The following is a 56,913-nucleotide window of genomic DNA, read 5'->3' on the forward strand; positions in this document are numbered from 1 at the left end:
GGAATGCAATGGTTGTTCTCAAGTTTCGCATCCGGTTTTCAAGGTGCAAGCGTTACGTCTTCGGTGAATACCGGAGGCGTTTTTCATTATGTGGAAAAATCCCTCTACAGGCGCTAGGGGCCGTCCCTCAGGACGGCCCCGTCTGCAACCTTACAATTCAGGCAGCTCGATATCCACTTCACGCTTCAGCTCGGCGGAACGAAGAACTCCGTCGATAATCGCCTGATTGATAAGAATTTGTTCGCCGGGAATCGGTGCGGGCCGGTTGTGGCGAACCGCATCGACGAAGTCGCGAACTTTCTCGTTAAACAAGTGGATTTGATGGTCATGCAGCGGTATTTTGCTTTCCGTATGGTGTCCCATAACGTCGTGGAACAACGTTACGCTTCCCACGCGACCATCCCACACGCCGCTCCACGGACCGCTGCCGGCGGGATTGATTTTAAGCCCCGCGTCGGTGCCGAGGAACATGGTCGAACCGAGCGTATCCATATGCATGGCCCATGAAATTTTATAATTAAGCACGATATCTCCCTCAAGCCGGATCATGGCGACGCCGAAATCTTCCACATCGAACCGTTCGGCCTCCCGGTGATATTTCGGATTCGTACCGAAATAATTGGATGTGTACGCCGAGACGGTCAACGGTTTCGGATAACCCAAAGCGTTAAGTGCCATATCCAACGAATAGCAGCCGATATCGGCCATCGCTCCGGCGCCCGCCAGCTCTTTCCGTATGAATGTGCCTCCCGGCATGCCGCGCCGGCGTCCACCGCCCGTTTCCACAAAGTAGACCTTCCCGAGCTGCCCGGACTGAACGATATCGTTGACGATCTTCATGTTAGGGTCGTATCTCGGTTGAAATCCGATCGAGAGCATGGTGCCGGTGTTCTTTGCGGTTTGCACCATGTCGACCGCCTCTTCCAACGTGACGGACATGGGCTTCTCCAATAAAACGGGCTTTCCAGCCCGCAGGGCGTCGACGGTCGTTTGGTAGTGCGCCATATTCGGCGTACAAATGCTGACTCCGTCCAAATCCAACTCCAGCAATTTGCGGTGGTCGTCAAACGCGGCAGCGCCTTGCAAACCTTCCTTTTGTATGAACGCTTCCGCTTTGCCGGGGATAACATCGGCAACCGCGGCAATCTCCGCGTCTTCCAACGCGCGGTAGCCTCGAGCGTGCGCGGACGCAATGCCTCCGCCTCCGATAATGCCGAATCGCAATTTACGGGACAAGCTGCTCATCCTTTCCTTCAATGGTTCAAGAAAACCTTCCGCTAATCGCGGTCTGGCTTCTTTGTGTCTGCCTCGAAAGAGGTTTTCTTGTACTCTCCGGGAGTCATGCCGAATCTCTTCTTAAATACATAGAACAAATAATTGGTGTTCGTAAACCCGTGATTCGCGGCGATTTGCTCAACGGTCATCCCTGAGTTTCGAAGCTGATTGCACACATGGGACAGCCGGACGGACTCGAGATATTCGCTGAATGAGCTTTGCCCGTGTTCGCGAAAAATTCGCTGCAATTGTCTGCCGCTCACTTGAACCCGATCAGCAACCTCTTCAAGAGTAAGTGGTCCGGCATAGTTGTCTTGAATATATTGCGCGGCCAACTGATACCGGTGCCTGCTCATGTCTCTGGCCGGCAGCGGAGCAGCCGTCGTTTTATTACGATAAGCGCGGACGGATCTGAGCAATATTTGAATGATTGAATGCTTCACCGTAGAGTGGAAGTAAGGATCGTTCTCATACCAAGCCCGGTAAGCCGTCAAAAACCATGCCATCGCATTCCACTGATCGGCGGCTGGGCGCACGGGCAAGCTTTGCAGCGCTTCCACGCACGCACCGGCCTCTTCATTTTCCCTTACCGATCCCCAAGCATCGTCTGTTGCAAACTCTGAAATGCCAGGAGCATCATTCAGTTTGACGATATCGATATGCAAACAAAGCTCCCACATCGGATCCGCCGAATCGGATTCCTGATAATGCAGAACGTCCGGGGCCGTTACGTAAAACATCCCTTCCTCCAACGAAAACTCCCCGTGCTGAAACACGACTTTGCCTTTACCCCTGGGGATAAAATGAAACTCGTATTCGGAATGCTTGTGAAAAGGGATGACATGCGACGGGGGAAAGGAGATCAAATGACATCGCAGGACGCGAAACCCAAACCGCCCCCATCTGAAGCCGATGTCCAATCCGTCGAGCGCATGCGGACGTTCTTTCATCATGGCATACGGAAACGGTTTGATGCCTCGCATTATTTCTCCAAAGACTCCAATGCAACGGCGCAGCCCGATTTAGCCGACAGATCGGATGCTTCCATCAGCTTGGTCAAATCTATGGCCAAATTAATATTTTCCGCAGCGGTCGTATTGTTCTTGATGTGATACACCCATTGCTCGAACGCGCTCGGCACATTCGCCGGAATCGATTGGCCGGTCCAGCTTTCCTCGCCTCTTGCATTCGTTCTAAGAAGCAGCTGGCGTTCCGGCGTTCCGTACAGCAGTGTGCCTTCCTTCCCGTGAATTTCAATGGAGAAAGGCGAATGGCTGTTTACAAATCCAGCTTCCACAATACCTAAAGCGCCGGAAGCGTATTTCAATACGGATACCGCGTTATCTTCCACTTCTTTCCTTGTTACGTAGCCGTAGTGTGCGCTAACGCTTTCTGGCATTCCCAAGAATAATCGGGTAAGGTACATCGGATGGCACCCGAGGTCGATCAACGCACCGCCCAGGCATTGTTCCAAATTGAAGAAATGTGCCGGAAGCCAGCCGGCGGTTGCGCCGTTATGGGACAGCCGCACGCGAACGAGCGTAAGTTCGCCGAGCAGCTCCTGTTCCAATATGTTTTGTATAGCAATCGTGTATCCGTCATTAAGCCTTGGAAGAGAAACCGTCAATTTTACTCCTGCGGCATCAACCGCGGACAATATTTCGTTCACTTCTTTGAGCGTAGGAGCCAATACCTTTTCCGTGAAGATGTGTTTGCCCGCTTGAGCCGCTTTAACCATCACATCGCGGTGCATGTTGGTCGGCGTATCTACGATGACGGCATCGATATGAGCCTGTGCAAGCAGTTCGTCGAGCGATTCGTAGAAAGCAACGCCGCGTTTCTCCGCTTCTTTCCTTCCGCGTTCCGGAATCTCGTCCCATATCGCGACAATTTCAGTATCACGATGCTCCGTCGCCTGCCTTGCGTAATCGCCTGCATGGACGTGCCAAAAGCTCAGCATTGCCACTTTAATCATTTCCCGTGACGCTCCCTTCGAACTATGAAATAACGACGTTAATTCAATACGTAATAAAAATATCATGAATAAACCCGAAATAATATTACATTATCATGACAACATGACTATAATTTTACGACAGTTTTCTTAAATGTCCCATTCAGCGCACGTTACTCGAGTCAATAAAATCTTTACATTCGGGTTCCGCTTTGGCTGAACAATCGGCAAACGCGAATGTAGAAACGTCCGCATCTTTAATGTACTTCGATAGAAGTTTTTCTTAACGCCAGAATTTATAAGTTTTCTGCTACAACATGAAACGAGTAAATTCTATACCAAGAAAAACTTCCTCTACATCGCGGTCGCTCATCCTTGAGTGTACTTCGATAGAAGTTTTTCTTATTATATAATTATGATCATCAAAATACGAAGGAGGCGCGGCAAACAGAGAATGATAAGAAGATATAGCGAATGGCCGCCGGAACAACTGACGGAAGAGCTGGAGCGTCTGCAACGCGAAATGGCTGACGCGCAAACGCCGGTTGAAACAGAAGTGTTGCGGCAAAAATATTACATGGCGAAAGCGTATTTATTGAAAGACCGGCCGTTTCCGAAAGGGTTATACCGCGTGGAAGGCCGCGAGGAAACGTTCACGCTCGAACGTCTCAACGGAATTATGGCGTGGGGGAAATGGGAAAACGGGGAAGAAGGCGCCGTTCCGATTTCCGCGTTAGTAAGCAAATAGGAAAAATGGCGCCCATAACGCTCGGCTACAAAGCCGCCTCTTCTCTACGTTGCTTTGCGCGCGCTTCAATCTGCGTTCTTATGATAAATCCTCGCAGACTGGTTTGCTGCTCTGCGGGCACGTCAAGGAATTTGGCCCCGACGTATGCTCCCCGTTCGGCTGCTTGTTTGCGGGAGATCTCGATTTTACAGCGAAGCCCTCCGATGATGGCAAGCTCCGCTTCGGCGATCATCGCCGCGCGGAGCGGCGTTTCGTCGGCGACGATGAAGCCGATGCCTCCAATACTGATATTGCTGATATGTATCGGCAGCGGTTCGTTCAGCTTTTGCCCGGAGCCGCCAGCCCATCCGAGGGAATGAATGATGCCGCCGGATTGCAAATCGATGCGGGGATGTGAGCGCCGCTGGATTAAACGCTGGTTTTCCGGAGGATTTAAGATCATGATTACGTCTATGTCTATAGCGATGACGGAAGAAGGAAGAATCAAAAAACCGTTGGAGGAATAAACGGTGACCTTGACTTCGTCGCCCGGTTTATAGTATTTCGCTTGCGATAATTCGATTTCGATAATGTCGCCCTCTATGAAAGTTACGATACCCGTAGATACGAAATCTTTACGTTCGACGGACACTCTGCTGCCAATGGCTACGGAGTTTTTATGATGGTGGGATATGTCCTCGTTTCGCAATAACGCCATGCCGTTTCCCTCCGGATGTAAATAAATAACGTCCGCCGAAAGCGGACGTCTAAGCACGTCTCTCTTATCGGCAACCCGGCTGCCATAGCATGATGCTTTAGGCCCGCGGCTTTGCGTCTCTACCTTTCGATAGATTTGCCTTGATACGATGATTTATTATATCATTAAGTTTATTTTTTCTTATTATATTCGATATAGGAAAAAGGTTGCAATATAAGAAACCGTAATCGAGATTTTCTTTTATGAAATAGTTCTGGAGGCCTAAACAATGAAAAAGATCCGAATTTCCTCTCAAGAAATGCTGCAAGAAGCGTTTCGAATCCGTATGGAGGTATTTGTCGACGAGCAGCAAGTACCGGAAGATTTGGAGATGGACGAGTACGACGTATCGCCGGAATCGGCTCGACATATGCTCCTGATATCGGAAGAAGGCGTTCCGGCCGCTGCCGGCCGATTTATTGAATATAAACCGGATACCGCTAAGATGCAGCGCATTGCAGTTCGGGGCCGTTTCCGGGGGAAAGGAACGGGCCGCGAATTGATCGCTGCATTGGAGGAATGGGCAAAGGAAGAAGGGTACGCGTACAGTGTTCTGGATGCGCAGTGCCAAGCGGAGCCGTTTTATCAAAAGCTGGGTTACGAAACGGTGTCTGCCGAGACGTTCCTCGATGCCGGCATACCTCACGTTCGAATGATGAAGCCGCTGTAAAAAACCCGAGAGAATACTCTCGGGTCGTTTTACCTAAACTGACAAGTTTTCTAAAAAGTAGGCAAATTGTCAAGATTGTTGTCTTCTCTCCCGTCCGGGTCCGATCTGAGGTGTTCTTCGTTATCTCGGCCCCGGAAGACGTTTAAATTACGAATCTCATTATTTTTAACCATCGACTGCGCGGTCTTATAGTCAACAACTTTGCCGGAGGTTAACTTCAAGTCGACAATATCGCCGTCTCCGTTTTTTCTTACGGCCACGACTTCCTCTTGATTCTGGGTTCCTTGCTGGTATTGTTGTTCCATCATTTATCGCCTCCCATTTTATGTTGCGCTTGGAAGGTTGAAATTATTCATAACCGGCGCGGCCGTTACACGCTTTCTACGAAAACGTATATACTTTATGCTGTTCGATAAACCGCATCGGCCCCGTCTTACCGATCCATTGTTCCATATCATCCGAATAATGCATAAGGGAAATCCGCTCTTGGATGCGAGCGGGCAAGGTTAACAACTCATCAAGCGTTGCATGCACTTCGCCTTTGCCGTTCAATTGACAATCGTGCATAATGTGGCGGCATCGTCCTTCGTCCAACAGGCGGGTAAGAAGATCGGGATCGAAAACCAGGTCCGAACTGTAAAATAACACGTCATTCACGAGAACGCCGTAGCTCGGTCTGCCCGGAATATGCTTCGTGCGGATGAGTTCGACGGTAAAGCCTTCGGATACGCTGATCGGTGTGTGCGGTTCCAATCGGTGCACATCGAAATAATATTCTAAAGAATCAAACCCTGCGCTTGACTGTTCCATGCCTCCGCGAAGCGTCGAATTCCATAACGTATCGGCGATGCTGGAAGGAACGTAAAGGACGGGTTTCCGATTGTATACGTATTTCATTTGGAAAGCGAACTCTTCCAACCCTCCGACATGGTCTCCATGAATGTGCGTGATCAACACAGCGTCGATATCGGTAACTTTCATGTTCAGTTGGTGCAGCGCATAAGGGGCTGTAATTCCGCAATCGATCAGTAACCGAAATCCGCCGAGAGTCACTAATGCGTTATTATTGAAGTATCGTTTCGCAAACGCGCTGCCCGTGCCGATCATCTTCACTTCGACACTCACATGAATGCCCTCCTGCCTTAGTTGGTAGAAAAAAATGTAATAATAATTTATCATGATGCGTATAAAAATTAAAGTTTGGCATTATTGCAAAACAAAAAAACCGGCGTCGCTACGACTCCGGTTGGTGCTCGGTTAATAAACGGACAATGACTTGATCGAGTCTTTGACTTACAGCGAGAACGTCAGGGTGGCAAAAATCGTATTTATATCTTTCTGCAGTATTCTCCAGAAGTTTTTTTAATTTTAACATTTCCTCTTCTATCCGAGAGTTTCTCATTTCTTTCTTCCTTTACCGTGCAAGCAGATTTCGATATGTTAATATTATCCTATAGTGGGCTATAACGGAACTGTGATCGATACGCGTGAATTTTTATTTACATTTCAATTAATATGTGGTATGTATTCTCCAAATTTCACTTTAAATAGGAATTTATTTCCTACCAAAGGCGCTTTAAAAAAGTTTTTCTTATGAAGTGTCTCCGAATGACCGCAACTCTTCCACTATTAAAGAGTATAATGTGTCGGAGACAACTTTTGGAGGGAATTTCTATGAACATCCGCAAATTGCTGTTGTGCGCGCTTGCGTTATCGGTGATAGGCGGCGCCTCCGCAGGCGCCAATGAAGCATACCAGTCGTTGAAGGCAAAGAAAGTGCGTATGACCGTCAACGGACAGGAATTGAGCGGAGGAGCGCTGCTGTCGATCGACGGAAAGACGTACGTTCCGCTTCGATCGGTTTCCGATACGTTGCAAGCTCTTATCAAATCCGATTCGGCTTCGGAGTCCATACATATCTACAAACCGAACGTTCACTTGCTGCTGTTTACCGGCGATAAGAACGGGATGCTTGCGTTCGGCAAGGTGAACAAAAGAGGAGTATATGAATTCAATGTGCAGGCGCAAGTGGACAATTTGCAAACGAAAGCCCACTCCATTAAGACGACGGTCGTCGATCCGGACGGACAGACGGTAGAAACCCAAGTATACAAGCTTTTGGACGGCGACGTGCGCGACGGTGTATTCTGGTACACGACATCTCCAATACGGCTTGATTTCAAATTATCCGGGCAATATAAAGTGAAGTTTTATATCAAACAGGCGGAAGACAGCGAATTTGAGTTGGTTTCCGAGAAGGCGATTATATCCGCTCTGAATAATTAACGCCGAAATTGGGATACTCAAGTGGTACCCAAATTCCAAATGGCGAAATGAGGTCGAAACTGATGGCGGAACATGAGCGCGATGAGGCCGGCGAGCAAGAAGAAGCGGTCTACCTCGTGAAAGATGAAGAAGGTGTGGAGCGGGAGCTCGTTCCTGTCTATACGTTCGACTATGGCGACAACGAATATGTTGTGCTCGTCGATCGGAACGATGCGGAAGCGGACGGATTAATTTTGCGGATCGATCAGGATGGGGAAGAGTTGGTTCTGGCCAACATAGAAGATGAGGAAGAATGGAACACGGTTGTTGAAATATACAACAGTATCCTTGAAGATAACGCGCAAGCTTGACTTATACGAGGAGAGCCGCGAACGGCTGACGTTCGCGGCTCTATTTCGTTCACTTTCGCGGGTTGAAGTACATGATTCGTCCGTTAAACAGATGGGTTTCCGCTTTTAAATGACGTCCTAGATATTTGCAAAACTCGTTCGCTTTCGCTTTATCGCCGTGCGTGCTGCCGTCCGGGAGGACGATTTGGACGAAGTGCCGCTCCACGCCGTCCTTCTCCTGCTTGCCGACGCCAAAGACGATATACTTGTATAGATCGTTCATGCCCTTAAGGTAAAACCATACTCCGTCGCCCTCGGGCTTCTCTTCGACCGTATACGGGAAAGCCGCATCCGCATAATTCCAATCCAACTGCTTTCCGGTTTGCCCGACTTGTTCGCGGTAACGGCTCAAATGCTGCTTCAACTCATCAAGCGTTAACGAAGGAACGGCCGAACCTTCAACAAAATAAAGAAAAGCGCTCTGACTCATATGTAACACCTACTTTGCTTGCATTGATCCTGCATTAGTCCCGTAACCGGTATTATTAATCCACGTATCATATTATCATGCTTTAGGGAGCGGTTACAACGGTGCGGCGGGCATACCCTGCAAATGCGCCGGCCGGCCGATAAGTGTTGCGCGTCCGGACGATTTTCCGTATAGTATAAGTACTTCTAGCCATCCGGAATAAATCGTTCCCTTTGCCGAAAGATTTGCAAAGACAAGAGGCAACCGGAGGTTGTCCGCGAAAATAACAGTCGAAGCAAGGAGGATAACCCATGTTTGAACGATTGTACGACGTTTCCGAGAGCACCACAGTCGAATTTTTCGGTTATGTTTCCGAACGGGCCCGCTACGATTTTGCGATCGTGCACACAGACAGCTTCTTCGGAAAACCGTTGGTGGTATGCATGCAGACTGGCCGGTCTTCTCTCCTGTGTGCGGACGATGCGGCAAACACCGAGTACTTGCAGAAATTATACGGAATCGATACGATCGAAGAGGCCCAAGAGTTATCCGTCATTATGCAGCAGCGGCTTCCTTTCTTGGAGACGAAAGAACAGTATTGAAATTGCAATATAAGAAAAACTTCCGACAAACCGCAAACAAAGCCGTTCCATTCGCATTATGCGAAGGAACGGCTTTGAGTATTTATGCGGTAATGGCGCGTTCTTCCACGATCACTTTCACGTTGCGCAGCGACTTGTCTTCAGGTCCCTGCACCGGCAATCCGATCTCAATGTGCTCGATAATGTAATCGATATTTTCCTGAGAAATGACTTCTCCGGGAAGAAGAATCGGAATACCCGGTGGGTACACCATGATGAACTCGGCTATGATTCGTCCGTCCGCCTCAGCAAGCGGAACGGATTCCGTCAGCGCGTAGAAGGCGTCGCGGGGAGAAAGCGCAAGCGTCGGGATGCTCGGATTTTTCACCGTCACATTGTTCATCTCTTCCGCGCCGGTTTCCGAGCCGGCAACGGCTGCCAAAGCATTGATCAGCCGTTCGATCGTCTCGTCCGAGTCGCCGGGGGTAACGATACACAGAATGTTGTACATATCGCTTAATTCCACTTCGATGTTAAAGCGTTCCCTAAGAACGCGTTCCATGTCGTATCCGGTTATGCCCAATCGGCGAACATGGATGGTGAGTTTCGTAGGATCGTAATCGTACGTCGCTTCCGATCCTAAAATATCGTCACCGAAACAATACAATCTGGGGATCGAATTAATTCGTTCCCTGGCGGCTTGGGCAAGCCGGACAGCCCTAGCCGCCATGTCGCGGCCGTTCAGAGCCAAGTTCCGGCGGGCCGTGTCAAGCGAAGCGAGCAGCAAATAAGACGTCGACGTCGTCGTTAGCATCGAAAGAATCGCTTGCACCCGAGTCGGATTTACTCTGCGACCCTTGACGTTCAACACGGAGCTTTGCGTCAAGGAGCCGCCGAGTTTATGCACGCTGGTGGCGGCCATGTCAGCTCCGGCTTGCATGGCCGACAGAGGAAGCTCGTCGTGGAACTGTATATGCACGCCGTGGGCTTCGTCCACAAGAACGGGAATATCGTATGAGTGGGCAAGCTCTACGATTTCGCGAAGATTTGCGCTAATACCGAAGTAAGTCGGGTTAATGACGAGAACGGCTTTCGCATCCGGATGCAGATCGAGCGCCTTGCGCACCGAACGCGTCGTCACTCCGTGCGCGATACCCAATTGTTCATCCATCGCCGGGGAGAGAAACACTGGACGGGCGCCCGCAAATATGATCGCCGACATGACGGATTTGTGCACGTTCCGCGGAACGATGATTTTCTCGCCGGGGCCGCAGACCGACATGATCATCGCTTGGATCGCTCCGCTCGTTCCTTGCACGGAAAAGAACGTATAGTCGGCGCCGAACGCTTCCGCCGCAAGCGCTTGGGCTTCGGCAATCGCTCCGGCCGGTTGATGCAGGTCGTCCAAGGGAGCGATATTGATCAAATCGATCGAAAGGGCGTTGCCGCCGATGAACGACCTGAATTCGTCGTCCATGCCCGCTCCTTTCTTATGACCGGGAATGTGAAATTGGAGAGGGTTGCGCGCGGCGTGCGCCTTCAACGCGTCGAACAGCGGAGTGCGAGATTGATCCATAAGATCTTCGCCCCTTTCGATAACCGTGATGAATATGTAGACACAATAGGTTTGAGTATAGCAAAAATAACGGAAGTTTCAACTGCATTTTACGCAATTCGAATATAGTGTTGCTAATATTGGTGAAAATAATCGACAGAACCTGTACATACCGCCATGACGGAAGGGAATGGGCTGTCTCATGCACACTCGGAAGATGCACGGTTTTTGGACTCCGTTCGTTTTTCAATTGCTGTTCATCATGTTCTTTGTCGAATTCGTGAAGGGGGCGCTGCTCGTATCGGTGCTTCCCCTATATTTGCGCGCGTCGCTCGGACTTTCGGTGTTTGCGCTCGGTTGGGCGTTTGCGCTGCAATACATAGGAGACAACGTATTTCGCGGGCCGGTCGGTTGGCTCATCGATACGGTCGGTTACAGGTGGACGGTCGTTGCCGGGATCGGAACGACATTGGCGGCCGTCGCGCTGTTCGCTTTTACCCGGCAGCCCGGTTGGGCTGTTCTTGGCTGTTTTTTGCTCGGGGCGGGAACCTCCCCGCTGTGGCCGAGCGTTGTGACCGGGACGACCGAAGTGGCGGGAGAGAAAGCGAGCGGAACGATCATGAGCGTCGTGTATATCGCTTGGATGGCGGGGACGGGCGCCGGGCCCACGTTAATTAATTTTTTTGTCGACGATCGAAATTTTACGGTGCCGTTCCGCATCTTATTGATTATTACCGTTCTCGTCTTTGCGGTCAGCATGTTTTTGCCCGGGCGAAACGCGAACCGCGCGAAAGCGGGGGCGGGGGAAAATCAGGGCGACGGCCGCACAGGTCGACAGCACGGTATCGGCTTGTTAGAGCGGATTAAAAATTACGTCTCCGACGTCTTCGGATCGCTGCGCGTGAACAAGCTGTTGTACCCGGCGATGTTTTTGCAGACGTTCGCGCTCGGTGTGTTGACGCCGATCGTCACATTATACGCGAGGGAAGATTTAAAGCTCAGCTCGAACGAGTACAGCTTGTTCCTCATTATCGGCGGGGCGGCCACGCTTGTGTTTCTTTATCCTGTCGGGAAGCTGACGGACAAGTGGGGGACGCGGTGGTTTTTGCACATCGGCATTCCGTCGGCCGCGGCCGCGACCGCATCGTTTGCATTCGTACATAACCGTCCCGCCTTATACGCAGCCGTTATCGCGGTCGGATTCAGTTATGCGCTCGTCATCCCCGCATGGAACGCGCTCGTAGCTTCCGCCATTCCAAAGCGGAAGCGGGGGGCGGTGTGGGGTTTTTTCCTGACGATTGAAGGAGCCGGTTTCGTAGTCGGACCCGTGCTCTCCGGCATGCTGTGGGATGCGGTCAGCCACGGATCGCCGTTCCTGTTGAGCGGAGCCGTCCTCATTGCGTTATTTGTTCTCCATTTGTTCATTTCCTTACGAAAATCGGATATGGTAACATAGGGATTATTTATACCATATAACGCAGTTATTTTTCGGCATAATTTTGGAGGGCTTCGTTTGGACAAGCGGCTGTCAGTCATTCTCGTCATGCTCGTTACGATTTTTCTCGGTTTCGGAATCATCATCCCGGTTTTGCCGGAGATGATCGTCGGTTCGGGGGCGGAACGGTTTCATCTATATGTCATGCTCGCCGTGTATTCGGCCGTGTCGTTCGTTTTCTCGCCGTTCTGGGGAGCGTTGTCGGATCGGATCGGCAGAAGGCCTGTGCTGCTGCTTGGAATTGCCGGCTTCAGCGTCAGCTTTCTGCTCTTCGGCTTATCGTCCGGCAATTTATGGCTCATGTACGCTTCGCGCATTCTCGGCGGTTTGTTTTCCGGGGCGACGACATCTTGCGCCGTCGCTTACGTAGCCGACATTACATCTGAAGAACGCCGCACGAGATCGATGGGGCTTGTAGGCATGTCCATCGGGCTTGGTTTTATTTTCGGGCCGGGCATCGGAGGGCTGCTAAGCGCATTCGGGACGGCGGTTCCGTTCTTCGTCGCGTCCGGTGTGGCGCTTATCAATTTCGCGTTTGCGATTGTATCGCTTCCGGAATCGGTTCCGGCGGAGCTTAGAAGACATAATGCGCAGCAGGCGAGAGCATCTCGATGGACCGCTTTCCGCGGACCGATACGGTACTTGTTTATTTTAGCGTTCGTTATGACGTTTACGCTTGCCGGCTTGGAATCGGTGCTGCAATATTTCAGCATCGAACGGTTCGACGCAACGCCGCGGCAATTCGGCTATATGCTCTTGATCAGCGGCATCGTCGGCGCGTTGGTGCAGGGCGGCTTCGTCCGGCGGTACGCGAAGAAAGGCACGGAAACGGCATTGATCCGTTTGGGACTTGTCATATCGGCGCTCGGATTCGTTTTGCTGCTCTTTTCGCGCGATTTCTGGACCTCATCTCTTTATTTATCGGTATTTGCCGTCGGCAACGCGCTCATTCGGCCGTGCGTGACGTCTTTGATCACCCAAACGACGACGACAGGGCAAGGCTTGACGAACGGTCTCAGCTCGTCCATGGACAGCCTGGGCCGCATTGCCGGCCCGCTCATCGCCGGGGGATTGTTCGAAGTGGCAGCCGCATTGCCGTTCTTCCTGGGGGCTGTAATGTCGCTTGGAGCGGTGCTGCTGCTTCAACGGTTTTTGACGCTAATAAAAGATAAAGCAAGAGTTACTCACGGTATCGGAAAGGCGTGATCGGGACGTGGACAGATATTCGAGACAAATGTTGTTCTCCCCGATCGGCAATGAGGGTCAGCAATCATTGCGTTCTTCGTCGGCTCTTATCGTTGGCGTCGGGGCTCTCGGCAACGCGATCGCCAATCATCTGGCCCGTGCGGGTGCAGGCACGCTCAGGCTTGTCGATCGCGACTACGTAGAGTGGAGCAATCTCGGACGGCAATCGCTGTTCGACGAACGCGATGCGAGGGCTGCGCTGCCGAAAGCGGTTGCTGCGGAGCGGAAGCTGTCCGCAATCAACTCAGAAGTTCATATTGAGGCGGTTGTCGCCGATGCGACCGCGCTGACGATATCGGATCTAATTGACGGCATGGACATCGTTCTCGACGGCACCGACAATTTCGCTTCCAGATATTTGTTGAACGACACTTGCTTTAAACATGGCGTTCCGTTCGTATACGGCGGCGCCGTCGCGTCGCGGGGAATGAGCGCGCCGTTCGTTCCCGGCGAAACGCCTTGCCTGCGCTGCATGCTTCCGGACGCTTCGGGAGGCGCAACGTGCGATACGGCGGGAGTCATCTCGCCGATCGTCGATCTCGTCGCCGCGTATCAATCGGCGGAAGCGCTCAAATGGCTTTCGGGCCGCCGGGAATCGATGCGCCGCTCACTTGTTACCGTCGACATATGGGCCGGGTCATATTACGAAGTCAAATTCGGATCCCCGCGCGAATCGTGCCCGGTTTGCGGGAAAGGCGAGTTTCCGGCGCTTGAAGCGGCTGTAGGGGAAGAAGCCGTCTCGTTATGCGGGAGAGAGACGGTGCAAATAAGCGGAGGGGCGCCGCTGCCATTGGAGGAATGGGAGGGACGGCTTAGTCCGGTGGCGAGCGTATCCCGAAACCCGTTCCTGCTTCGGGCGGAGCTTTCGTCGGGAGAACGGCTCGTGCTGTTCCCCGACGGCCGGGTGCTCGTGCAAGGAACGACGGACCCGGTGCGGGCGAAATCGTTGTACTCGCGCTATATCGGGAATTAGATGGCGATTAGATCAAGGGTTGGCGCCTAAACTCAGCTTGTATATCGGCATTAACGTTTCGAACGTGTCCATTGCGACCTTAGTAAATGTATTCCCGTCCTTCAAAATCGGATCAGCGGGCGCTATATGCCGGCCAATGAGCAGTTCGGCTTTTTTCACGTCCCGGAAACGTTCAATCGACTTCACCAATCCTTCTTCGCCCAAACGTTCCATCGAAACGGCATCCTTCTTCATATGGTCGAACGATAACACGAAATCCGGCGGTATCGTCTTTGCAACGGTGTCTATTTCATCTAGAAACCGGTTTGCGATGTTCACCTTGTCAGGCAATTCGTAAATAAAAGCCAACCAGACGAATACATGATCGTCGAACAATCCGATTTGAAAATGCGGATGCTGTTTATATCCCCGTTTATTCGCGGCTATCGCCAGCCAAGTGTCTTTCGGCGGGTTCACCGACCGCCGGGCGTGTTTGGCGATATGCAAACACATCTCGCTTCCCGCCGGTACGGCAAGGCCGTTCGCGACGGTTTCGCCGATAGCCTTGAATTTAGGCTGGATCCGTTCCCGGATCGCGGCCATCCTCTCTTCAAGCCCTTGAATGTGAAATACGTCAAAATCCTCGGAAGTAAAACCATTGAAAGCCAATTCTTAATGCCCCTCTCATAATGTTACGGTTTATGTTTCCAGTAGTGAATGGCGATTTGTGTCCGGTCCCTTAACCCCAGCTTTTGTAGTTTTTTACGGTTCCTTCGCTTAGAAACAATTCGCCTGCGATTTCTTTGTTGGTCAAGCCATCGGGGATTCGGCACCGCCGCGCTTCGCCCCGAGCAAGAGAATGCCTTGGGGTAAAAATGTTCCATAATCCAAGTTGCGCATTCATATAAATCAGTATACTATAAGGTAAAGGCATAAATTTTTTGAAAATTTCGTCTTTATCTTTACCGCGCAGCTTGGGAGGGGATTGCCGTGAATAAAAGCTACGAAGTGGAATATTGCAACTTAGATTTGCGGTTTGATCGCCGGACAATCCACAACTTTATTAAGTCTCTGATACAAGAAGGTTATTCGTTGTATTGGAGCGAGAACGACGCATACTTCATCGTATCGATTCGCGCCGCCCGCCGTTTAGTCAAATTAAAGTTCCAGCGCGTGGGAGAACGGTTTAAGATGGTGGGCAATTATTCGTTCCGCGACGAGAAACTTGTGGAAATCATGGAGAGGATGATCGGCGCGACCCGCGGCCATGCCGTTGTCAAGAGGTTTCGCGAAAGGCAAATCGTCATTGAGAACATTATGTTCGGTGAAATCATAAGAATGGTGGAAATATCGGGGGTGGAGCATAAAGTGTTGTTCCAACGCGAGCAAAACATAACTTTGGAGGATATTGCGAAGGCGTTCCGTTCCAAGAGAGCGGAGGAGCGGGTTCCGGTATTGCGCCTTGAAATCGACTACGAATTGGCGACGCTGTCGGAAGCAATGGCCGCCGGCGACGAGAAAGCCGCATTGGAAGCCAAAGGCCGGCTGGAGATTCTTCGTAAAGAAATGTTGTTGTTAGAGGCATGAGGTTATATCGGATACTTGGGGATCATTTATTCCTTTTGGATAAAGCAAAAAGTGCGCCGTTTCGACTCTAGTTATGGAGTGGGGCGGCGCTTGTTCATTTTTTGGAGGCGGTTAGTTGGAACTCCGGGCGCATTCGTGTAAAATGAATGAAGTGCGGTGCGTTGGTATGAACATTTTTTATACAAAGGATGATCTTCAATGGCAAAGCAGCAAATCGGGGTTGTCGGACTTGCCGTTATGGGCAAAAATTTGGCCCTCAACATGGAAAGCAAGGGCTTTTCCGTTTCGGTGTACAACCGTTCTCCGGAGAAGACGAAGGAATTAATGGAAGAAGCGCAAGGCAAAAACATGGCGGGCGCATATAGCGTTGAGGAGTTTGTTGAATCTCTCGAGCGTCCCCGGAAAATAATGATCATGGTGAAGGCGGGCGAACCGACCGACAAGACGATCGAGCAGCTTCTGCCCCACTTGGAAGAAGGGGACATCATCATCGACGGCGGCAACGCTTATTTCCCGGATACGCAGCGCCGCGAGAAGGAACTGGCCGCAAGAGGCATTCGGTTTATCGGAACGGGCGTGTCCGGCGGAGAAGAAGGGGCGTTGAAAGGTCCCGCCATCATGCCGGGAGGGCCGAAGGAAGGTTACGAGCTGGTAGGGCCGATTTTCGAAGCGATTTCCGCGCACGTCAACGGAGAGCCGTGCTGTACATATATCGGCCCGGGCGGCGCAGGCCATTATGTGAAGATGGTTCATAACGGCATCGAATACGGCGACATGCAGCTCATTTGCGAAGCGTACCATCTGCTGAAAGACGCCTTAGGACTGCGCGCTGACGAACTGCACTCTATTTTTGCGGAATGGAACCGGGGCGAGCTCGACAGCTATCTTATCGAAATTACTGCGGATATTTTCCTGAAGAACGATCCGGACACAGGCAAGCCGATGGTGGATGTAATTAAAGATACGGCAGGACAAAAGGGTACCGGCAAATGGACAAGCTCCAGCGCGTTGGACCTTGGAGTGCCGCTGTCGATCATTACGGAATCCGTATTCGCGCGGTTTATTTCGTCGATGAAGGAAGAGCGCGTGCAAGCGAGCAAGTTGCTCAAGGGGCCGGAGTCGAAGCCGCTGGACATGAATCGAGCCGAATTTGTGGAGCAGGTGCGCCGCGCGCTTTATGCAAGCAAGATTTGTTCCTATGCGCAAGGCTTCGCCCAAATGCGGGCCGCATCAGAACACTACGGGTGGAACTTGAAATACGGTGAAATCGCGAAAATTTTCCGCGGAGGCTGCATCATTCGGGCGCGTTTCCTGCAAAATATTACGGACGCCTACGAACGTAACCCCGGGCTTACGAACTTGCTTCTTGACTCATACTTCCGGAACGCGGTGGAAAATTATCAAGAGGCATGGAGGAACGTCGTTTCCGCAGCCGTGCAGCGGGGCATTCCGGTTCCGTCTTTCGCATCGGCCTTGGCGTATTACGACTCGTACCGTACGGAGCGTCTTCCGGCCAACCTGCTGCAGGCGCAGCGCGATTATTTCGGAGCGCATACGTTCGAACGCGTCGACAAAGAAGGCACGTTCCACTTCAATTGGATGTGATCCGCATACTCCCTTATCCAGCTTCTGGATAAGGTTTTTTTCTTTTACTTCATATTGTTCGGCTCTGAATGGCTGTGTTATGATGGGGAGAAAAAAAAGGGTGCCGGAAAAAGGAAGCGTTGCGATTGGTCACAAACATCATATTGGTCGGATTTATGGGAACGGGTAAATCAACGGTCGGGCAAGCGCTCTCGGAGCGGTTAGGATGGAAATTTGTCGATACGGACCGGCTTGTTGAGGAGAGGGAGAAACGTTCTATCGCTGAAATATTTGCTCGAGACGGAGAAGGTTATTTTAGGGATGCGGAGACTGCGGCAATACGGGAAGCGGCGGGCGGACACAAGCAAATTATTTCAACCGGAGGAGGCGCCGTCCTTCGGGAAGAGAACCGGAGACTGCTGCAGGAATGCGGGTTTGTCGTGGCATTGAAAGCACCGGCCGAAACCATTATCGAAAGGCTGCGCAAGGACACCGGCCGACCGCTGCTTAAAGGCGATAAAGAACGGGAAGTAAGGCGGTTGATGGAGAATCGGAAAACCGCCTACGACTTTGCCGACGTATCGATCGATACGTCGGTATGGAACGTTCGCCATGCGGTGGAACGCATTATCGCGGCGTCGAAAATCGGTATATAAAGTTTTACTTATAGCTTTTCCCAGGCAAGCATTCCGCCCGTCATATTTACAATGTTCGAATACCCGAGCGATTCTAAAAATCCATATGCTTTGCCGCTTCGATTGCCGCTGCGGCAAACCAATACGACTTCGCCTTCGCGCGGAATTTCGCCGTATCGCTCGGGCAATTCGCCGAGGACGACGTGTTTCGCTCCCGGAATCATTCCAGCCGCCACTTCTTCATCTTCGCGAACGTCGACGATGATCAGCGGGTCGCCTCGCTGCAGCCGTTCTTTGACGTCGGATGGTTGGATCGTGCGCATTTCGCTCATTGGATTCGCCCTTTCAGCCGATTTGTTCCTAATTATCTTACGCCGTCATTTCAACGGTTGTCAAACATTGGAGGGGTGAGCCCGATGCTTTGGTTCGCCGTCGCTTTGGGCGGCGCATTAGGCGCTTTGGCCCGGTGGAGTATCGCTTTGATTTTTCCGCCTTCTCCCGGTTTTATCACCGGTACGCTTGTATGCAATTTAGCCGGTTCCTATGCGCTCGGCCGGCTGCAGCGGAAGGCCGCCGGCGGGCGGTGGCCGGCATGGGCCGTTCATGGCATCGGAACAGGCATGTTGGGCGCATTTACGACGATGTCCGCATTCGGATGGGAAACGTGGACGCTGCTGTATGACCGGCGATGGGCAGAAGCTATCGTTTACGTTGTCGCAAGCGGAACGTTGGGCCCTCTGGCGGCGCATCTCGGCTTGAGTAAGCCCGGGACATCCCGTGAAAGCGAGGTGCGATGATGCAGCATTCGAATGTGACATGGATCGGCCCTTTTCTTGTAGCTCTGGGCGGTGCCGTTGGAGCGGTACTTCGATGGACCGCCTTGCGGTGCGGCAAACGGTATTGGCCGGAAAAACCGGTTCCGACGTTTCTGCTGAACTGTATCGGATCGCTGGCGCTCGGTTTTTTGTCGGCGGCCGGAGGACAAGACCCGCTGATGATTTTGGCGTTGGGAACCGGATTGCTGGGCGGATTTACAACTTTCTCGACGTTCGCAGTCGAATCCGTAATATTGAGCCGAAGCCGGCCGGGAGTCGCCGGCGGGATACTGTACGTCAGTTGTACATTAATCGCATCGGCGGTGCTGGCCGGGACCGGATGGTTATTGGGCAGATTTTTTTAGATCAGGAGGAGCCGTATTTATGGATGCCATTGTAAAACCTACACGAGCGCTTCGGGGTGAAATCCAAGCGTTGTCTTCGAAAAATTACACGACCCGTTATATGCTTGTCGCCGCTTTGGCGGAAGGAACGAGCACGATCCGATACCCGGCCCGCAGCGAAGACAGCGATGCGATGAGGCGCTGCATTCAAGACTTGGGCGCGGTGCTTAAGGAAGACGATGAGACGATGGAAATTACCGGCTTCGGCCGTAACCCGCGCAATCCGGGGCAGCTTAACGTAGGAAACGCGGGCGCCGTTCTTCGTTTCTTGCTGTCCGTCGCAGCCTTCTTGCCGAAAGTGACTTTCGTCAACGCATATCCTGATTCCTTGGGCAAAAGGCCGCACGACGACTTGATCGCGGCACTCGAATCGATGAATGTGAAAATCGATCATAACAACGGCAGATTGCCGATCACCGTATACGGCGGAAATCCGCAAGGAGGCGATATCCGTGTTTCAGGCAGCGTCTCTTCTCAATATTTGAGCTCTTTGTTGTTTATGACCCCTTTATTGAAAGAAGACAGCGAAATTACGGTGCTGCATGATTTAAAGTCGAAGATTGTCGTCGGCCAAACATTGGAAGTGCTTAGGGATGCAGGCATCGAGATCGAAGCAAGCGATGATTTGATGAGGTTCCGTATTCCCGGCAACCAACAATACCGCATCCGCGAATACGTCGTGCAGGGAGATTATCCGGGCTCGGCGGCCATACTTGCCGCGGCTGCGGTCACCGAATCCGACGTTGCGGTTCACCGGTTGTTGGAACACAGCAAACAAGGCGAAAGACAAGCGGTGGACGTGTTGAGGAGGATGGGAGCGCCATTAACGCATGAGAACGGTATCGTTCACGTCAAAGGCAACGGCAAGCTTCAAGCCGGCGCGTTCGACGGTGACGAATTTACGGATGCGGTTCTCGCCTGCGTGGCTGCCGCCGTTTTTGCGGAGGGCACATCAAGATTTTATAATGTGGAGAACTTAAGATATAAAGAATGCGACCGGATTACGGATTACCTTGCCGAGCTTAAGAAGGCGGGAGCGGATGTCGAGGAAACGCGCAGCGAAATCATCGTTCGCGGTAAACCGGAAGGAGTGCGCGGAGGAGCCGCGATCGACGCGCATTACGATCATCGCGTCATCATGGCGTTGACGATCGTCGGGCTGCGTTCGCAAGACGGTTTAATTATACGGGACGCCCATCATGTGGCGAAGTCGTATCCGCAATTTTTCGATCATCTTCGCGCGCTCGGCGCGAATGTAACTTTAGAGTAAAGCGATATAAATCTAGGAGGAGAGGCAATGGCGCACGAAAATCCGTCCCGCGACCAAATTAAGCAACTTCTTGAGAATGCGGGCAATATTGCGGTTGTCGGTCTGTCCGACAATCCGGACAAAACGTCCCATCAAGTCGCTCAAGCGATGCAAGCGCGAGGATACCGGATTATTCCGGTTAATCCGAACGCAGATACGATCCTCGGGGAGAAAAGCTATTCCAGCTTAACCGATATTCCCGAGCCCGTCGATATCGTCAATGTGTTCCGCCGTCCGGAGCATACGCCGCCGATCGCGGAGGAAGCCGTCGGCATCGGGGCGAAGACGCTCTGGCTGCAGCTCGGCATTGTGAATGAAGAGGCGGCGGACATTGCAAAAAAAGGCGGTCTGACCGTCATCATGGACCGCTGCATTAAGGTGGAAGACGCCGTACTGCGGCCGAAACGATAAAAGCAAATCGAAACCAAGCATCTTCCGTTCATAAATTGTTTTCACTCTAGACAAAATAAATGTGGCTTCATTTTAGCCCGCATCCGGGCGGAACATGAAGACAACTTTTATTCTAGAGGAGGAAACAGAGTGCCCAATCAATTCCAGCCTTCTTTCGGCCAGCCGGTTCAGTCGCAATACCGCGGTCTGCAGAAGACGTTCCAACCGAGCGGTACCGTTCAGTCGTTCTACAACACTCAGCGCGGAAGCAACCCGCAGCCGCAGAGCTATCACGGGCCAGGCTATGTAGGAAACCAACCTGACCATGACGTGGCTAAGCGCGCCGACAGCACTCGCCCGAGCAATTTCTCGACGGGTCGTGCGCAAAGATCAGCCGCGTTCGCCGGAGCTCAAGGCGTGAGCACGTTTGGCAACGTCCAAGGCGCGTTCAGCGGCGCAGGCGCTTCCATCAGCCAACAACGGGCAGGCGCATTCCAGTCGCGGGCGCCTCAAGCTCGTCCTAGCGCGTTCGCGGCGGGACGAGCTCAAGGTACTACTGGCGCGTTCAGTGGCGTCCAAGGCGCAGGAGCCTACGGCGGTGTTCAAGCCGGAGGCGTTCAGCCTGGCACCAATTTCGTTCCAGCCAACCAATTTACGAACCAATTTGCGGGACAATCTCAACAATTCCGCAACTTCTAAATCAAGGTTGGGGGAACAGACATGAATGGCGGACAATTCGTCCGCCATTTTTTCTTTTGACAATACATGCCCGGCGATTTACCATTATCGTTGTGGAAAGGGGGGCGGAGCATGAACTGGATGGGACTGCTGCAGCAGTTCGGACGATCGTTAATGATGCCTATGATCGCATTGCCGGCTGCCGCAATACTTATTCGACTCGGTTCCTTCGACTGGGAAGCGCTCGGGTGGGCGCAAACGGGACAGATGCTGACGTTTGCGGGCATGACCGTATTTATATATCTTCCTTATATATTTGCTGTTGGCGTTGCGCTCGGCTTGACCGAGAGCGCCGGGATCGCGGGTATGTCCGCGCTTGTCGGATATTTCGTGTACGATCGCGTCACTCAATTTTTTATCCCTCAAGGTTTCCAACTGGGAGTTACAAGCGGCATTGTAATCGGGTTGATGGCGGCCTTGTTGTACCATCGGGTGAAAGCCGTCCGATTCCCGGAATATATTCAATTTTTTGGCGGACCGCGATCCGTTTTATTATTTATGAGCTTTGCGTCGGTTTTATTTTCATTCATCATCGTCCAAGCCGGTCCGTACGTCCAAGCCGGCCTCGGCGAATTAAGCAGCATCGTGCTCGGTATGGGCGGTTTCGGGGCGTTTTTGTACGGCATGTTTCACCGGCTCCTTGTGCCCTCCGGCTTGCACTATATACTCAACAATATGGTCTGGTTCCAGACGGGTTCGTACGAGAGATTGGACGGCACGATCGTCACCGGCGATTTGCCGCGATTTTTTGCGGGAGATCCGACGGCAGGGGTATTTATGGCGGGATTGTACCCGACGATGATGTTTGCTCTTCCGGCGATCGCTTTCGCTATTATTCACGAAGCGCGCGAAGATTTGAAGCCGAAGGTCCGGGCAACGTTTCTTACCGCCGCTCTTTCCTCTTTCCTAACGGGGGTGACGGAGCCGATCGAATTTGCGTTTTTGTTCGTGGCACCTTATCTTTTCATCGTTCATGCGGTTTTATCGGGGATATCTATGTGGATTACGTATGAGCTTGACATTCATCACGGCTTCGCGTTTTCCGCTGGAGCCATCGATTATGTGATAAACGGACATTTGGCGACAAACGGTTGGATGCTGCTACCGCTAGGCGTTATTTACGGCACTGTGTATTATGTATTGTTTCGTTGGGCGATCCGAAAGTTTCGCATCCCGACGCCCGGAAGGGAAGAAGGCTCCGCGCTTGACGATTGGGCGGGTGACATTCCTTACCGCGCACCGCTCATTCTTGAGGCGCTCGGAGGGAAAGAGAACATCGTTCAGATCGAAGCGTGCATCACCAGATTAAGGCTCACGCTCGTGAACGATCGCGCGCTGGATTCGGCCGCTTTAAGGCATCTTGGAGCGGCGGGCGTCATCACGCTCGGCGGCGGGAACGTTCAGGTCGTGTTCGGCACGTTCTCCGAATTGATCCGTGAAGAAATTATGAAGGTCATCCGGAAAGACCCACGGGGTGTGTCGTTCAGTTCACCGGTCGCAGGCCGCATGATTCCGCTCGAGGATGTGCCGGACCCCGTATTTGCGGGGAAAATCGTCGGCAACGGCGTTGCGTTCATTCCCGAACGCGGAGAGCTGGCGGCTCCGGTCGGCGGGAAGGTGATGCATGTTTATCCGGCGATGCACGCGCTCGGTATCGTTACGGAAGACGGACTCGAAGTGCTGCTTCACATCGGAATCGATTCGTCGCAAATGCCGGGGAACGCATTCCATGCGCATGTGAAAGAGAATGACATAGTGAAGCAGGGTCAACTGTTGGTTACTTTCGACATCGGAAAAGTGCGGAAGCACGCAAAATCGCTTGCAACGCCGATGATCGTCACGAATCCGAACCGCGTGAAATCGTGGAGCTTCGCTCCTTGGGGAGCGGTGCGCAAAGGACAAGCTTCGGTAATGTCGGTAACGTTGAAGGAGGATGAACAGCATGTCCAGCGCTCGTAAGGTGACCGGGATCGGCGCTTCGGCCGGCATCGCCATAGGGAAAGCATTCGTATTGCCGAATTGGGAGTGGGATTTGCCGGAACATCGAATCGACGTGGAGGATCTCGCTGCCGAATTCGAACGGTTATATGAGGGGATCAGGCATTCCAAACAAGAAATTAAGCAAATTAAGCAGGAGATCTCAGGATATATCGGAGAATCCGAATCCACCATCTTCGACGCGCATCTGGCGATTTTGGACGATCCGGTGTTCATGAACGAGATCCAGGGCATCATCCAGCGACAATATAAAGCTGCGGAAGTTGCCGTTAAAGAAGTGACCGACAAATTCGTCAACATGTTCGATTTGCTTGACGACCAGTATATGAAAGAGCGCGCTCTTGATATAAAGGACGTCGGAAACCGGCTGTTGAAGCATTTGATCGGTTCTCCGGACGTCAAGCTTCCAACGGATAACCGCCCGTTCATCCTCGTTGCGAAAGAGGTTTCGCCTTCGCAGCTCGCGCATTTGAACCCGGCGAACGTGCTCGGAATCGTCATGATGGCGGGAGGAAGCACTTCCCATGCGGCCATCATGGCAAGGGCGATGAATATCCCTCTTGTCAGCGGGCTTGAAGGAAAATTGGTTGAAGCGGTGGAAACCGGGGATTTACTGATTATTGACGGCAAAGCCGGCGATGTTTACGTCAATCCTGACGAAGATATGATCGCCCGATACTCAAGCCTGCGCGAAAAGCAGATCGAAGCTCAGGCGCGGCTGCAAACATTGGCGGATATACCGGCGGTCACTACGGACGGTGTTCGTACAAATCTGTTCGTAAATATCGCGTCTCTTAAAGAATTGGAGAGCGCGCTTGCCGGCGGCGCGGAAGGGGTCGGTTTGTTCCGGACGGAGTTCATTTACATGGACAGGGAAACATATCCGACCGAGGAAGAGCAATTCCTCATTTACCGGCAAGCGGCGCAGATGCTTGACGGTAATCCGTTGACGATTCGTACGCTCGATGTCGGAGGCGACAAAAATTTGGATTACCTGGAGCTTCCGGAGGAAGAAAACCCCGTTCTCGGTTTGCGCTCAATCCGAATTTCGCTTGAGCAGCCGGAACCGTTCAAGACGCAGCTGAGAGCGATCTTGCGGGCAAGCGCATTCGGAACGGTGCGGGTCATGTTTCCGATGATATCCTCGGTGGAGCAATTTGCCGCGGCAAAGAGCGTGCTCGCGCAAGCAAAGGATGAGCTACGTGCGGCCGGGCATTCGTTTGACGAAAACATTCGCGTCGGGATGATGGTGGAGGTGCCGGCTGCCGCGGTGATCGCCGATATTTTGGCCGAAGAGGTCGATTTTTTCAGTATCGGAACAAACGATTTGATTCAATACGTGCTTGCGGCAGACCGGATGAACGAACATATCGCGCATCTGTACGAGCCGTTTCACCCGGCGGTAATTCGAATGCTCGAGCAAATCGTCAGCTGCGCGCAGCGGGCGGGCATCTCGGTTTCAGTCTGCGGAGAGATGGCCGGGGACCCGCTTGCATTGCCGATTTGGCTCGGATTGGGCGTGCGCGATTTGAGCATGGCGGGCGCTTTGATGCTTCCGTTAAAGAGCCGGATTATGCTGGCTTCTCACGCGCATTGCGTAAAACTGCTGCACACGATCATGAAGCTTCGATCATCGGACGCCATCCGCGATTCTCTTTCCGCATACGATCGTTCTCTTGACGAAAGATCGACATGAAACGGTTTCTCCGATACACTATTATTGCAGATTAAGAAAGGAGGCGGCATTCATTGCGCTTAACAGGAAAGAAAGTGCTGTGTTTGGTCGATGAAGAATTCGAAGATTTGGAGTTATGGTATCCTGTGTACCGTGTCCGCGAGGAAGGTGCTTCCGTCGTGTTCGCCGGACCGAAGAAACAGCATATATACTCTGGAAAATACGGGGTGCCGGCGCAGGCGGACATTACGTTTGCCGAGATGAACCCGGAGGAGTACGACGGAATTCTCGTCCCTGGCGGCTGGGCACCGGATAAATTGCGCAGATACCCGGAAGTGCTGCAAGCGGTTCGCCGTTTGAATGAACTGCGCCGGCCGATCGGTCAAATTTGCCATGCGGGCTGGGTGCTTATTTCGGCGAAAATATTGCAAGGCAAGAAAGTAACTTCCACGCCGGGAATAAGAGACGACATGGAGAATGCCGGCGCGGTCTGGCTCGATGAACCGGTGGTCGTTGACGGACACTTGATATCAAGCCGCAGACCTCCGGATTTGCCCGCATATGCGAAAGCGTTCTGCGACGCCTTGGCCGGACCGTCTGCAAAGTGACGGCTGCGTTACCAAGAACTGTCACGCTTGATCGGCAGGAGTTTTGTTTCTTCAAGGCGAATATACTCAGGAGTGAAGTCGGTTGGCTTTTGCTTTTGGGGGGATTCATTTTGGAGAAACGGTGTACATGCGGCAAAACGATGCAAATACGGTTACGAACGGTTATTTTCTCGGGCAAGGTAAAGATTGAGAACGTACCGGTCTATTCGTGCACAAGTTGTGAACGAAGCATCGTATACCCTGAAGTAAAACCGGAACTGACCGGACTGCTGAGAAGTTTGGGCGGCGAACCGGAGCGGCAGCAGCTGTTTTTTAACGAGATTAACGAACTGGCTCACCTTCTGTATGAAGTCACGAAGAAGGAGAAAAGCGGATTTTCAGTGGAGCAAATAATAGGAGAACGGATCAACGAACTGTTGGATTTGCTTTTACTCGCCCAATCTCTCCAAGATGAAGAATGGGCGGACAGCATCCGAATGCGGCTCTCGCAAATAACGAATGGGCAATTCGCTACATACTTGTCTTGAAGAAACCTCTTGCGAGGTTTTTTTTGTTGGAAGGGGCCCGGTTGTCGCTTTATGGCGGAAAAAAGGACGAGCGTTGCGCGAAGTATAATTTTGTCGTATGATAGCCTTATCTTGATTTGCTCGTACAAATTTTTTTCATTGGAGAGAATGCTCGTGACAGTAACGATTTATGACGTGGCCAGAGAAGCGGGAGTATCGATGGCAACCGTTTCACGGGTCGTTAATAACAATCCGAACGTGAAGCCTCAAACTCGAAAGAAAGTATTCGAAGCGATTGAACGGCTCGGATATCGCCCGAACGCCGTAGCGCGCGGACTGGCAAGCAAGAAGACGACCACAGTCGGCGTCGTCATTCCTGACATCTCCAATACGGCGTATTCCGAAGTCGTCCGGGGAATTGAAGATATCGCCAACATGTATCATTACAACATGATTCTTTGCAATTCCGATAAGAAGAAAGAGAAGGAAATACGCGTCATCAACACATTGTTGGAGAAGCAAGTGGACGGATTGCTGTTTATGGGAGGCGTCGTGACCGATGAACATATTGAGGCGTTCCGCAACTCGGTACCGATCGTTTTGTGCGCGACGATGGATGCGAATCGCGTAATGCCTTCGGTCGACATCGATCATGAGAAGGCTGCTTATGACGCGGTGTCCGTACTCATCCAACACGGTCATCGCCTGATCGGAATGATCAGCGGCAATCTGCAAGACCCGTCCAACGGGTTTGCCAGATATCAAGGGTATAAGCGCGCTCTTGAAGAAGCAGGGATTCCTTTCCGCGAACCGTACGTACGGATCGGTAATTACAAATACGAATCCGGAATCGAGACGATGGAATATTTCCTTCAATTGGAGGAGCGTCCGACCGCCGTCTTTGCCGCTACGGACGAGATGGCGATCGGAGCCATTCATGCGATTCAGGACCATGGACTCCGGGTGCCGGAAGATTTGTCGGTCATATCCGTCGACAACATTCGGATGGCGTCGATGGTTCGGCCTCAGCTTTCTACGGTTGCTCAGCCGATGTACGACATCGGAGCGGTATCGATGCGTTTGCTGACGAAATTAATGAAGAAGGAACCGGTGTCCAACCCGGTTGTCGTGCTTCCGCACGAAACGATTATGCGGCAATCCGTGGCTCATGCGAAATGAGCCTTCTTTTTTTTGTTTAACTATGGAGGGATAGTGGAATGGCATTCGGTACGATCGGTTTAATCGGTGCAATGCAAGAAGAGATCGAGCGGTTTTTGGAACGAATTGTGGAAGCCGAGACAGTTGCGGCGGCCGGTATCGAGTTTCGGAAAGGCGAGTGGTTGGGCAAAACGGTCATCTTGTGCAAATGCGGTGTAGGGAAAGTGAATGCGGCGGTATGCACGCAGCTGTTGATCGACCGTTTCGGCGTCGACTGCATAATTTTTACGGGCGTGGCCGGAGCGCTTCATCCCGATTTGAATATCGGAGACATCGTGGTGTCAACCGATGCCATGCAGCATGATATGGACGTCACACCGCTCGGTTTTGCGAGAGGCGTCATTCCTTACACAGACGTTTCGGTTTTTGCGGCCGATGCAAATTTGGTTGAAGCGGCGTATGCGGCCAGCGAATCGCTTTATCCGGGTCATACGAGGAAAGGGCGAATACTGTCGGGAGACCAGTTCGTGGCGAACCGGGATACGGTAGACAGGCTGCGGCGTGAAATGGACGGCGATTGCGTAGAGATGGAAGGTTCGGCCGTCGCGCAAGTTTGTCACTTAAACGGCGTCCCGTTCGTCATCCTTCGATCGATGTCCGACAAGGCGGACGGATCCGCGCATATTAATTTTGAGGAATTTACGCGCCTTGCCTCCGAACGGTCGGGGAGCATCGTGGAACAGATGCTAAAGAGCGGTATGCAGGCGTAGTTAAGAGAAGAGGCTGTTTCGCAGTAGATAAGAATCTACGCTGAAACAGCCTCTTTTTCTTTACTTAAGCTGAACGCTCGGGGAAGGCGGAGATTCTCCCGCGTCATTCAGCGCGGTAACCCGATACCACCCTTTGACAGTAACCGAAATATATTCGAACGACGCTTCTCCCGTCGATCCGATCAACTGATAGGGCCCCGATTCTTGCTCCGCGAAATATACGTTGTATTGCTTTACCGATTGATCGGCCGGATTGGGGTTCCACGTAAGCTTCATGCCAAGATCTCGGGCTTCCGCAGCCAATTGTTGAGGTGCGGCCGGGGCAGCGCCGCCTTCGCCAGCACTGCCGCCTTCATTGCCCTGGTCGGCCTGGTCCGCTGATATCCCGCCCGGTTGTCCCGTATACACAGGGGAGCTTGGCGGGGACGTCTTACCGGCGATGTCAACCGCGACTACTTGATATCCGTGAAGGCGCTTATCCGGCACCTCGTCATAGAATGCGGGAGCCTCTCCGTTCAATACGGTCTTCCCAGGCACGGCTTGGAACGGCCCTCCGTCGATCGAACGATACACCCGGTACCCGGCAATATCGTTGTGAGGGCTTGGCGAGAACAACACTTTAACGCCTTTCCCCGTATTTAACAACGTCAGTTTCGGAGGCGCCGTCGGATTCGAACCGTCTTCCGCGCGAGGGTCGACTTCCTTGGGAGCGTCGCCGAACCCGTCGATCGGCCGAAATCGTTCGATCGGCTTTCTTTGGGATTCGGGCAGCTTTCTCATCGCCTCTTCGATCCGTTTCAACAACTCGGAGATCGGCTCGGCCCGCGAGACGACCGGCCGGGTTTTCGTCATGTCATCCGGCGTACCGGGTTGGGGCGAGTACGTTTTTCCGCCAACCGTCACCGTGCGTGCGATTTGTAGAACGTCGTCCACCTTCGTCGGGATGTATTTGCGGTTAAAAATATCGGTAACCGTCAACTTTGCTTGAACGACAGCCTCGCTGGGCAAATCGCCGGAAACGGCGGAGACGGTTTTTTGCACGATGCCTTCCGGTTTGTCGAATGCTTTCGTTTCGAACAATTCGGGCTTTGATGCTACGACTTCGTTCATGACCTCGGCCCAGACACGTTTCGCACGAAGCGATTCTCTAAGCGTGGAAGGCTTATCATACCCGATCCACACGCCGAGCGTAACATCCGGCGAATAACCGACAAACCACAGGTCGTAATTGTCGGACGTCGTACCCGTCTTTCCGACAATCGGAATGTTCTTGCCGTGCTTGAATCTTCTATTTACTTCCTTAGCCGTCCCCGAAGAAACGACCGTGCGGAGCATATCCGTCATCAAGTAAGCCGTTTGCTCGGAAAACACGGGAGCCGGGTTCAGCTTATGCTCGTATATGGGGTTGTCTTCGGAATCCGTTATCCGGCTAATAAAGAACGCATCGTTAAACGTGCCTTTATTTGCGATCGTTGCATATGCGTTCGTTAACTCCTCGACGGAAACGCCGTATTCCAATCCGCCGATAATCCCGGTCTGGGCGTGATTATCGTCTTCCGTCAAGCTTGTAATGCCGACCCGCTTGGCGAAGTCCCAAGTGGAGGGAATGCTCACAGTATCCAAAAACAGCTTGATTGCGGGAATGTTCCACGACTGGTTCAACGCTTGTCTGACCGTAATCAACCCATGGTACTTGTTGTCCCAGTTTCGCGGGATGTGCACTCCTTTGCCGCCGTCCTTAAGAATGATCGGCACATCGTCGATGACGTCGCCAGGTTGGATCGCACCCGATTCCAGCGCGGGCACATACGCGGCGAACTTCATCGCGGAGCCCGGTTGGCGCTGCATCTGGGTAGCGTGATTCAATTGCTCCTTGTAGAAATCTCTGCCTTCAATCATGCCGAGGATGGCGCCCGTATCGTTATCGAGCAATACGGCGCCTACTTGTTCCATCCCCTTCTCGGGATGATCCTTCGTGAAATGCTCCGGATTTTCGGCGATGCTGCGCATGGCGTCGTACAGCTTTTTGTCGATCGTCGTGTACACCTTGTACCCGCCGCGCAGAAGATGCTCTTTCGCGTCTTTGAGCGCATCGGCGTATTCGGGGCTGCGCAGTTGCTCCCGGGTGAGCTCCGGATGCTCCAGCAAAATGAGCGTTTCCGCCGCTTGGCGTTCGGCCTCCAGCATCAAGTAAGGATATGTATTGTAGGCTTTCCGGCTCGGCTTTGCCAGGCTTCCCTGCAAATCGAATGCAAGCGCCTCCCGGTATTGTTGTTCCGTAATTTTGCCGACCGTCAACATCCGGCTCAGCACGTGCCGCTGGCGTTCTTTAGCTTTAAGGAAGCCTTCCTCGTCAAATTCCCCTTTGCTGGTGAACGCGGAGAACGCCGACGGCTGCTGCGGAAGTCCGGCCAAATACGCCGATTGGGCAAGGTTGAGCTTATCCAGCTCCAAGCCGAATATCCCTTTTGCCGCCGCTTTTATACCGAATAAGTTATAGCCGGTAGAACCGTTGCCGAATGGAACTTTATTTAAGTATGCTTCCAAAATATCTTCCTTCGTCATGAACCGCTCCAACCGCAAAGACAAAAATATTTCTTTTATTTTGCGGGAATCGGTCTTGTCCAGGCTTAAAAACACGCGCCGGGCCAATTGCTGGGTGATTGTGCTTCCTCCGGTCTGCTCCTCTTCGTCGAACACCCTTTGTTTGACGGCGCGGAACAAGCCGGAGAAATCAATGCCGATATGTTCGTCGAAATCCGCATCTTCGGTTGCGATCAACGCATCTTTCACATATGCTGGAATTTCATCGTACGAGACGACCCTGCGGTCTTCCTCGGTGCGGAGCTGGCCGACGACCGTCCCGTCGCGGAAATATACGAATCCCGTTTCGCTGTTGAGGCTCATCGCCTCCATAATTTCTTCTCGGCTGCGAACCTTTTCGTCCTTAACGAGTGCGGCCACGTATCCGGTAACCGCTGCGCTCATGACGAGCGCTCCAAGAATTCCTGTCAGGACCGACCACTTCAGAGTGATCAACCCGAGCCGAACCAACTTGCTGCGGAAAAATGCGGCCGCGGACGACGACACTTTGCCCTTCTGTCTGTTCTCTTTGTTTTCGGACATAGTACAGTACCTCCCCAAGATCACATTCCATTATATCACATGGCGGCTCTCTTGGGCATACAAGCCCTTGCGAACGGTTGACTCCGTCATGGGGGTATGCTATAAATTGGACATTGTAAGGAGTTGTGGAACCTATGGATAAAAGAGACAAATTGAATTCGGAGCAGCTGGAGGAGCTTAGCAGGCAGCTTGAGACGCTAACCAGGGGAACGGCGGAAATCGTTCCGGAGGAGCAACTCGCGAATAAACTGGCTGGCTCGATCGCTTCCGGCGTCCCGCTGAAAATTAAATTAGGGCTTGATCCGTCGGCACCGGACATTCATGTCGGCCATACGGTCGTGCTTCATAAATTGCGCCAATTTCAACAGTTCGGCCACCGCGTTCAGCTGCTGATCGGCGATTTCACGGGCAGAATCGGGGATCCTACGGGAAAGTCGGAAACGCGGAAACAGTTGACTGAAGAAGACGTTCAAAGAAATGCCGCCACGTATAAAGAACAAATTTTTAAGATTCTAGACCCCGACCGCACCGAGGTTGTTTACAATTCCGAATGGCTTGCGCCGATGACGTTTGCCGACGTCGTGTCCTTGGCGGCGAAAGTTACGGTCGCCAGAATGCTGGAGAGGGACGATTTTACGAAACGGTATGCAAGCGGGCAACCGATATCCATACATGAATTTTTTTATCCGCTGATGCAGGGCTACGATTCAGTGGCGCTTGAAACCGATGTGGAGTTGGGCGGCACCGACCAAAAGTTCAACTTGTTGATGGGGCGGATGCTCCAGAAGGAATACGGCAAGGAAACGCAAGCGGCTATCATGATGCCGTTGCTGGAAGGCTTGGACGGCGTCCAAAAGATGAGCAAAAGTCTGGGCAACTACATCGGCATCAATGAAGAACCGAAAGAAATATACGGGAAAGCGATGAGCGTTCCCGATGAGCTTATGTTGAAGTACTACGAGCTCTCGACCGATATAAACGAAGGGTTAGCGGAATTGAAAAGAGGTCTTGCGGACGGTTCCGTCCACCCGCGGGACGCCAAGATGAAGCTGGCATTCACTTTCGTTCGCATGTACCATGGGGAAGAAGCGGCGAAAGAGGCGGAACATCATTTTGTCACCGTATTTCAGCAGCGGTCCTTGCCTGATGAGATCGAGGAGTTTGAAATCCCGGCGGCTGAAATCGATAACGGCAGCATTCGTCTTGTGAAACTGCTGTTAGCAAGCAGGCTTCAGCCTTCGGGTGCGGAGGCGCGGCGTACGATTCAGGGCGGGGGCGTCAAAATCAACGAGGAAAAGATTACGGATCCGAATGCGGTGATTTCCGTAAACAACGGCGATATCGTTCAAGTGGGCAAGAGGAAGTTTATCCGGTTGAAGGTTTGATGGGCCACATACGGCATGCGCGTTAAGAAGCAGGCGGCAAATCCGCCGGCTTTGAACCGCATTTTTCTCACTTTCGAACATTATTAAGATCCTTTTGGACCGTACCTTTTGACCATTCACCGAATATTTACCAAATCAACGGCAAATTTTGCCGTTATGGTGGGCAGGCATGCGGCAGTCAACGCCTGCAAAAAAAAAGACATCCGAACGCGAAACCGTTCGGATGTCTTTCTCTTTGCCAAGATTATCGGCTGTAAAACTCGACAATTTGCTTCTCGTCGATTTCTTGCGGAAGCTCGGAGCGTTCCGGCAAACGCACGTATTTGCCTTCCATCGCAGCGTCGTTGAACTCAAGATAGTTCGGCAGGAAGTTGCGGTTGGCGACCGCTTCCTTGATCGAAGTAAGATTGCGGCTTCTTTCGCGAAGGCCGATCACGTCGCCCGGCGAAACGAGGTAGGACGCGATGTCGACTTTCTTTCCGTTCACCGTAACGTGGCCGTGGGACACCAATTGGCGGGCGCCGGCACGGGAGTTCGCCATACCAAGACGATAAACGAGGTTGTCAAGGCGGCTTTCCAGAAGCACCATGAAGTTCTCGCCCGTAATGCCTTGCATCTTCGACGCCTTATCGAACAAGTTGCTGAATTGCTTCTCGTTCAAACCGTACATGTGGCGAAGCTTTTGCTTCTCCATAAGCTGCAAACCGTAGCCGCTCACTTTGCGGCGTTGTCCCGGACCGTGCTGCCCCGGTGGGAACGGGCGCTTCAATTCTTTACCGGAACCGCTCAAGGAGATGCCGAGGCGGCGGCTTAATTTAAATTTCGGGCCAGTATAGCGTGCCATGAATAAAACTCCTTCTTTCTCTCGCAAATATAGTATGTTTCAAATTTAGTGTAATTGGATGACGAAAGCTTGGACTCTTCTTGCGCCTGTAACGCAGGGCGAATATAAACTGCGCTTTTCCGGACATGTTCAGCCGCAGGCCCGGAATTGCGATACAGGAGGGTTGCACAAAAAAACTCTTTTTACAAAGAGGGCCCAACTTACGTACTCGACTACTCATTTTACGCCAAAGAAAGAACGATTGTCAAGATTTTGGCATCTGGAAATGATGAACGAAACATGCAATTCTGTCGTGCAATGTGTTGGAAAACATAGTAGAATATAGAGATCAATCATTCGGCACATCAATGTCACGGGAGAAGGATGCGATAAAGAGGGGATTATTTTGATTAAAGATTTTAGCCGAGTCCCGGATACGGCCGTGGCCCCGGAACATGATCGGATTAACATGGAACGTGAACTCAATCTATACCGGCAGCTCCAACGCCATGTGCGAAGCCTCCACTCCCGACGGTCCGGACACGGAGTGCTGGCCGGACTGGCGGATGCGATACGCGAAGCATGCCCGGGGTCCGGCGTCAATTTGTTCATGACGCAGGACACGATTTCCTCAGAGGTTCCAGTGAAACCGCTTTTATTCAACCATGACGGCACGGATATTTGCACGAAGGCATACATGGAAGTTCGCATGGTGCTGGCCGACGAAACCGGTTCGATTATTGATAAAACCGGCGGCACCGCTGCAATCGTTGCCGTTCCACTCACCGGAAACCAAGGCGTATACGGAGTTGTGGAGGTCGCCGGCGGCGATTGCCCGTTTACCGCCGAGGAAATTCACTTTTTGTCGCAACTGTGCGAAACGGCGGGTTCGGCATTCGAGAATGCGAAGCTCTATGAGCAATCCAATTTGTTGATCACCGAGCTGAGGCTTGTTAACGAAATTACAAAGAGGTTAAACCAAAGTTTGCGCTTGCACGAGTTGTTTCAGTTTGCCTGTACGGAGTTGATTGAAGCGTTTCAAGCCGATTTTGCATGCATTCTCCAATTGGATCCGCATTCAAGATTGTTTGTCGTACAAGCAACCAACCTGCCGGATTTAAGCGGAGACACGTTTTCGATCGATTACGGCTTCGCGGGAGTCGTATATCGAACGAAGGAACCCGTCATCATTTCCGACTATCAGATAAAATCGACCGTAGAATCGAAGCTGATGCGCCATACCGGCTCGCGTTCTTTAATTGCAGCTCCCATAACCGTCAATTCCGAGGCGGTCGGAGTTATTCTTGTGGCGCACGGGGAAGAAAACTTTTTCACATACGACAACTACAAGCTGCTTCAATTGATTTCCGACCATTTCGGCTTGGCGATCGCCAATGCTCAGCTTCATTCAGAACTGAACCGGATGGTCATTACCGACAATTTGACGGGGCTTTATTCCCGCCGGTATTTGGACGAACAGGTGCAGCAATATCAGAAGAGAGACGCCGGCGGCTCGCTTATTGTGGTGGACGTCGACGATTTCAAACTCATAAACGACACTTACGGCCATCAAGTGGGCGACGAAGTCTTGAAGCATGTGAGTTCCATTGTGCGAAGCTGCATTCGGGACACGGATATACCGGCGCGTTGGGGCGGAGAAGAGCTCGCCATATATTTGCCTCAAGTGCCGATTCAACAAGGGGAGGCGATTGCGGAACGCATTCGAAGCCGCGTGGCGTCGGAGACGAACCCGCCGGTAACTGTGTCCTGCGGATTGGCCGAATGGAAGCGCGAGGACGAGAAGATCAGCGTGGAGCTGTTGTTTTACAGGGCCGATATGGCGTTGTATTCAGCGAAGCACTGCGGTAAAAATCAATACAAGATCGGATAGAATGTGGGATTCCTGCCGTTTCGGACGAATGTTGTTGGCGATTTTCACCTGTGGTAAAATAACGATGTATTTCAAGGACAGACTCGTGCAAGAACAATTATTCTTGCATGTTTTGTGCATTTGCGCGTTTGTTAAATCCGAAGGAGGACAAGAAGCTTGAGAGATCCCAGAATCAACAAAATGGCAAAAACCATTGTGAACTACTCCATTCGGGTAAAGCCCGGTGAACGCGTACTTATCGAGATGATCGGCCCGGAAAGAGAACTGCTGAAAGCTGTAATCGAAGAGGTTCATGAAGCCGGCGGCCATCCTTATGCGCAATTGACGGACCGCGCGGTGCAGCGAACGCTCTTGAAATCGATGAAGAAAGAAAACTTCGAGCATTGGAGCGAACTCGACTTGGCCCGGATGAAGGAGATGGATTGTTACATCGCTATTCGCTCCGGCGAAAACGCCAGCGAGCTGTCCGGTCTGCCGGACGGTCAGCTCGGTTTGTACGAGAAGCTCTACTACAAGCCCGTCCATCTGGACCAGCGCGTCCGCCGCACCCGCTGGGTTGTTATGCGTTACCCGAGTCCGGCCATGGCGCAGCTCGCCGGAATGAATACCGATGCGTTCGAAGATTTTTATTTCGACGTTTGCACGCTTGATTACGAGAAGATGTCCAAAGCGATGGAGCCGCTTTCCGAGTTGATGTCGCGCACGGATAAGGTACGGATTACCGCTCCGGATACGGATTTGACGTTCTCTATTAAGGGTATCCCGAACGTCAAGTGCGTAGGCGACAAAAATTTGCCAGACGGCGAGCTGTATACGGCCCCGGTCAGGGATTCGGTAAACGGCACGATTCGGTACAATACGCCAACCGTGTACAGCGGGTTGACGTTCGAAAATATTTTCTTCCGCTTCGAGAACGGAAAAATCGTGGAAGCCACCAGCAACGACACCAAACGGCTGAACGAAATTTTGGACAATGACGAGGGCGCGAGGTACATAGGGGAGTTCAGCATCGGATTCAATCCGTACATTCTCCACCCGATGAAGGATACGCTGTTTGACGAGAAGATTGACGGAAGCTTTCACTTCACGCCGGGTCAAGCGTATGAGGAAGCGGATAACGGCAACCGGTCTTCGATTCACTGGGACCTTGTGCTGATTCAGCGTCCGGAATACGGCGGCGGCGAAATTTGGTTCGACGACCGGTTGATTCGCAAAGACGGCAGATTTGTCATTCCGGAATTGGATGAATTGAATCCGGAAAATCTAAAGTAAACTTATACGCGCCGCGTGACAATTTCATCTTGATTCCGCCTCAATCCCAAAGTATCATAGGAGAAGAACGGCTGTTCCACAAATTGGTTCGGAGGCGAATATATGACGACTAACAAAAATGCGGCCATTGTCGACATTGCCCAAACTGCAAGCAAGTTTAAATCTTCGATCGTGCTTCAATTGGAAAATAAGTACATCGATGTAAAAAGCATTCTCGGTCTGTTCACTACGCTTGTCGGCGATAAAGCGTACGAACTGCACGTCCACGGGCCGGACGAGGAAGAAGCGAAGCAAGCGCTGACAGAAGTGTTCGCAAAGCACGGCTTGGAAGTCAAATTAGCCGAGGGGTAATACAATTACGGAGGAAAGAACAGGCCGAAATGCGGCTTGTTCTTTTTTATGTTTGCTGCCCGTTCCCCATTACTTGTGCTGCGATTCGTTTTCGTCTAAAATTAACGGTAAGAAAAACTTAAGCGAATACGTCCTTAATGTTCGAATTACATTCAAAGAAGCGGGTACGTCGTTGAAAGGAAGTTTTTCTTGAAACATAAGAAGCAACCTTTTTGCGTTAGGAAAAAGTCATAATTCTTATGTTATAAGAATCGGTAGTCAGGTGGGGGGAAAGCGCCATGTCTTCTTCGGAAATGTTGCACCATCTTACACAGAAAGCTATGCATCTTCTGCAGGAGGACGCACGGAAGATCGAAACGCTCATCCAAGTGCAGATGGAGAACTTGGCGACGCGCAAATGTCCGTTATACGAGGAAGTGTTGGATACGCAGATGTACGGTCTATCGCGTGAGATCGACTTCGCCGTTCGGGCAGGCCTAATCCAAGAAGCCGAAGGGAAAGAACTGCTCGTGAACTTGGAGCGCAACTTGGCTCAATTGTATGAAGCGCTCGCGGTCAACCAAAATCAAAGCACATAATTGCGGCCGCAGGCCGCTTTATTTTTCGCACGGAATTATGTATGAAATCGCAGTTGATGCGTCTCGAGAAACGATTTACAATGGAATTACAGCCCATGTAGAGAGGGGAACTGAAATGGTGGAAAACAGTGGAACGGTTCGTATTTCCGACGATGTGGTCGCAACGGTAGCCGGAATGGCCGCATTGGACACACCAGGCATTGCGGCAATGTCGGGAGGAATCTCGGAAGGTTGGGCAAAGCGGTTAACCGGTAAAAACGCTCAGAAAGGCGTAACGGTGGAGGTCGGACAAGTGGAAGCCGCCATCGATTTGCGAGTTATTGTGCGTTACGGAGTTGCTATCCATGATGTTTGCCGCGAATTACAGGAAAGAGTCAAGGAATCCATTGAGAACATGACGGGCTTGCACGTTGTGGAAGTGAACGTAAAGGTTGAGGGCGTCCAGCTTCCTGACGAAGAATCGGAGGAAACCGCCGCGACTCGTGTAAAATAAACAACTTGGAAAGTCACCGGAACGAATAGAAAAGGGCTGACCCGCACATTGGGATGCGGGCAGCCCTTTCGTTGTAGAGATAACCTTGACGATGGTTATTTGAAACGTTATTCTCGTCATTGCGGGTTATGACCGGATGCGCGGCACATGCTGAGGTACGCGCTCGGTCTTCGGTTTCGATTCCGCGACTCTCCCGCTTTCGCGGGATATGCTGAGCAGTACGCCCATGCTCATCATGCTGACGAGCAGCGACGAGCCCCCAGAAGAGATAAAGGGAAGCGTGATCCCCGTCATCGGAATCGCTCTCGTTACCCCTCCGATATTAATAAGCGCTTGAATGCCGAACATGCCGACGATTCCGATGCCGACTAGCGTGCCGAAGGCGTCGGAGCAGCGAAGCGACACAATGATGCCGCGCCATAAAAATATCAAATATAAGAAAAGAAAGATGACCGTACCGATAAATCCCAATTCTTCCCCTACAATGGCGAAAATAAAGTCGTTATGCGCCTCGGGAAGATAGAAAAGCTTCTGTATGCTTTGTCCGAACCCCGCGCCGCCGATGCCTCCGTGTCCGAACGCCATTTCCGCTTGAACGTTCTGGTAACAATCCCCCAGCCGGTCGTCCCAAGCGTTGAAATAGCAATGAAAACGGTCGATTTGGTATGATTCCTCGTTGGAGAAAGCCAATTTTCCCAAAAACACCGCTCCGGCCACCGCCAACGTGGCGGCTCCGAGCAGCAGGTGCCTCAGATTCGCGCCGCCGGCAACAATGACAATCGCACTGCAGAACAAAAACACGACGGTGGAGCCGAAGTCCGGCTGCAGCATCACCAATACGGCGATAAAACCGACCACCAATGCGACAGGGAGAAGCCCGTGCGTAAACCGTTCGAATTTCTCGCCCTTCTTGCTGATCAATGAACCGAGATACAATATGATGGCGAGCTTCGCAAATTCCGCGGGCTGTATGGAGAAGAAGCCGAGGTCGATCCAGCTTCTGGGCTTGTCCCCCGACGGCTGCAGCAGCACCGCGATGAGCAGCCCGAGCGTAAAGATGAAGAAAGGGAGGTATCCCTTCTTCATCTTGGCGTACGGCACGTTCATGGTGATCAGCATAAGGAACGTCCCTAGAACCGCGGCAATCAGTTGCTTCTTTGTAAACAGCAGTTTATCGCCGAATTCATACGCGGCGACCGGCGAACTCGCGCTAAACACCATAACGATGCCGAACCCGACGAACAAAAACGTCAACAACAGCAACAGAAAATCCGGCGTCCCTCTTTGTTCCATTATGATCCCCGCTGCTTACGCCTGAATCAATTGTTTGAAAGCGGCAAGCTTTTGCTTCGCGAGCTTCAAAACCGATTCCGGCACCGGTGATTCGTAATCGAGACCGTGGGGAAACGTTGCGCGGCCGATGTACACTTCTTCCACTTGCAGCACGGCAGCCGGATTTTCCAATTTCCCTTCAACGGCTCTCGTGTTGATCCGCACGAAATAATCCTCGGAATTCGGTTTATCTTCAATCTTCAAATCGTATGTAGCCCGATAATACTCCCATTGCCACCGGACGAAACCGAGCTGAGCCGACGCTTCGTCGAAATCGGCCAATTCCGCATGCAAGCCCTTAAGTCCGCTGTCCTCGATAATCAAAATGCATTCCTCCCGTAATATCCGCGTTCGCGGCTAACTCAACACCATCATGATATTATGAATGGACAACGGACGCAACCTCCTTCCCTTAAAGCGGAGTGACAATTGTGTTAATATAGTTAAAATGGGAGGGAATCGTAATGGTGACGTTGAACGGACTTCGTGAAACGATGGAACAGGTTGTCGCATGGCGAAGGCATTTGCACCGCAATCCTGAGTTGTCCTACTCCGAACGCGAAACGTCCGCTTTTGTGGCGAAACATTTGCGGGAATGGGGCTGGAACGTGAGAACGGGCGTAGGCGGCCACGGTATTGTCGCCGATCTTGCCGGAAGCGCCCCCGGCCGAACCGTAGCGCTGCGTGCAGACATAGACGCGCTTCCGATTCAGGACGAGAAGAATACGGAATACGCCTCCCAAGTTCCCGGCGTCATGCATGCATGCGGCCACGACGGCCATACGGCTGCGCTGATGGGCGTCGCCAAGTTGCTGGCGGAAACGAAGGACCGGTTGCAAGGGAACGTACGGCTGCTGTTTCAACCTGCGGAAGAGGTGCCGCCCGGCGGCGCGGTTGCGATGATCCGGGACGGCGCATTGGACGGAGTCGACGTCATCTACGGCATACATCTGTGGACGCCTTTTCCGGCAGGCACCGTTTATACGCTTAGCGGACCGATGATGGCGGCGGCGGACGAGTTTACGGCGCACATTAAGGGGAAAGGCGGGCACGGCGGATTGCCGCACCAGTCGGTGGACAGTGTCGCTATCGCGTCTCATTTTGTCCTCAATGTGCAGTCGATCGTGAGCAGAAACGTGGATCCGACTCAGCCGAGCGTTATTTCCATCGGCTCCATCCACGGCGGGACGACATTCAACGTTATCGCCGGCGAGTGCAAGCTCCAGGGTACGGTTCGTACGTTCAACAACGAATTGCGCGAATATGCGAAGCGACGCGTGGAAGAAGTGTTGGACTATACGTGCCGCATGTTCGGCGCAACATACGAGCTTGAATATTTGTTAGGTTATCCGCCGGTCGTGAATCACGATGCGGAGACGAAACTCGTGCTGCGCAAAGCGGCGGAATTGTTCGGTACGGATCGGACGGGCACTTCTTCGCTCATTATGGCGGCGGAGGATTTCTCTTATTATTTGGAACGGGTGCCGGGCTGCTTTGTTTTCGTCGGCGCAGGATCGGAGACGGCGAATGTCCCGCATCATCATCCGTTGTTCGACATCGATGAAAGCGCGCTCGAAACATCGTTAAGGCTCTTGTATTCGTTGGCGGCGGAACGCTGAATGAATGGAAACCTGATCTTTAGGGGATTCTAGGGATGAAGTGCTCATGCAATCCCGAACGAATCGTCAAACGACAGGAGGAGAGTTCCAACATGAAGACGGTCCAAACCGTGAAAGAAATAATGGAAACGGACATCGTTACGGTTACTACGAAAGATAATATTTATGAAGTCGCGGTAAAGATGAAACAGCACAATATCGGCTTCGTGCCTGTCGTCGAAGGCAAGCAATTGATCGGTGTCATTACCGACCGCGACCTTGTCATCCGGGGTTACGCCGAGAAAAATTCCGGTTCCGCTCCGGTAAACGACGTTATGAGCGACCAAACCGTCGTTACGATATCCTCGGATAAGAGCATCGACGAAGCCGCTAAAATTATGGCGAAAAACCAAATTCGCCGTTTGCCCGTCGTTGACAACAATGAGCTTGTAGGCGTCGTTGCGATCGGCGACTTGGCAGTTCGGGAAATGACCGAAGACGAAGCCGGGAAAGCGCTCAGCGACATTTCCGAGAAGCGCCGCGACACGATCGGCACCACTCGATAAGCAAAAGCGCAGCATTCCGAACACTCCGTTTTCCCGGATGGAAAGCGGAGTTTTTGCATTTTTAAACAACGGGGTGAACCGACAATCGACATGAACAACAAGCCTCTCATCGTGCAGGGCGATTGCACCGTGCTGCTCGAAACCGATCATCCGCTGACGGAGGAAGCCCGTACGGCGCTTAGCGGCTTCGCCGATCTATGGAAAAGCCCCGATCATTTGCATACATACCGCATCACGCCGCTGTCGCTTTGGAATGCGGCGGCTTCGGGCTTGACCGCCAACAGCATCGTCGGCCAACTGGAAGCGTACGCAAGATTCGGCGTCCCGAAGAAAGTGTGCGATGAAATCACATCTTTCGTCAACCGGTACGGATTGATAAGAATGGTGCAAAAAGGCGAGCGGTTGATGCTGCAATGCGAGGATGATGACGTATTGAGGCGGCTTGAAAGCTACAGCTCGCTTCGGCCTCACTTCGAATCGTTTCGCGAAACCGGTGCGCTCGGCATCCGGCTTGCGGACCGCGGTCACGTCAAGCAGGAGCTGCTTAAGCTCGGATACCCGGTGGAGGATATCGCGGGCTATGTGACCGGCGAATCGATTCCGATCCGTCTGCGGACGACGTCCGCATCGGGAAAGCCGTTTCGGCTGAGGGATTACCAGGAGCGGGCGGTGGAAGCTTTCTATCGCGGCGGCTCCGCGTCGGGAGGCAACGGCGTGTTGGTGCTTCCGTGCGGCGCGGGTAAAACCGTGATCGGGATCGCCGCGATGGCAAAGTTAAACTGCGCCACGCTGATTCTTACCACGAATTCCACTTCGGTCCGGCAGTGGAAGGAGGAGCTGTTGGACAAGACGGAATTGTCCCCCGAGGAAGTCGGCGAATACGGGGCGGTCAGCAAAGAAGTGAAACCGGTCACGATTGCTACGTACCATATGCTCACGCACCGTAAAGCGAAGGATGCCCCGTTCTCGCATATGAAGCTGTTCCGGGAACGACAATGGGGACTCATCGTGTACGATGAAGTGCATATGCTGCCCGCTCCCGTGTTTCGGGCGACGGCGGAAATTCAGGCCACCCGGCGTCTCGGCCTGACGGCGACGCTCGTTCGCGAGGACGGCCGGGAGGATGACGTGTTTTCGCTCGTCGGTCCGAAACGGATGGATGTCCCTTGGAAGCAATTGGAGGCGCGGGGTTGGATTGCGGATGTGAATTGCTGCGAAGTTCGCGTTCCGATGAATCGTCAGACGCTTTCCGCATACAGGGATGGCACGTCGAGGGAGCAGCACCGCATTGCGGGTGAAAATCCGGAGAAGCAAAAGGCGGTCGCCCGGCTGCTCTCTATTCATGCGGGGGAGCCGACGCTGATCATCGGTCAATATTTGGACCAGCTCGATCTGCTCTCCGAGGCGTTCCATGCCCCCTTGATAACGGGTGAAACGCCCCATGACCAAAGGGAAACGTTATACCGGCGGTTCAGACAGGGAGATTTGAAATTGTTGATCGTCTCGAAAGTGGCCAATTTCGCGATCGATTTGCCGGACGCTTCCGTTGCGGTTCAAGTGTCCGGCAGCTTCGGTTCGAGGCAGGAAGAGGCTCAACGTCTCGGGCGCGTGCTTCGTCCGAAAGCAGGGGCGAATACCGCGCATTTTTACACCATCGTCACGAAGGACAGCAAAGAACAGGAGTATGCGTTGAAACGTCAGCTTTTTTTGGTGGAACAAGGGTACAGGTACCGGATCGCGGACTCGTTGGATTCGCTGGCTTCGCCGGATTCGTTGGATTCGGTCGTTCAGGAGGAGACCGTGTGATGAAAGATGCAGAGCTGCGCCTGACGAATACGGAAGATAAGACGCTTCGCGTCATTGTGCTGCATTTCGCCGAAGAGCCGTTCACCTGCGACGCACTGGAGGCGGCCGCTCCCTGGGCGTTGACGGGATACGAAGCTGAAATCGGCGTTGCCCGGCTCAGGCGCAGAGGAATTGTAACGACCCGCAAGAAAGCTTGGGGCGAACGGATTCACTCGCTGACCACGGGTGTGTTCGATCATTGGCGGCAAGCGTATATGCCTGCAAGTCCGGACGATTGGACGGTTGCCGACGAGCATGCAGCGCCTCACAATGAACCGAAACGGGGGTTGGCGTCGCTCCTGTTCGGCTTGTTGGCGATCGCGCAATTCGAGGGATTGCCTTTGACTCAGAAAGGAACGCTGCACAAGCGGGATCTTCAGCGGGTGACCGAGCGCTTCGACGTAACGGATTCGGAATTTGCAGGCATGCAATGTTCATACATGCATCAAGACAAGTACGGCATTTCTTTTGCCGTTGTGTACGACGCCGCGCTCCGGCTCGGACTGTTGAACAACGGAGTGGATCAATCCGCGCCGGTTGAAGGTAAAGTGCTGTCCTGGCTCGAATTGTCCGCGCGCGAGATGGATGAACGCTTGTTGAAGCTTTGGTGGGAAGTATATACGCCGAACGACGTTTGGCTGCAGCAAGCGGCGGCTCTGCTGCGATCGCTGCCGCAAGGCAGATGGACAACGGCTCGCCGAATGGCCGATACGATGCTTGCGGCAGGTGTGCCGGCCGGCAGCCGTTCCGCAGAGGAAGCCGCCTTGGCTGTCGCCAGCCACTGGCTGAAACCGATGCGCGCATTGGGGTGGCTGGAGTCCGGATCGGCGGCAAACGATCCCGAACAAACAGCTTACAGATGGAGGGGGACGGAAGAAGGCGGCGCCGCGGAAGCAGCGGATAACAGATGGTACGTTCAGCCGGATTTCGAGGTGATCGTCACGCCGGCCGTGCCATACTCACTTCGCTGGGAGTTGGAGGCTGCGGCGGTTTACGAAGGGGGAGAGTACGTTGAACGATACCGTTTGACGAAGCATTCGTGGCAGCGCGCGATCGAATGCGGCCGGGATAGCGAACGGCTCATCGAGACGCTGCGCGGAGGCGCGAAGTACGGATTGCCTTCGAATGTGGAGGACACGCTCCGAGAATGGGGAGAACAATACGGAACGGTGAAGCTGGAACAAGCAACGCTGCTTCGCTGCCGCGACGCCTATCACGCGGAACAAATCCGCAGCCATCCGCAGACGACTTCTTTTATCGCCGCACAATTGAGCGATCGCGATTTTATCGTATTTAGCGGCAAGGCGGACGAATTGTTCAGCCTGCTCGAGCGGCAAGGATATTCTCCGAGAAAGACGAACGCGGTTTCGCAAAGCAAACCGCGCACAAGAGAAGCGGCAGGTGAAGCGCCGCCGGCCGCTCGCATAGATGCAGCGTCTTCCGATTGGGGGGACCGCCCGCAGGGAATCATTTTCGAGAAGCGGACCGCTTCTCTCTTTCCTGTCGACCCTGCGCCTCCTGCGCCCGAGCTTCAAGCGGTTACGGATAGCGTACCGCAGTCGTGGGTGAAGCAATTCCGCCGGTATCATTTGTCCACCATGAGAGATTTGATGGAGACGGCGGCCCGGATCAAGACGACGGTAAAGCTCGGCCGCGACGGCGCGGAGCATATGTTTTATCCCCGCCGGATCGAGCGTGCCGGAGACCGGTTCCGTGCCGTGGGGTATATGAACGGAAGCGAAGTTTCCATCATCCCGGAAGAATGGGAAGAAGTTCAGCTGCTGCTGCCGGACTAGCATTCGCGACATTCGCAATTTGAATGAATTCCTAGTTCTCTATAGCGAGGTTTGTGATATGATGATGGAGTAGATTCTTTTAAAAAAAGAGGTCGATGACATGAGTGTCGCTGAGAGACAAGCTTTAGACATATCCTTGCTTCTTAATAAAGCGAGCGAACTCGGCGCAGCCATGCTGAGGACAGCGGAGCTCGCCGATTATTTATATTGGAAAGACCGCATGGCGGGCGACGAGACGGTTGCGCTCGTTCTGCGGAAGATGGCGAAAGCGAAGGAAAGATTTGAGGAGTGCGAGCGATTCGGCCAGTTTCATCCGAACTACCACGAGGCGTTGGATGAGGTGAAGGCCGTGGAATCGGAGATGGAGAAAGTCGAATCGATCCGTGAATTCAAGAAAGCGGAAGAAGCGTTGGACCGCTTGCTGTACGACATATCCGTGCTGATCGCCCATTCGGTGTCCGATACCGTCAAAGTGCCAAGCAACGACCCGCTCCCCAAGAGCGGAGGAGGGTGCGGTTCGGGAGGCTGCAGCGGGGGTTGCGGATAAGAGTACAAGGCACGGTGCTTCATCCCTTGTGCCTTTAGAGCATTTCCAGCCGGAACACGGACGTTGTACGGCCGACTTCCGTACCGCTCCAGTTGCGGACGGCAGGCTCATGGAACCGCGCCAGCTTCTCGGTTTCTTCAAGGCTCAACCAGCCGAGCTGTTTTAGCGCTTCCGTTGCCGCCGGATACAGCGCTCTCTGTGAACCGTCTTCGATTTTGACGGCAAGCCCCAGTCCGGATCCGGGGTTGCTGACGGCAAACACGCCTTCCGCGCCCATCTTGCCGATCAATCTGCCGCCGGTAGCTTCGATCAGGGCAGTGTCGTAACGGCCTGTCCCGGCAAGCATGTTCGGGTGCCGCGCAATGCTGTCCGTTATTTGCCGGCATGCGGCGGCAGACAAATGTTCGGACGGGCTGCCCAAGCCGGCGAACGCTTGCGCGAGATTTTTCAAGGGAAGGCCGTATACCGGAACGCCGCAGCCGTCAATGCCGATGGCAATATCATCCGCAGAGACGCCGGCAAACGCTGCGAATGTTTCAAGCATTTGCCGCTGCGCGGGATGATCCGGCTCCATATACGTGTCAAGAGGCGCCCCAAGATGAATTGAGAGCGCCAACATGCCCGAATGCTTGCCCGAGCAATTGTTATGTAACGGAGTGGGCTGCCGCCCTTCCCGTCTCAGCTCGTCTGCGGACGGCTTGTGGTACGGCGCGTGAGCTCCGCATTGGAGCGCGCCTTGATCGATGCCGATTTTCGCCAGCATTGCAGTCACGGTTTCAACGTGCAGCGCCTCTCCGCTGTGGGAAGCGCAAAGTATGGCGATTTCTTGAGGCGAAAACTTGAACGCTTCCGCCGCGCCCGATGCGACAACGGGAACGGCTTGCAGCAATTTTGCGGAGGAACGGGCATACGTCACATATGCGGGGTCTCCGGCTTTCGCCGTTACGCGGCCGGAAACGTCGACAACCGCGATATGCCCCCTGTGAACGCTCTCGACGATGGCCCCCCTCGTGATATGAACGAGCTGCGGTGCCTCATGCATAACGTTCGCCTCTCCTTTCAATTGCTATAATTTTAAATAACTTGAGCGAGTGAAACGCAGAAATGAGGAATCCAATGTTTGCGGAACGCCACGGCATTATTGTCTGGTTGAACGATACCAAGTCCGCCCGGAATTTGGAGAAGTACGGAACGCTTCATTACGTTTCCAAAAGAATGTTTTACGCTGTGCTTTATGTACACGCCGATCGAACGGAGGAGACGATGAAAAGTATACAACGACTTCCCTATGTAAAGAAAGTGGAACGATCGTACCGGGGCGAAATTCCTACGGAATATAGTAGTAATATTCCAGACAAAACCAGGTTTTACTCTTATTGATATCTTGTAAGCACATTTTTCGGAATTTTGCAATGCCCCTTTGGTCTCTGGGGGCATTTTTTTATGCGTTTCTATTTAACTGGAAAAAATGTGGAGGTGATGTAATATGAGGGTAACGAATATGAAAAGTCAGCCGGGGTGGTGAGACGAATGAAGGACAAAGCGACGGAGAGGTGGAACACGTACGAGTCTTTTTTTGTACAGTTAGGGGACAAGCGGGTAGCGGATATTATCGTTACGAATCATGCGAAGGAGCGTTGGGTCAACCGGGTCGAATCGACTAAGACCGGATTTGACGATATTTGCGCCTTTCTGTGGGAGCATTTGAAGAAAGGGACGATCCAGTCCTATTATCGCAATGAACAAGACGTATATACAGTGGAAGAAGACTTGGTGTTCGTCGCGGAATTCGCCCCGTCGGACAAGCATACCGACATCGAGGGGAAGCCTCTTGACAAGATGATCGTCGTTACTTTTCTGGGTCGTATGTCGGAGACAATGGAGCTGCGGGACCTACGAACGTACTATTCATGGCTGCGGCATTCGCGGCGCATGACGTTAATTAAAAACAGCCGGAAAAGGCGATAAGGCGCGGGCGATGCGGCACCGCGCTTTTTTCTTGCCTCTGTGCGTTTTTCATAAGCTCAAAGACTTGATATAATTAGTTGGAACTCACACTTTTTATGAAGGCGGAGGATCCGCTCGATGGCGCTAAGCTTCCATCAATTGCACATCTTTCACACCGTGGCGGAGAAGGGAAGCTTCTCCGCGGCAGCGCTTGTGCTGCATATGACGCAGCCTGCGGTAACGATGCAGATACAAGCTCTCGAAGAGTATTTCGGCACGAAATTGTTTCACCGCTCCACGAAAAAAATCGAATTGTCGGAAGCGGGCAAGGTTCTTCTCTCATACGCGAAGCGAAGCATCGAGCTTGTGAAGGAAACGGACGTCGCCATGTCCAAATTCACTCACATGCTTCAAGGAAGGCTTCAGCTTGGCGCGAGTCTGACAATCGGGGAATATATTTTGCCCCGCATACTCGGACCGTTTAATCAAGAATACCCCAACATATCGATCCAAATGAAAGTGATGAATTCAACCCAGATTTTGGAGGATATGATTCGCCACCAGCTGACGTTCGGATTGATCGAAGCTCCCATCGTTCATCCCGAAGCGCATACGGAGCCGGTTCTCAGCGACGAGCTGAAGCTCATCGTTCCCGGCGGGCATCCGCTCCTGTCGATGGATCGCGTCACGATGGAAGACGTTCTCCGTTACCCGTTCGTCCTTCGGGAGCAAGGCTCCGGGACGCGTCAAGTGATGGAGGAGGAGCTTCGCCGCGTCGGCATCGATCCGGAGTCAATGAAGATCGTCATGGAGCTCGGAAGCACCGGTGCGGTGAAGTCGGCGGTTGAAGCGGGACTCGGCATCACGTTTATATCACAAACTTCCGTCAAGCACGAACTTGCGTTGGGAGTGCTGAGGATGGTGCCGTTGGAAGGAATCCGGTTTGCGCGGCATTTTTACGCAATGTATTTAAAATCCACCCTGCTGCCGATTTCCGCGGTAACGTTTCTTACGTTCCTGAGGGAAAGGGATTTAAGCAAATGGTTGTAAAGGAGAGGACGTATTGAAGGAGGGGAAGTACGATCTGCACACCCACACCACGGCATCCGACGGGCGTCTGACGCCGGCGGAGATCGTCCGTCTGGCTGTTGAGGCAGGTCTTGCGGGTCTTGCAATCACCGATCATGACACGGTAAGCGGAGTGGCGGAAGCGGTTGAAGCCGGCAAACAGCTGTCCGTGACGGTCATTCCCGGCGTCGAAATCAGCACGAGCGAGGGCGGGGGCGACGTTCACGTTCTCGGGCTTTGGACCGATCCGGAGGATGAAACGTTCATCCGCCGTTTGGCCGAACAGCGCGAATCGAGGTACAAGCGGAACGAAATGGTTCTCGAGAAGCTGCGGCAGCTCGGATACGACGTTTCGCTGCCGGAAGCGGAGGCGATCGCGGCGGAACGGAGGAGCGATAAGGACAGGGCGGTCGGAAGGCCGCACATCGCGGAGCTGCTCGTTCGCAAAGGCTTCGTTTCCTCGGTTGCCGAGGCATTCGACCGGCTGCTCGGCGAGGGCCGCAAGGCATATGTCAATATACCTAGAGTATCGCCGGAGAAAGCCGTCGAGTGGATTCATGAAGCGGGCGGCGCCGCGGTGCTGGCACACCCGGGGTTGTACCGCGATGGGGAATCGATTGCGCGCAGATTGACAGCCGCCGGATTGGACGGCTTGGAAGCTGCGCATGCGGATCACGACGAGAAGAAAGAAGAGCGGTTTCGGCGGCTGGCCGAATCGCTCGGCTTGGCCGCTACGGCCGGCTCCGATTTTCACGGATACCGGGATGGAGCGGCGTTTCATGCGCCGTTAGGCTCCCGAACGGCCGACGCCTCCGACGTTCGGCGTTTGCAAGCCCTGATCGAGAGGAGAGGGAGAGGAATTCAATGATACGCAAAGCGATTATACCCGCGGCAGGTTTAGGCACACGGTTTTTGCCCGCTACGAAAGCGCAGCCTAAAGAGATGCTGCCGATCGTAGATAAGCCGGCGATTCAATATATTGTGGAAGAAGCGATTGAGGCCGGCATCGAAGATATCATTATCGTAACGGGTCGAAACAAACGTGCGATCGAAGACCATTTCGACAAATCGATCGAGCTTGAGTTGATGTTGGAGGAAAAAGGGAACGAGGAGATGCTCAACCTCATCCGAAGCATCTCCAATATGGTGGATATTCACTACATTCGCCAAAAACAGCCGCTCGGACTCGGACATGCGGTATTGTGCGCGCGGACGTTTATCGGCGACGAGCCGTTCGCGGTCCTGCTTGGCGACGACATTATCGAATCCGATCCTTCCTTCCTGCGCCAGATGATCCAATTGTACGAGGAGTGCCGGGCATCCGCGGTCGCCGTTCAGGAAGTGCCGTGGGACGAAGTGAGCAAATACGGCATTATTTCACCGTCAGGCTCTGTTGCAGGGATGCCCGACGCCTCCTGGATCGACGACCTGATCGAAAAACCGGACCGGGAACAAGCTCCTTCAAACCGCGCCGTTATCGGACGGTACATTATCGAGCCGCAAGTGTTTGAAATACTGGAGAACTTGAGCCCCGGCCGCGGCGGCGAAATACAATTGACGGACGCGCTTCGCATATTGAACAAAGAGCGTCGGATGCTCGCATACACGCTGCAGGGCAAACGTTACGATATCGGCGATAAATTCGGATACATCGAAGCGACGATCGAGTTTGCGCTGCGCCGACCGGAATTGGCCGAATCCGTCCGTTCGTATTTATCATCCATTGTTAGGCAGTGGGAGGGGACCGGCAGGTGAGCAACCGGATTGGAGTGGTCGGAACCGGCTATGTCGGACTCGTTTCCGGCGCATGCTTTTCGGAGGTAGGCCACACCGTCGTTTGCGTGGACCGGGATGAGGCGAAAATCGTCCGGTTGCGGCAGGGCGACATTCCGATTTTCGAGCCGGGGCTTGAGCCGATCGTCAAGCGCAATGTCGAAGCGGGGCGGCTCCGGTTTGAAACCGACCTGTCCTTGGCGGTCCGCGATTCGGATGTGCTGTTCGTTGCGGTCGGAACCCCGTCGCTCGACAACGGCGATGTGGACATGACCCAAGTGAAGACGGTGCTGAAGCAAATCGCGGAATCGGCCGACGGCTACAAGATCGTCGTCATGAAGAGCACGGTTCCGGTCGGTACGGGAAAGATGGCGGAGGATTTGCTTCGTATGCACGCCGGTCCCGGCGCGTCGTTCGACGTTGTATCCAATCCCGAATTTTTGAGGGAAGGCACCGCCGTTCACGATACGTTCCATATGGACAGAATTGTGATAGGAGCGGAAAATGCCGCCGCGGCGGAAACCGTTCGCGAGCTGTTATCCCCGTTCGAGGCGCCTGTTTTGATGACGAACCGCGAGAGTGCGGAATTGATCAAATACGCGTCCAATTCGTTTCTTGCAACGAAAATATCGTTCATTAACGAGATGGCGAACATCTGCGAAAAGGTCGGAGCGGATGTGTCCATGGTTGCGAAGGGGATGGGCATGGACAAGCGAATCGGAGGCGCCTTCTTGAATGCCGGTATCGGCTACGGCGGTTTTTGCCTGCCCAAGGATACGCGCGCGCAGTTGTTTATTGCGGAGAACGCAGATTACGATTTTAAAATCATGCGCGCCGTTATCGAAGTGAACCAGCTGCAAAAACAACGGTTCGTCCGCAAAGTTCGCGCTGCTTTCGGAGGAGATTTGGCCGGCAAAACGCTCGCAGTAATGGGGTTGAGCTTTAAACCGAACACCGACGATTTGCGTGACGCTCCCTCGCTGGATGTGATCTCCATGCTTATTCAATACGGCGCCTCCGTCCGCGCGTGGGATCCCGTCAGCGGCGGGAAGGCGGCGGCATTGCTGCCGGGCGTGTTCATCACCGAGGATCCGTATAAAGCGTTGGAAGGCGCCGATGCGATGCTGATCGTAACGGAGTGGCCGCAAGTTCGCGAACTGGAATTGGCCAAGGTCCGTTCGATATTGCGCAAGCCATACGTCTTTGACGGACGCAACGTGTTCGATTCGGAGCGGATGCGGGATGCGGGATTTATTTACACAAGCATCGGAAGGCCGCCGTCGGCCGATAGTGCGCAGGCATAACTGCCGCGGCGGTTGTGCAGGCTCAGTAATTTCGGCTGCAGTCTCGGAAATGTCGTTTTGTGGCGTTGTATGCGAAGTATTCTCGGTTGCAGGCTCGGATTTATCGTTATCGAGTTCTGTGGCCGTTTTAAAAAATTAGCTTGCACATACATCTGTTCGATGATATTGTAATGAGAACAAGATCATAGTGATGGTGAAGCACACCTTCGTTTCGGCTATAAGCCGGGATGGAGGTGTTTTTGTTTTGCCGGGCGTCGAGGGTACAGCCTTTCCGCCAAGATCTGTATATATTTGATAAGGAGAGATTGATTATGGGAGTGCTGTTGTTTTCCAAGGATGAGCTGGTTGAGTTTTTAATTAAGCGCATTAAAGAAGAGGAGCCTGCGGTATCTTTCGAACCCGGTGAAGAAGGAGATATGTTGTATACGGTGCGGTTTGCGGATCAAGAGGATGCGAAGGCGATCATGAATTTCGACAATATCTGGACCGCTTACCAACGGACGAACGATATAAACTGCGTCATCGAAGGGCTGAACGCCCAACTGAAAGCATTGCGCATGTCGCACCGGTTAAAGGAGGATTGGCAAGGATTCCGGGAAGAGCACGTATACCCCGTTTTGCGGCCGAAGCGTTACGCCACCCGTCAGCCGGGAGGTGGAACCATGCTTTACGATACGACGGCGGACGGAATGGACACCTTGTTTATGGAGCGGAGGGACGGACTTTGCCTGTTTTTAAATAAGGAGATGGTGCCCGAGGGGCAGCGCAACCGCTGGAAACGCATTGCATATGACAACGTGCGCAAGATGGGGTGGGTACCTCCTAAGGAATCGTTCCCGGCTTTGAATTATTGGGAAGGCGGACGAATGCACGTGTTTTATGATGCGGGGCACCCGTTTCAGCTCCAGTTCTTTCTACGGGATATGGCGGAGAAAGGGATGTCCTCGTCTTTTCTGGTCGGGTTCCCAAGCTATGATATGGCGATCGCGCTGACGGTGGATGCAGGGATTGCAACGGCGAAATCCGCGAAGGACATCGCGCTTCGTTCCGGACTGGCGAAATTTACGCATGTAATGTACTTCCAGGAGCCTCGTCCGTTGTCGGTTAACGTGTATTGGGTGAACGGGGGGAAGTACACTTGCGTTTTCCGCCAGCCGGAGCCGAAGGAAGGCAAGGCCGGGTGAGCGGTGGGGAGATGAAAGGGAAGTTACTCCTAAGAGCGCCCGACTGTGTCTAACCGGAGAAACTACGGTTACGAACGGGTAAATCGGGGCCGCGGGAGTGTTCTAACCGGAGAAGCTCCGGTTACGAACGGGTAAATCGGGGCCGCGGGAGTGTTCTAACCGGAGAAACACCGGTTACGAGCGGGTAAATCGGGCCGCGGGAGTGTTCTAACCGGAGAAACTCCGGTTACGAGCGGGTACATGGGGCCGCGGGAGTGTTCTAACCGGAGAAGCTCCGGTTACGAACGGGTAAATCGGGGCCGCGGGAGTGTTCTAACCGGAGAAACTCCGGTTACGAGCGGGTAAATCGGGCCGCGGGAGTGTTCTAACCGGAGAAACTCCGGTTATGAACGGGTAAATCGGGCCGCGGGAGTCTTCTAACCGGAGAAACTCCGGTTATGGACGGGTAAATCGGGCCGCGGGAGTGTTGTAACCGGAGAAACTCCGGTTACGAACGGATAAATCGGGCAGCGGGAGTCTTCTAACCGGAGAAGCTCCGGTTACGAGCGGTTAAATGTTCGTTAGCGCGAGGAAGTCATTTCGGCTCGGCAGCCATCGCTTTCACTTTTTCTTCATCCGGCGTAATGTAAATGGTTTTTTGCCGGTCGTAGATGACGAAGCCGGGCTTCGCGCCGGACGGCTTGCGAACGTGCCGGATGAGCGTGTAATCGACGGGAACGCCGCTTGAATGTTTGGCTTTGCTGTAATACGCGGCCAAATTCGCAGCTTCATCGAGCGTTGCTTGACCCCATCCATCCCCGCGGATGACGACGTGCGAACCGGGAATGTCCTTCGTGTGCAGCCACGTATCCGTCGGCCGTGCGAGCCGGTTAGTAATATAGTCGTTTTGCGTATTGTTCTTGCCGACATAAATCGTTACGCCCTCGGAGGATACGTAACTATGGAGCAGCGGCTTATCGTTTCGCCGGAATCGCTTGTCTTTCCGGCCGCTTCGGTCGCGAATATAACCGCCCTCCACCAGTTCGGACCTGATTTCTTCGATGTCCGCGAGCGTGGCGCTGTCCAATTGCTGAAGCAGGTCTTCCATGTAGCGAATCTCATCCGCCGCTTCACGCATTTGCTCCTCAACGACGGTCAGGCTGTTTTTCATCTTTTGGTACTTTTTGAAGTATCGCTGCGCGTTTTCCGACGGGGTGAGCAGCGGGTCGAGCCCGATCGTGATCGCGCGCTGCTCTTCATCGTAAAAATTAACGACTTCGACTTGCTTGGCGCCGCGTTCGAAGCGATGCAAATTCGCGTTGAGAAGCTCTCCAAGGATTCTATACCGGTCGGCGTCATGGGCTTCCTCCAAAGTGTCCCGCAGCTTCTCTATTTTTTTCTCGTTCTTGTTTTTTTCGTTCTGAAGAAATCGGGTCAGATCGGAAGTTTTCTGTTTAACGGCATCCCGTTCCGCTTTATCTCCGTAGTAATGCTCGAGGCATTCGTTAATCCCTTCGAACAAGACGCGCTTGCCTTGTATGTGCGAAAGAGGAATAACGGAAAAGAACGATTTGCCGCTTCGCTCATCGGTCACGATATTCGGTTCGTACCGGTGGTTCCGAACGGCGTCCATCGTTCGCACGAAACTCTGCGCAACCGCATCCGTGTCCGGAATATCTTGGTCCGGGCCGGCGGCATACCCGACGATCGCTCTTGCCGCCAACGGACTTATACCCGAGAACAAGTCTACCAGACGTCTGGCGATCGATTCCGGGTTCTGTTCCCCGCCTCCATCCGGTTGCAATAGTTCCGTTACTTGCTGTTTCTCCGCGACAATAATCGGATTCGCTTTGTTTTGTTCCGGCGGTTCGACGTATGCGCTGCCCGGAAGAACGACCCGGTACGAGCTGATAGCAGGGGTTACCCGGTGAATCGCATCCAATACAATACCGGTGGCCGGATCCGTCAGAACGATGTTGCTGTGGCGTCCGGTCAGTTCCAAGACGATTCGTTTCACGCTCACATCGCCAAGTTCGTCGCGCTGGCGAATATGAATGTGCACGACTCGTTCCATGCCTGTTTGCTCGATGGATTCAATGACTCCGTTCTCGCAATGCTTCCGAAGAAGCATGCAAAACATCGGCGCCTCCAGCGGGTTTTGAAAACTGCGTTCCGTCACATGAAGTCTCGGATATGTCGGGTTGACCGAAAGCAGCAGCTTTGCCGTCTTTCCTTGAACCCTCACCGTCCACACGAGTTCATGCTCGTTCGGTTGATGTATCTTATGAAGCCGTCCGCCGATGAATGCTTGCAGTTCATGCACCACGGCGCGGACGACAAGTCCGTCGTAAGCCATTGTCAACTCTCCCTCAAAAGCTTGAAGCTATCCCTATATTGCCACACTTTGTCCAAAAAGGTAAGCGAAAGGATGAGGACAAGTGGGATATTCTCGTTTTCCTTTGAATACATTGATGCTAGTACAAGTTATTCCACTGGGAGGGAAGCGGGTTATGACTCAAAAACCGTGGTATCAATTGGACACGGAAGAGCTTTGCGACATCCACGGGCTAAACCCGGAACAGGGTTTATCGGCAGCGGATGCGGACCGGCGGAGAGAGGAACTGGGAGCCAACGAATTAAGCGAAGGAGCCCGCATCTCGCCGTTGACCTTGTTTTTGAATCAATTCAAAGACTTTATGGTCCTGGTCTTGATGGGAGCGACGCTCATTTCCGGGCTGTTGGGCGAATATTTGGATGCCATAACGATTTTAGCGATTATTGTGATCAACGGGCTGCTCGGTTTCATTCAGGAATTCCGGGCGGAGCGCTCCCTTCGCGCGTTGAAGGAATTATCCGCTCCGACGGCCAAAGTGCTTCGCGACGGAACGTGGAAAGTCGTCCCGACGAGAGAACTCGTGCCCGGAGATGTTGTATCTCTAGAGAGCGGCGACCGCGTTCCCGCGGACATTCGTTTCATCGAGGCAAACAGCCTGTATGCGGAGGAATCGGCGTTGACGGGTGAATCGGTCCCGGTGTCCAAGAGGGCCGGCGTATTGGAAGAGTCCGACATTCCGCTCGGCGATCAGAGAAACATGGGCTTCCTCGGAACGATGATCACGATGGGTACGGGCAAGGGGATCGTCGTTCGGACCGGCATGGACACGGAGATGGGGAAAATCGCCGACTTGATCAACAATACGGAAGAAGCGGAAACCCCGCTTCAGCACCGGCTCGAGCAATTCGGCAAAATTTTGATCGGCGTGGCTCTGGCCCTTACCGTGCTAGTCGTCGTTGCGGGCATTTTGCACGGTCAGCCGGTGTACGGCATGTTCCTCGCCGGTGTTTCCTTGGCTGTCGCGGCTATTCCGGAAGGATTGCCGGCGATCGTCACCATTGCGCTTGCGCTCGGCGTGCAGCGGATGATTCACCGCAAAGCGATCGTACGAAAGCTGCCCTCGGTGGAAACGCTGGGCTGCGCTTCGGTAATTTGTTCGGATAAGACGGGTACGTTGACGCAGAACAAAATGACGGTCACGAAGCTATGGCTTGGCGGACGGACGCTAACGGTCACCGGCGAAGGGTA

58 protein-coding genes, 1 pseudogene and 1 riboswitch (1 of these 60 only partly in view) are annotated in these 56,913 nt (G+C 53.0%); of the genes and pseudogenes, 41 read left to right on the forward strand and 18 right to left on the reverse strand.

All coding sequences use genetic code 11. From position 1 onward, the window contains the following. Nucleotides 1-150: 150 nt before the first annotated feature. From JET16_RS16950 to JET16_RS16960, 3 genes are read right to left on the reverse strand one after another with little or no spacing between them, the layout of a single operon-like run. A complete protein-coding gene (locus JET16_RS16950; RefSeq protein WP_199617730.1) occupies nt 151-1,236 on the reverse strand; it encodes a Gfo/Idh/MocA family protein in 1,086 nt (361 codons plus the stop codon). Nucleotides 1,237-1,277: 41 nt separating this feature from the next. Further along, nucleotides 1,278-2,258 (reverse strand): AraC family transcriptional regulator, encoded by a 981-nt coding sequence (locus JET16_RS16955; protein ID WP_199617732.1) that lies wholly within the window; start codon nt 2,256-2,258, stop codon nt 1,278-1,280. Continuing rightward, entirely contained in the window at nt 2,258-3,250 is a 993-nt protein-coding gene (locus tag JET16_RS16960) for a Gfo/Idh/MocA family protein (protein ID WP_199617733.1), read from the reverse strand. Before JET16_RS16960 ends, JET16_RS16955 begins: the two co-directional genes overlap by 1 nt. 433 nt (nt 3,251-3,683) lie before the next feature. Here JET16_RS16960 and JET16_RS16965 point away from each other — a divergent pair, with 433 nt between their 5' ends. Then, on the forward strand, nt 3,684-3,977 hold the full coding sequence (locus JET16_RS16965; protein WP_199617734.1) for a DUF1811 family protein: 294 nt from the start codon (nt 3,684-3,686) through the stop codon (nt 3,975-3,977). A 25-nt stretch (nt 3,978-4,002) separates the two neighbouring features. On the opposite strand, the gene JET16_RS16970 is transcribed toward JET16_RS16965, so the two are convergent. Next, a complete protein-coding gene (locus tag JET16_RS16970) occupies nt 4,003-4,674 on the reverse strand; it encodes a PilZ domain-containing protein (RefSeq protein WP_199617736.1) in 672 nt (223 codons plus the stop codon). A gap of 66 nt (nt 4,675-4,740) precedes the next feature. Continuing rightward, a riboswitch (cyclic di-GMP riboswitch) is annotated at nt 4,741-4,824 on the reverse strand. Between the two features lie 118 nt (nt 4,825-4,942). Between JET16_RS16970 and JET16_RS16975 the strand changes: the two genes are divergently transcribed. Beyond that, nucleotides 4,943-5,383 (forward strand): GNAT family N-acetyltransferase, encoded by a 441-nt coding sequence (locus tag JET16_RS16975; protein ID WP_199617738.1) that lies wholly within the window; start codon nt 4,943-4,945, stop codon nt 5,381-5,383. A 50-nt stretch (nt 5,384-5,433) separates the two neighbouring features. Here the strand turns inward: JET16_RS16975 and JET16_RS16980 are convergent, their stop codons facing one another. From JET16_RS16980 to JET16_RS31155, 3 genes are all read right to left on the reverse strand, one after another. Then, nucleotides 5,434-5,691 (reverse strand): DUF3892 domain-containing protein, encoded by a 258-nt coding sequence (locus tag JET16_RS16980; protein ID WP_233531774.1) that lies wholly within the window; start codon nt 5,689-5,691, stop codon nt 5,434-5,436. Between the two features lie 73 nt (nt 5,692-5,764). Next, the gene (locus JET16_RS16985; RefSeq protein WP_199617740.1) at nt 5,765-6,508 is read right to left on the reverse strand and encodes an MBL fold metallo-hydrolase; all 744 of its coding nucleotides are present in this window, start codon (nt 6,506-6,508) and stop codon (nt 5,765-5,767) included. Nucleotides 6,509-6,617: 109 nt separating this feature from the next. Continuing rightward, nucleotides 6,618-6,785: a Spo0E family sporulation regulatory protein-aspartic acid phosphatase gene (locus tag JET16_RS31155; RefSeq protein WP_199617742.1), complete on the reverse strand. Its 168-nt coding sequence runs from the start codon at nt 6,783-6,785 to the stop codon at nt 6,618-6,620. A gap of 272 nt (nt 6,786-7,057) precedes the next feature. On the opposite strand from JET16_RS31155, the gene JET16_RS16995 reads away from it, so the two are divergent. Together JET16_RS16995 and JET16_RS17000 are read left to right on the forward strand one after the other, a co-directional pair. Next, nucleotides 7,058-7,669 (forward strand): stalk domain-containing protein, encoded by a 612-nt coding sequence (locus JET16_RS16995; RefSeq protein WP_199617744.1) that lies wholly within the window; start codon nt 7,058-7,060, stop codon nt 7,667-7,669. A 62-nt stretch (nt 7,670-7,731) separates the two neighbouring features. Then, complete coding sequence (locus JET16_RS17000; RefSeq protein WP_199617745.1) at nt 7,732-8,019, forward strand: DUF1292 domain-containing protein; 288 nt, start codon at nt 7,732-7,734, stop codon at nt 8,017-8,019. Between the two features lie 49 nt (nt 8,020-8,068). Here JET16_RS17000 and JET16_RS17005 read toward each other — a convergent pair whose 3' ends face one another. After that, complete coding sequence (locus JET16_RS17005) at nt 8,069-8,488, reverse strand: DUF1885 family protein (protein WP_199617746.1); 420 nt, start codon at nt 8,486-8,488, stop codon at nt 8,069-8,071. Nucleotides 8,489-8,778: 290 nt separating this feature from the next. On the opposite strand from JET16_RS17005, the gene JET16_RS17010 reads away from it, so the two are divergent. After that, nucleotides 8,779-9,069 carry a DUF3055 domain-containing protein gene (locus JET16_RS17010; protein WP_199617747.1) on the forward strand — a complete coding sequence of 97 codons (291 nt, stop codon included), beginning with the start codon at nt 8,779-8,781 and terminating at the stop codon, nt 9,067-9,069. Nucleotides 9,070-9,151: 82 nt separating this feature from the next. Here the strand turns inward: JET16_RS17010 and JET16_RS17015 are convergent, their stop codons facing one another. Beyond that, complete coding sequence (locus tag JET16_RS17015; RefSeq protein ID WP_199617748.1) at nt 9,152-10,624, reverse strand: aminotransferase class I/II-fold pyridoxal phosphate-dependent enzyme; 1,473 nt, start codon at nt 10,622-10,624, stop codon at nt 9,152-9,154. A gap of 181 nt (nt 10,625-10,805) precedes the next feature. Between JET16_RS17015 and JET16_RS17020 the strand changes: the two genes are divergently transcribed. Genes JET16_RS17020 through JET16_RS17030 form a run of 3 tightly spaced genes read left to right on the forward strand, consistent with a single transcriptional unit; the run spans nt 10,806 to nt 14,316 of the window. Then, nucleotides 10,806-12,059: an MFS transporter gene (locus JET16_RS17020; protein ID WP_233531775.1), complete on the forward strand. Its 1,254-nt coding sequence runs from the start codon at nt 10,806-10,808 to the stop codon at nt 12,057-12,059. Nucleotides 12,060-12,116: 57 nt separating this feature from the next. Beyond that, the gene (locus tag JET16_RS17025; RefSeq protein ID WP_199617750.1) at nt 12,117-13,304 is read left to right on the forward strand and encodes an MFS transporter; all 1,188 of its coding nucleotides are present in this window, start codon (nt 12,117-12,119) and stop codon (nt 13,302-13,304) included. A gap of 7 nt (nt 13,305-13,311) precedes the next feature. Continuing rightward, nucleotides 13,312-14,316, forward strand: coding sequence for a ThiF family adenylyltransferase (locus JET16_RS17030; protein ID WP_325176713.1), 1,005 nt, complete (start codon nt 13,312-13,314; stop codon nt 14,314-14,316). 12 nt (nt 14,317-14,328) lie between these two features. Here JET16_RS17030 and JET16_RS17035 read toward each other — a convergent pair whose 3' ends face one another. Together JET16_RS17035 and JET16_RS30195 are read right to left on the reverse strand one after the other, a co-directional pair. Continuing rightward, nucleotides 14,329-14,964 carry a YktB family protein gene (locus tag JET16_RS17035; protein WP_199617752.1) on the reverse strand — a complete coding sequence of 212 codons (636 nt, stop codon included), beginning with the start codon at nt 14,962-14,964 and terminating at the stop codon, nt 14,329-14,331. 23 nt (nt 14,965-14,987) lie between these two features. Next, a pseudogene (locus JET16_RS30195) lies at nt 14,988-15,121 on the reverse strand (response regulator transcription factor); the annotation flags it as partial. A gap of 164 nt (nt 15,122-15,285) precedes the next feature. Here JET16_RS30195 and JET16_RS17045 point away from each other — a divergent pair. The 3 genes from JET16_RS17045 to JET16_RS17055 all read left to right on the forward strand — a co-directional run bounded on the left by JET16_RS17045 (nt 15,286) and on the right by JET16_RS17055 (nt 18,122). Further along, complete coding sequence (locus JET16_RS17045; RefSeq protein WP_199617754.1) at nt 15,286-15,882, forward strand: hypothetical protein; 597 nt, start codon at nt 15,286-15,288, stop codon at nt 15,880-15,882. A 198-nt stretch (nt 15,883-16,080) separates the two neighbouring features. Next, nucleotides 16,081-17,487, forward strand: coding sequence for an NADP-dependent phosphogluconate dehydrogenase (gndA, locus tag JET16_RS17050; protein ID WP_199617756.1), 1,407 nt, complete (start codon nt 16,081-16,083; stop codon nt 17,485-17,487). 125 nt (nt 17,488-17,612) lie between these two features. Continuing rightward, the gene (locus JET16_RS17055; protein WP_233531776.1) at nt 17,613-18,122 is read left to right on the forward strand and encodes a shikimate kinase; all 510 of its coding nucleotides are present in this window, start codon (nt 17,613-17,615) and stop codon (nt 18,120-18,122) included. A gap of 8 nt (nt 18,123-18,130) precedes the next feature. Here the strand turns inward: JET16_RS17055 and JET16_RS17060 are convergent, their stop codons facing one another. After that, nucleotides 18,131-18,433, reverse strand: a complete 303-nt coding sequence (locus JET16_RS17060; protein WP_199617758.1) for a rhodanese-like domain-containing protein — start codon at nt 18,431-18,433, stop codon at nt 18,131-18,133. A gap of 84 nt (nt 18,434-18,517) precedes the next feature. On the opposite strand from JET16_RS17060, the gene JET16_RS17065 reads away from it, so the two are divergent. The 11 genes from JET16_RS17065 (at nt 18,518) to JET16_RS17115 (ending at nt 28,472) form a co-directional block, all read left to right on the forward strand. After that, a complete protein-coding gene (locus JET16_RS17065) occupies nt 18,518-18,898 on the forward strand; it encodes a fluoride efflux transporter FluC (protein ID WP_199617760.1) in 381 nt (126 codons plus the stop codon). Beyond that, nucleotides 18,895-19,281, forward strand: a complete 387-nt coding sequence (locus tag JET16_RS17070) for a fluoride efflux transporter FluC (protein WP_199617761.1) — start codon at nt 18,895-18,897, stop codon at nt 19,279-19,281. The genes JET16_RS17065 and JET16_RS17070 overlap by 4 nt, the downstream gene beginning before the upstream one ends. A 19-nt stretch (nt 19,282-19,300) precedes the next feature. Then, nucleotides 19,301-20,590, forward strand: coding sequence for a 3-phosphoshikimate 1-carboxyvinyltransferase (gene aroA / locus JET16_RS17075; protein ID WP_199617763.1), 1,290 nt, complete (start codon nt 19,301-19,303; stop codon nt 20,588-20,590). 27 nt (nt 20,591-20,617) lie between these two features. Beyond that, entirely contained in the window at nt 20,618-21,040 is a 423-nt protein-coding gene (locus JET16_RS17080; RefSeq protein ID WP_199617765.1) for a CoA-binding protein, read from the forward strand. Nucleotides 21,041-21,169: 129 nt separating this feature from the next. Further along, complete coding sequence (locus JET16_RS17085) at nt 21,170-21,718, forward strand: hypothetical protein (RefSeq protein WP_199617767.1); 549 nt, start codon at nt 21,170-21,172, stop codon at nt 21,716-21,718. Nucleotides 21,719-21,829: 111 nt separating this feature from the next. Further along, the gene (locus JET16_RS17090) at nt 21,830-23,716 is read left to right on the forward strand and encodes a glucose PTS transporter subunit IIA (RefSeq protein WP_199617769.1); all 1,887 of its coding nucleotides are present in this window, start codon (nt 21,830-21,832) and stop codon (nt 23,714-23,716) included. Further along, entirely contained in the window at nt 23,700-25,451 is a 1,752-nt protein-coding gene (gene ptsP, locus JET16_RS17095) for a phosphoenolpyruvate--protein phosphotransferase (RefSeq protein WP_199617771.1), read from the forward strand. Before JET16_RS17090 ends, ptsP begins: the two co-directional genes overlap by 17 nt. Before the next feature lie 53 nt (nt 25,452-25,504). Next, a complete protein-coding gene (locus JET16_RS17100; RefSeq protein WP_199617774.1) occupies nt 25,505-26,038 on the forward strand; it encodes a type 1 glutamine amidotransferase domain-containing protein in 534 nt (177 codons plus the stop codon). 110 nt (nt 26,039-26,148) lie between these two features. Next, nucleotides 26,149-26,565: a hypothetical protein gene (locus JET16_RS17105; protein ID WP_199617776.1), complete on the forward strand. Its 417-nt coding sequence runs from the start codon at nt 26,149-26,151 to the stop codon at nt 26,563-26,565. A gap of 153 nt (nt 26,566-26,718) precedes the next feature. Continuing rightward, on the forward strand, nt 26,719-27,723 hold the full coding sequence (gene ccpA, locus JET16_RS17110) for a catabolite control protein A (RefSeq protein ID WP_199617778.1): 1,005 nt from the start codon (nt 26,719-26,721) through the stop codon (nt 27,721-27,723). A 38-nt stretch (nt 27,724-27,761) separates the two neighbouring features. Further along, nucleotides 27,762-28,472, forward strand: coding sequence for a 5'-methylthioadenosine/adenosylhomocysteine nucleosidase (locus JET16_RS17115; RefSeq protein ID WP_199617780.1), 711 nt, complete (start codon nt 27,762-27,764; stop codon nt 28,470-28,472). A gap of 60 nt (nt 28,473-28,532) precedes the next feature. On the opposite strand, the gene JET16_RS17120 is transcribed toward JET16_RS17115, so the two are convergent. Next, entirely contained in the window at nt 28,533-31,598 is a 3,066-nt protein-coding gene (locus JET16_RS17120; RefSeq protein ID WP_199617782.1) for a transglycosylase domain-containing protein, read from the reverse strand. A gap of 134 nt (nt 31,599-31,732) precedes the next feature. Between JET16_RS17120 and tyrS the strand changes: the two genes are divergently transcribed. Next, nucleotides 31,733-32,983: a tyrosine--tRNA ligase gene (gene tyrS, locus JET16_RS17125; protein ID WP_199617784.1), complete on the forward strand. Its 1,251-nt coding sequence runs from the start codon at nt 31,733-31,735 to the stop codon at nt 32,981-32,983. Between the two features lie 244 nt (nt 32,984-33,227). On the opposite strand, the gene rpsD is transcribed toward tyrS, so the two are convergent. After that, nucleotides 33,228-33,827 carry a 30S ribosomal protein S4 gene (gene rpsD / locus JET16_RS17130; RefSeq protein WP_199617786.1) on the reverse strand — a complete coding sequence of 200 codons (600 nt, stop codon included), beginning with the start codon at nt 33,825-33,827 and terminating at the stop codon, nt 33,228-33,230. A 385-nt stretch (nt 33,828-34,212) separates the two neighbouring features. Here rpsD and JET16_RS17135 point away from each other — a divergent pair, with 385 nt between their 5' ends. From JET16_RS17135 to JET16_RS17155, 5 genes are all read left to right on the forward strand, one after another. Then, nucleotides 34,213-35,697: a sensor domain-containing diguanylate cyclase gene (locus tag JET16_RS17135; protein ID WP_233531779.1), complete on the forward strand. Its 1,485-nt coding sequence runs from the start codon at nt 34,213-34,215 to the stop codon at nt 35,695-35,697. Between the two features lie 156 nt (nt 35,698-35,853). Continuing rightward, the gene (locus tag JET16_RS17140; protein ID WP_199617787.1) at nt 35,854-36,969 is read left to right on the forward strand and encodes an aminopeptidase; all 1,116 of its coding nucleotides are present in this window, start codon (nt 35,854-35,856) and stop codon (nt 36,967-36,969) included. 102 nt (nt 36,970-37,071) lie between these two features. Then, nucleotides 37,072-37,320, forward strand: a complete 249-nt coding sequence (locus tag JET16_RS17145) for an HPr family phosphocarrier protein (RefSeq protein WP_199617789.1) — start codon at nt 37,072-37,074, stop codon at nt 37,318-37,320. 278 nt (nt 37,321-37,598) lie between these two features. Then, nucleotides 37,599-37,898 (forward strand): YlaN family protein, encoded by a 300-nt coding sequence (locus JET16_RS17150; RefSeq protein WP_199617791.1) that lies wholly within the window; start codon nt 37,599-37,601, stop codon nt 37,896-37,898. 115 nt (nt 37,899-38,013) lie between these two features. Beyond that, complete coding sequence (locus JET16_RS17155; protein ID WP_199617793.1) at nt 38,014-38,391, forward strand: Asp23/Gls24 family envelope stress response protein; 378 nt, start codon at nt 38,014-38,016, stop codon at nt 38,389-38,391. A 126-nt stretch (nt 38,392-38,517) separates the two neighbouring features. Here JET16_RS17155 and ftsW read toward each other — a convergent pair whose 3' ends face one another. Then, nucleotides 38,518-39,684: a putative lipid II flippase FtsW gene (gene ftsW, locus JET16_RS17160; protein WP_233531780.1), complete on the reverse strand. Its 1,167-nt coding sequence runs from the start codon at nt 39,682-39,684 to the stop codon at nt 38,518-38,520. 15 nt (nt 39,685-39,699) lie between these two features. Continuing rightward, nucleotides 39,700-40,047, reverse strand: coding sequence for a YugN family protein (locus tag JET16_RS17165; protein ID WP_199617795.1), 348 nt, complete (start codon nt 40,045-40,047; stop codon nt 39,700-39,702). A 140-nt stretch (nt 40,048-40,187) separates the two neighbouring features. On the opposite strand from JET16_RS17165, the gene JET16_RS17170 reads away from it, so the two are divergent. The 5 genes from JET16_RS17170 (at nt 40,188) to JET16_RS17190 (ending at nt 46,075) form a co-directional block, all read left to right on the forward strand. Next, the gene (locus JET16_RS17170) at nt 40,188-41,342 is read left to right on the forward strand and encodes an amidohydrolase (protein WP_199617797.1); all 1,155 of its coding nucleotides are present in this window, start codon (nt 40,188-40,190) and stop codon (nt 41,340-41,342) included. Between the two features lie 92 nt (nt 41,343-41,434). After that, nucleotides 41,435-41,887, forward strand: a complete 453-nt coding sequence (locus JET16_RS17175) for a CBS domain-containing protein (protein ID WP_199617798.1) — start codon at nt 41,435-41,437, stop codon at nt 41,885-41,887. Between the two features lie 90 nt (nt 41,888-41,977). After that, the gene (locus JET16_RS17180; RefSeq protein ID WP_199617799.1) at nt 41,978-43,693 is read left to right on the forward strand and encodes a DNA repair helicase XPB; all 1,716 of its coding nucleotides are present in this window, start codon (nt 41,978-41,980) and stop codon (nt 43,691-43,693) included. Beyond that, nucleotides 43,693-45,528, forward strand: coding sequence for a helicase-associated domain-containing protein (locus JET16_RS17185; RefSeq protein WP_233531795.1), 1,836 nt, complete (start codon nt 43,693-43,695; stop codon nt 45,526-45,528). Before JET16_RS17180 ends, JET16_RS17185 begins: the two co-directional genes overlap by 1 nt. 100 nt (nt 45,529-45,628) lie before the next feature. After that, nucleotides 45,629-46,075, forward strand: coding sequence for a YlbF family regulator (locus JET16_RS17190; protein ID WP_199617801.1), 447 nt, complete (start codon nt 45,629-45,631; stop codon nt 46,073-46,075). Between the two features lie 34 nt (nt 46,076-46,109). Here the strand turns inward: JET16_RS17190 and JET16_RS17195 are convergent, their stop codons facing one another. Beyond that, nucleotides 46,110-47,117: an asparaginase gene (locus JET16_RS17195; protein WP_199617802.1), complete on the reverse strand. Its 1,008-nt coding sequence runs from the start codon at nt 47,115-47,117 to the stop codon at nt 46,110-46,112. A gap of 74 nt (nt 47,118-47,191) precedes the next feature. On the opposite strand from JET16_RS17195, the gene JET16_RS17200 reads away from it, so the two are divergent. From JET16_RS17200 to JET16_RS17230, 7 genes are all read left to right on the forward strand, one after another. After that, entirely contained in the window at nt 47,192-47,455 is a 264-nt protein-coding gene (locus tag JET16_RS17200; protein ID WP_199617803.1) for a YlbG family protein, read from the forward strand. A 150-nt stretch (nt 47,456-47,605) separates the two neighbouring features. After that, the gene (locus tag JET16_RS17205) at nt 47,606-48,043 is read left to right on the forward strand and encodes a hypothetical protein (protein WP_199617805.1); all 438 of its coding nucleotides are present in this window, start codon (nt 47,606-47,608) and stop codon (nt 48,041-48,043) included. A 117-nt stretch (nt 48,044-48,160) separates the two neighbouring features. Then, nucleotides 48,161-49,072, forward strand: coding sequence for a selenium metabolism-associated LysR family transcriptional regulator (locus JET16_RS17210; RefSeq protein ID WP_199617807.1), 912 nt, complete (start codon nt 48,161-48,163; stop codon nt 49,070-49,072). A gap of 13 nt (nt 49,073-49,085) precedes the next feature. After that, nucleotides 49,086-49,958 (forward strand): PHP domain-containing protein, encoded by an 873-nt coding sequence (locus JET16_RS17215; protein WP_199617809.1) that lies wholly within the window; start codon nt 49,086-49,088, stop codon nt 49,956-49,958. After that, nucleotides 49,955-50,845, forward strand: a complete 891-nt coding sequence (galU, locus tag JET16_RS17220) for a UTP--glucose-1-phosphate uridylyltransferase GalU (protein ID WP_199617811.1) — start codon at nt 49,955-49,957, stop codon at nt 50,843-50,845. The genes JET16_RS17215 and galU overlap by 4 nt, the downstream gene beginning before the upstream one ends. After that, nucleotides 50,842-52,167, forward strand: coding sequence for a UDP-glucose dehydrogenase family protein (locus JET16_RS17225; RefSeq protein WP_199617813.1), 1,326 nt, complete (start codon nt 50,842-50,844; stop codon nt 52,165-52,167). The genes galU and JET16_RS17225 overlap by 4 nt, the downstream gene beginning before the upstream one ends. A gap of 311 nt (nt 52,168-52,478) precedes the next feature. Then, nucleotides 52,479-53,351: a hypothetical protein gene (locus tag JET16_RS17230; RefSeq protein WP_199617815.1), complete on the forward strand. Its 873-nt coding sequence runs from the start codon at nt 52,479-52,481 to the stop codon at nt 53,349-53,351. Nucleotides 53,352-53,925: 574 nt separating this feature from the next. On the opposite strand, the gene JET16_RS17235 is transcribed toward JET16_RS17230, so the two are convergent. Next, nucleotides 53,926-55,686, reverse strand: a complete 1,761-nt coding sequence (locus JET16_RS17235; RefSeq protein WP_199617817.1) for an Rqc2 family fibronectin-binding protein — start codon at nt 55,684-55,686, stop codon at nt 53,926-53,928. A 154-nt stretch (nt 55,687-55,840) separates the two neighbouring features. Between JET16_RS17235 and JET16_RS17240 the strand changes: the two genes are divergently transcribed. After that, a protein-coding gene (locus JET16_RS17240; protein WP_199617819.1) for a calcium-translocating P-type ATPase, SERCA-type crosses the window boundary here: on the forward strand, nt 55,841-56,913 show its 5' end (the start). It continues 1,723 nt past the right edge of the window; 1,073 of the gene's 2,796 nt are visible here — the first part of the coding sequence; its start codon is at nt 55,841-55,843; the stop codon falls past the right edge of the window.

This window comes from Paenibacillus alkalitolerans (genome assembly GCF_016482785.1).
Lineage (GTDB): Bacteria > Bacillota > Bacilli > Paenibacillales > YIM-B00363 > Paenibacillus_AE > Paenibacillus_AE alkalitolerans.

What these genes read in the sequence shown, in the direction of transcription:
- JET16_RS16955 (WP_199617732.1), bottom strand. Translation starts at nt 2,258, where the DNA reads ATGCGAGGCATCAAACCGTTTCCGTATGCCATGATGAAAGAACGTCCG.
- JET16_RS16960 (WP_199617733.1), bottom strand. Translation starts at nt 3,250, where the DNA reads ATGATTAAAGTGGCAATGCTGAGCTTTTGGCACGTCCATGCAGGCGAT.
- JET16_RS16965 (WP_199617734.1), top strand. Translation starts at nt 3,684, where the DNA reads ATGATAAGAAGATATAGCGAATGGCCGCCGGAACAACTGACGGAAGAG.
- JET16_RS16970 (WP_199617736.1), bottom strand. Translation starts at nt 4,674, where the DNA reads ATGGCGTTATTGCGAAACGAGGACATATCCCACCATCATAAAAACTCC.
- JET16_RS16975 (WP_199617738.1), top strand. Translation starts at nt 4,943, where the DNA reads ATGAAAAAGATCCGAATTTCCTCTCAAGAAATGCTGCAAGAAGCGTTT.
- JET16_RS16980 (WP_233531774.1), bottom strand. Translation starts at nt 5,691, where the DNA reads ATGATGGAACAACAATACCAGCAAGGAACCCAGAATCAAGAGGAAGTC.
- JET16_RS31155 (WP_199617742.1), bottom strand. Translation starts at nt 6,785, where the DNA reads ATGAGAAACTCTCGGATAGAAGAGGAAATGTTAAAATTAAAAAAACTT.
- JET16_RS16995 (WP_199617744.1), top strand. Translation starts at nt 7,058, where the DNA reads ATGAACATCCGCAAATTGCTGTTGTGCGCGCTTGCGTTATCGGTGATA.
- JET16_RS17000 (WP_199617745.1), top strand. Translation starts at nt 7,732, where the DNA reads ATGGCGGAACATGAGCGCGATGAGGCCGGCGAGCAAGAAGAAGCGGTC.
- JET16_RS17005 (WP_199617746.1), bottom strand. Translation starts at nt 8,488, where the DNA reads ATGAGTCAGAGCGCTTTTCTTTATTTTGTTGAAGGTTCGGCCGTTCCT.
- JET16_RS17010 (WP_199617747.1), top strand. Translation starts at nt 8,779, where the DNA reads ATGTTTGAACGATTGTACGACGTTTCCGAGAGCACCACAGTCGAATTT.
- JET16_RS17015 (WP_199617748.1), bottom strand. Translation starts at nt 10,624, where the DNA reads ATGGATCAATCTCGCACTCCGCTGTTCGACGCGTTGAAGGCGCACGCC.
- JET16_RS17020 (WP_233531775.1), top strand. Translation starts at nt 10,806, where the DNA reads ATGCACACTCGGAAGATGCACGGTTTTTGGACTCCGTTCGTTTTTCAA.
- gndA (WP_199617756.1), top strand. Translation starts at nt 16,081, where the DNA reads ATGGCAAAGCAGCAAATCGGGGTTGTCGGACTTGCCGTTATGGGCAAA.
- JET16_RS17060 (WP_199617758.1), bottom strand. Translation starts at nt 18,433, where the DNA reads ATGAGCGAAATGCGCACGATCCAACCATCCGACGTCAAAGAACGGCTG.
- JET16_RS17065 (WP_199617760.1), top strand. Translation starts at nt 18,518, where the DNA reads ATGCTTTGGTTCGCCGTCGCTTTGGGCGGCGCATTAGGCGCTTTGGCC.
- JET16_RS17070 (WP_199617761.1), top strand. Translation starts at nt 18,895, where the DNA reads ATGATGCAGCATTCGAATGTGACATGGATCGGCCCTTTTCTTGTAGCT.
- aroA (WP_199617763.1), top strand. Translation starts at nt 19,301, where the DNA reads ATGGATGCCATTGTAAAACCTACACGAGCGCTTCGGGGTGAAATCCAA.
- JET16_RS17080 (WP_199617765.1), top strand. Translation starts at nt 20,618, where the DNA reads ATGGCGCACGAAAATCCGTCCCGCGACCAAATTAAGCAACTTCTTGAG.
- JET16_RS17090 (WP_199617769.1), top strand. Translation starts at nt 21,830, where the DNA reads ATGAACTGGATGGGACTGCTGCAGCAGTTCGGACGATCGTTAATGATG.
- ptsP (WP_199617771.1), top strand. Translation starts at nt 23,700, where the DNA reads ATGTCCAGCGCTCGTAAGGTGACCGGGATCGGCGCTTCGGCCGGCATC.
- JET16_RS17115 (WP_199617780.1), top strand. Translation starts at nt 27,762, where the DNA reads ATGGCATTCGGTACGATCGGTTTAATCGGTGCAATGCAAGAAGAGATC.
- JET16_RS17120 (WP_199617782.1), bottom strand. Translation starts at nt 31,598, where the DNA reads ATGTCCGAAAACAAAGAGAACAGACAGAAGGGCAAAGTGTCGTCGTCC.
- tyrS (WP_199617784.1), top strand. Translation starts at nt 31,733, where the DNA reads ATGGATAAAAGAGACAAATTGAATTCGGAGCAGCTGGAGGAGCTTAGC.
- rpsD (WP_199617786.1), bottom strand. Translation starts at nt 33,827, where the DNA reads ATGGCACGCTATACTGGCCCGAAATTTAAATTAAGCCGCCGCCTCGGC.
- JET16_RS17145 (WP_199617789.1), top strand. Translation starts at nt 37,072, where the DNA reads ATGACGACTAACAAAAATGCGGCCATTGTCGACATTGCCCAAACTGCA.
- JET16_RS17150 (WP_199617791.1), top strand. Translation starts at nt 37,599, where the DNA reads ATGTCTTCTTCGGAAATGTTGCACCATCTTACACAGAAAGCTATGCAT.
- JET16_RS17155 (WP_199617793.1), top strand. Translation starts at nt 38,014, where the DNA reads ATGGTGGAAAACAGTGGAACGGTTCGTATTTCCGACGATGTGGTCGCA.
- ftsW (WP_233531780.1), bottom strand. Translation starts at nt 39,684, where the DNA reads ATGGAACAAAGAGGGACGCCGGATTTTCTGTTGCTGTTGTTGACGTTT.
- JET16_RS17170 (WP_199617797.1), top strand. Translation starts at nt 40,188, where the DNA reads ATGGTGACGTTGAACGGACTTCGTGAAACGATGGAACAGGTTGTCGCA.
- JET16_RS17175 (WP_199617798.1), top strand. Translation starts at nt 41,435, where the DNA reads ATGAAGACGGTCCAAACCGTGAAAGAAATAATGGAAACGGACATCGTT.
- JET16_RS17180 (WP_199617799.1), top strand. Translation starts at nt 41,978, where the DNA reads ATGAACAACAAGCCTCTCATCGTGCAGGGCGATTGCACCGTGCTGCTC.
- JET16_RS17185 (WP_233531795.1), top strand. Translation starts at nt 43,693, where the DNA reads ATGAAAGATGCAGAGCTGCGCCTGACGAATACGGAAGATAAGACGCTT.
- JET16_RS17190 (WP_199617801.1), top strand. Translation starts at nt 45,629, where the DNA reads ATGAGTGTCGCTGAGAGACAAGCTTTAGACATATCCTTGCTTCTTAAT.
- JET16_RS17195 (WP_199617802.1), bottom strand. Translation starts at nt 47,117, where the DNA reads ATGCATGAGGCACCGCAGCTCGTTCATATCACGAGGGGGGCCATCGTC.
- JET16_RS17200 (WP_199617803.1), top strand. Translation starts at nt 47,192, where the DNA reads ATGTTTGCGGAACGCCACGGCATTATTGTCTGGTTGAACGATACCAAG.
- JET16_RS17205 (WP_199617805.1), top strand. Translation starts at nt 47,606, where the DNA reads ATGAAGGACAAAGCGACGGAGAGGTGGAACACGTACGAGTCTTTTTTT.
- JET16_RS17210 (WP_199617807.1), top strand. Translation starts at nt 48,161, where the DNA reads ATGGCGCTAAGCTTCCATCAATTGCACATCTTTCACACCGTGGCGGAG.
- galU (WP_199617811.1), top strand. Translation starts at nt 49,955, where the DNA reads ATGATACGCAAAGCGATTATACCCGCGGCAGGTTTAGGCACACGGTTT.
- JET16_RS17230 (WP_199617815.1), top strand. Translation starts at nt 52,479, where the DNA reads ATGGGAGTGCTGTTGTTTTCCAAGGATGAGCTGGTTGAGTTTTTAATT.
- JET16_RS17235 (WP_199617817.1), bottom strand. Translation starts at nt 55,686, where the DNA reads ATGGCTTACGACGGACTTGTCGTCCGCGCCGTGGTGCATGAACTGCAA.